Here is a 57,143-nt window from a genome sequence, read left to right as displayed (position 1 = left end):
CCTCAACGCGGCGAGGGCCCGCTCGTCGGCGCCGGGCGCGATGGCGAGGACGCGGACGGCGCCCCGGACCTCGCGAGGCTCCCAGGGCTCCGACGACTCGACGCCGCGAGCGAGCAGCAGCCTCGGGTCGGTGCCGAGAAAGCCCTCGGAGGTCCCGGGACGGCAGAGCGCTTCCCAGGGGATGAGCTGGAGCGCGCGATCGCGGGCGAAGAGGCGCACGAGCAGCCGTCTCTCCTTCGCCGCCTCGCCGAGGCGGACGAGGACGTCTCGCAGCTCGCCGTCGATGAGCTCGCCGTGGAGCGCCTGCGATTCGTCGATGGCGGCGGCGTCGAGCGATTTTCCTCCCCGGATCGCGCGCCCGACCCTGCTCGCGAACGCCTGGAGGGCGTCGATGCCGCGCTCCGGGAGCAGCGCGCGCGCCGGGGGGCGCTCGCCGCGGCTACCGCGCGCGCTGACGCGCAGGCCTTGATTGCTGGTGTCCAGCTCGATCTCTAGCCACATGGCGACGATTCCCTCACACCAGCACGCTGCGCAGTCGGTTGGAGTGTTGCGGGGCGAACGCTCATCAAAGCGCCCTGATCCTGTGTTCCTGGCGGAGCGCCGCGCGCCGCGGGCGCGGCGACGCCGAGCTCCGGGGAGGCCGTCACGGCCGCGCCCCATGTTGCTGTCCTCCGCAGCCCTCTGCCCAGCTGCGCTCATCGGCAAGCTTCGGTGTCCGCGTCCCGCCCAGCGCGGCGGGCCTGGCATCGTTCGTTTTACCGAGCGCGGCCCATCTTTGATTGGGAGAATCGACCAAAAACCACGCATGGTCTCCGAATAATGCGGTGTGGATCATGACGCCCGCGGGCCGCGGAGCTCCGCGCGTGCCGGCGCGGCCGGGAGCGCCGCGCGGATCGACGTGAGCTGCCGCCCATTCCGGCGCGGCACCGAGGGGGAGCTCCCCGGGCGGAGGCAGGTCAAAACGACGAAATCAGGACGAAGCGCGTACGCAGGAGAGGGAGCCGGACCCGCGCCGCGCAGAGGGAAAGCCCTCTGGCGAGCCAGCCCCGCCGGGCGGGGCGCCGCCTCCGGAGGCCCCCGGCAGGAGTCGACGTTGGCTGGTCGAACATGCTTGTGGTGCGATCGGCGACAGCTGCTCACTTCCAGAGCTCACGGGCGCTCCGGCGGATGGGCCCGCTGCCTGCGCGTGGGACGCGCAGCGCGCTCGCCTTCGCGATGCCGTACGCGCGCCTTTACCCCGTGCGCGATCTGACCGCATCCCGTCGTATCGGCCTGCTTCCGGGGGCGAGCGAGCACCCGGCGCCGCGCCGGAAACGCCGGCAGATTTCGCTGATCCGCGCAGCGCTCCCGGCCGCGCCGGCCACGCGCGGAGCTCCGCGGCGCGCGGGCGCCGTGATCTGCGCCGCATCGTCCACGAGCCGAGCGTGATTTTTCGTGGTTCTTGCCAATCAACTTCCAGTCGTAATCGGTAAAACAACCCTCGCCAGGGACGCCTTGACCGAAAGAGCGCGCGACGCGGATGGCCGTTGTGGGGCCAGACGCTGAGGCAGCGAATCTCGTCGCCCGCGGACGATCCGCTCACCGGCCGCACCATTCCGGCGAGCCGGGGGCGACGCGGCGCGCGCCACGGGGCTCACGCCGTCGCGCTGCGAGGCTCGCGGCCGGCTGCGCTCAGCCCGGTCGAGATCGTTCATCAGGCATGCATTTCAGCATGAGAGAGGAGGGTGCGACGATGGGAGACTACAAGACCGCATTTCGTCCGATCGGCAGCGAGGCGCTGACGTTCGACGGCAAGACGCAGTACCGGTCGATCCCGAGCTCCAGCGAGATCAACTTCGCACGCGATCAGGACTTCACGGTCGCGGTCCAGGTGTGCCCGGATCCGGTGCAGCCGAGCCAGCAGAACGTCGACCCCGGCATGGTCGAGAAGTGGGACGCGTACGGGCGTTATCCGTTCGCGCTCCGCTATTACGCGAGAGGCGCCGAGCAGGGGAAGATCTACGCAGGACGATACGACGAGACGAACTTCCCGACCGTCATGTCGAAGAGCCTGCTCAACGACCGCAAGTTCCACCACGTCGCCTTCGTGCGCAGGACCCAGAACGGCAAGGGCGTGCTCGAGCTGTATGTCGACGGCGCGCTCGAGGCCAGCACCCCGGACACGACCGCCGGCGACACCCGGAACGGCTCGGCGCTCTACCTCGGCTGCCGCGGATTGAGGGGCGGGACCGGCATGAACTACTTCGCCGGGCAGATCAAGGATCTCCAGATCTACGGCGCGGCGCTGTCGCCGGCGGAGATCGCGGGCCTCGCGCGCCCCCAGCCACAGGCGAGCGGCAAGCCGAATCTCCTGCTGATCGTCGCCGACGACCTCGGCGCCGACGCGCTCCGCATCAACGACGCGACAGGGGAGGTCACCGTCCAGCTCGACGGGCCGAACGGCACCACCGGGCCCAAGCGGCTTCCCAACCTGGAGAAGCTGGTCAAGCACGGAATGCATTTCTCCCGCGCCTGGGCGCAGCCGGTGTGCTCGGCGACGCGGGGCAGCCTCTTCACGGGCATGCAGCCCTGGCGGAGCGGCGTGGGCTACCCCGACCCGGGCGGCAACAACACGCTCGTGATGAACCCTAGATCGGGCGCGGCCGTCCGCAGCCTGGCGGAGGTCCTGAAGGGCGCGGACTACCGCTGCGGGATGTTCGGCAAATGGCACATGGGCAAGCCGGACGCAGAGAGACCCCCGACCAAACCCGCCGGAGGGAAGAAGAACGACCCCAAGCGGACCGCGTGGGACTGGGGTTGGGAGCGGTTCGAGGGGATCCTCGAGGGAGGCTTCCGCGTCGTCGCCCCCAAGTACGGATACCCCCAGGCGACCATGCCGCTCGGCAAGCTCGCCTCGGTCAATCCGGAGGCGAAAGATCCGAACGACCCCAGGGAGGTCGCGTTCGCGAAGAAGCGCGACGCGGTGAGGACGCGGACCACGGAGTACCTCCGCAGGGTCGCCCCAGAGTTCGTGGAGCGCCAGCCCGACATCCAGTTCTACGTCTGGGAGAAGTGCTACGAGGACGACCCCACCGGCGTCATGCTCTACGATCGTCCACCGACCGAGCGCACCCACATGTACGCGACGCGCGATCAGGTCTACTCGGCCAAGGAGTGGATCGCGCAGATGCTCGGCTCGCCCTGGTGCGTCGCGCTGACGCTCACGACGCCCCACGACCCGTTCCACGTCCCGCCGAGGGAGTCCTACACCATCCGGTTCGCCAACCCCGAGAAGCCGACCGTCCAGGAGATGTTCGTGGCCATGGTCGAGTCGATGGATTTCTACATCGGCCAGCTCCTGAGCTCGCCCGAGCCGGAGATCCAGGAACAGCTCAAGAACACCGTGATCGTGTTCATCGGGGACAACGGCACGCAGGACGAGGATCCGGATCGGCCGGGCGTGCTGCTCGACAGCGACGAGCAAGACAAGGCGACGCCGCACATCGGGGCCGTGCATGTGCCGATGATCATCGCCGATGGCGGCTCCCTGCTCGCGGGGACGCCGTGCTACCTCGCCGGCGCCGCGATCCGCGGATCCAGCGGCGACCTGGTCCACATCCTCGACATCTTCAGGACCTGCGCCGATATCGCCGGGGCGAGCGCGCGCGAGGCGGTCGATTCGGTCAGCCTGAAGCCGTACCTGCGGGGCGGCAGCGTCGAGAAGCGGGAGTTCAACTTCAGCCAGCAGTTCGGCTATCACAAGATGCAAGGCGGCAGGACGACCAACAAGTTCGCGCTCGTCAGCGACGGCCGGTACCTGCTCAGCTGCGCTCGGTCCAAGTTCAATGACAGCGACGTGACGGACGAATACACGTACACGCTCTACGAGCTCGTGCCGCACGAGACGATCGTCGGGGCCCTCAGAGAGAAGAAGATTGAGAGCTTCCTCACCGACGCGACCCACCGCGCCGTGGCCCAGCGGCTCTATGACGAGATGAAGAGGCATCACCTGGATGGCGGTGACGAGAAGGAGCAGCGAGGCCCGCTGCCGTTCCCCCCGCTGTTCGCGTACCGGTATGTCCGGCTCCTCGCGAAGTCGGAGGTGAACGGCGGCCCTTGGACATCGGCCGCAGACTTCCAGGTCCTTGTGAACGGGAAGCCCCTGGATCGCTCCGCGTGGACCGTGACGGTCGACAGCGAAGAGACGGCGGGGGAGAATGGTCGTGGGCAGAACGCCATCGATGGAACCAGCGCCTCGATATGGCACACGGAGTGGTACAGCCGGTGCCCCGCGCATCCCCACTGGCTGAGCGTCGATCTGAAAAGCCCGCAGGCCATCAGCGGCTTCAAGTATCTGCCCAGGCAGAACCAGGCGAACGGCAGGATCGCGGACTATGAGTTCCAGGTCAGCAGCGACGGCCAGAGCTGGGTCACCCTCTGCGCCGGGCGGTTCCCCGACGGCACGGCGGAGCAGACGGTGGATGTGCAGCTCGCGAACGAGCGCTCCATCCGCGGCACGGTGGCCGTCAAAGCCACCTTCCGCAACAACGGCTCCGTGCCGCTCGACTACGTCTGGGTGGACTATGCGGGGGCCGAGAAGAAGTACGGCACCATCGCGCCGCGCAGCCAGGTAGTCCAGGACACCTACGAGACGCATGTGTGGCGCCTCAAGGACGGAGCCCGCACCGTTGCCACCTATGTCCCGACGACGGAGCCCAACCCGGTCTTCTCGTATGGGAATTCCCCCTAGCCAGGGCTGAGCGCGGAGCGGGCGCAGCAAGGATGGGCGGGCCCGCTCCGGCACGGCAGGGCGGGCCGTCCGCCCGGCTCGCTCCGTCGGGCGGAGCCGGCCTCCAACAGTCTCGATGACTCGGAGATTTTATGACACCTGATCAACAGACAGCGCGCGCTCCGTTCCACGTCATCACCAAGCCCATCGGCGCCATCTGCAACATCAACTGCGCTTATTGCTTCTACCTGGACAAGGAGCGCCTGTACGACTACCCCACCCGCGGCGCCTTCCGCATGGCGGACGACGTGCTCGAGCGCTACGTCCAGCAGTACATCGAGGCCCAGCCGAGCACCGCGGAGGAGGTGGGGTTCGCGTGGCAGGGAGGCGAGCCCACGCTGATGGGGCTCGACTTCTTCCGGCGCGCGGTGGAGCTGCAGAAGAAGCACGCGCGCCCCGGCCAGCGCGTGACCAACTCGCTGCAGACGAACGGCATGCTCCTCGACGACGCGTGGTGCGCCTTCCTGCGCGACGAGGGGTTCCTCGTGGGCATCTCCATCGACGGGCCCGAGCCGTCGCACGACCGCTACCGCCTCGACATGGAGGGGCGCGGGACGTTCAAGCGGGTGATGAAGGGGCTCGAGGCCATGAAGCGCAGCGGCGTGGAGTTCAACACGCTCACCGTGGTGCAGCGCGACAACGGCGATCACGGGGCCCGGGTCTATCGATTCCTGAAGGAGATCGGCTCGCGCTTCATGCAGCTCATCCCCATCGTGGAGCACAAGGACGGCAAGCTCTCCGACCGGACGGTGGAGCCGGCGCAGTGGGGCCGGTTCCTGACCGCGGTGTGGGACGAGTGGATCGCGGAGGACGTCGGCGAGATCTTCGTCCAGCACTTCGACATGATGCTGGGGATCACCATGGGCTTCCCGTCGACGCTCTGCGTGCACGCGCGCACCTGCGGGCGGGCGCTCGCCGTCGAGCACAACGGCGATCTGTACAGCTGCGACCACTTCGTGACGCCCGAGCACCTGCTCGGCAACATCACCAAGAGGCGCCTGTCCGTGCTCGTGGACGGGCCGCAGCAGGCGCGGTTCGGCCAGGACAAGCTCGACACCTTGCCCCGGTACTGCCGCGAGTGCGACCACCTGAAGTACTGCTACGGGGGCTGCCCCGCGCACCGCGTCAAGCAGACGCCGGACGGAGAGCCCGGCCTGAACCACCTGTGCGAGGGCTACAAGATGTTCTATGCGCACACGATGCCTGCGCTGCGCGCCATGGCCGCGGCCATACGCCTCGGCGGCACCGCGCGCGATTACCACCACTACATGCCGCGAGAGAGGAGCGCGACCGTCCGCGCTCCCTGAACCGACGCGACGGAGGGACTTCTATGGACCGCTGCCCGCTGCCCGAGCTGATGCGCTGCGCGTCAGGAGACGTTCTTGAGCGGAGAGGCAGGCGCGGCCTCCAGCGCCGGCGCGGGTCCGCCCTCGTCGAGGGACAGGGACGGCTCGAAGTCGGCGCGATCGAGCAGCCAAGAGGCCAGGCCCATCGCGGCGAGCGTGAGCACGGGCGCCAGGACGAAGACGCTGGTCGCGCCGAAGTGTCCGGCGATGAACGCGCCGGCGCTCGCCCAGAGCAGCCTGCTGACGTGCTGCACGGTGTACTGGATGGTGAAGTCCGTGCTCGCGACGTGAAGGCGGCTCCTGTCCATCATGAGCACGTGCATCATCGTCGCGCGCGCCATCACGCCGACGACGGGCACCGAGATCACGAAATACAGGAACGGGCGCTCGACGGCCACGCGGTTCAGGAGCACCAGCCCGAGGCACAGGCTGCAGAGGACGCTGAGCGCGTAGAAGGCGCGCTCCCGCCCGAGCCGCTTCACGGCGAGCCCCCCGAGGATGCCGCCGGCGGCTCCGGCGATGCTGGACAGGATCCCCATCGCCAGCCCTATCTCCTTGAGCGAGAGGCCGCGATCCACGAGCATCACCTCGAGGGCCGGGGTCATCAGGGACGCGCCGATCGGCATCGCCGCCACCACGAGGAGCCACCGCCCCATGCGCGGCCGCCGGAAGAGGGCCAGCACCTCGCGAGGCGTGATGACGCGCGACGGATCCACGGGTCGCTCCTTGTAGAGCGCTATGCCAGGGAGCGGCAGCAGGAGGAGCGCCGAGGTGATGAGGAGCGCCGGCTGCCAGCCGAGCCGCCCGACGAGGATCACCATCAGCCCGCCGCCGACCAGCTGACCGGCCATGAGCCCCGCGGTCTGCATGCCGTTGCCGAGGCCCCGCTCATCGGCGGAGAGCAAGCTGACCGCGAGGCCATGCGACGCCGCGTCCGCGAGGGCGCAGACCGTCGTGAGCCAGAGCAGCGCCGCCAGCGCGTAGGCGCGGTGGTGCAGGAGCAGCCCCGGGACGTCGAAGAACGAGCCCGCCACGAGGGTGATCAAGATGAGCGGGTGCGAGAAGAGGAGCCAGCCGCGGTAGCGGCCGAACGTCGAGCGCGCGCCGAGCCTGTCGATGAGCGGCGCCCACAGCGCCTTGAGCGACCAGGGGAGCATCGCCAGGAACAGGAACCCGATCTGCTGCATGGTTGCCCCGCTCCGCCGCAGCAGCACCGGGAGGGCCTGCGACAGCAGCGCGATCGGCAGCACCTCGGTCAGCGCGAGCGCGAACAAGAGCGCATAGCGAAAGCCTCGAGAGTTCACGCTAGACCTAACTCCTCACGTGCTGGGGGGCGGGAGATATCCGGCCGTACGAAGAAACGAGACGTACGCCGCGACGAGGGCCTCGTCGATCGGGGGGCAGACGATGCCCGTCCCTTCGAGCCCCTCCCGCGAGTTGGGGGCGTCGTACTGCGGCTTCTTGACGAGCAGGCTGTTCGGAGACATGAGGAGCAGCCAGAGCTGCGCGAGCGACTCCCTCTCCGGGTGATCGGCCGCCGCCGCCCGCTTCAGCTCCAGGAGCCACTGGTCGTAGTCACGCTCGACCAGGGGGTACCCCGACGCGCGCACCATGCAGACGAGCTCACGCCATGGGATCGGCCGCGGATGGAACAGGTGAAAGGCGCGACCGAGCGATCGGGCCTGTCTGGACAGACAGATCATGGCCCGGCTCACGTAATCGACCGGGAGCATCGGCACATCGATCGTCAAGCTCGGGTACGAGCCCAGGAGAATACACCCTTTGAGGAGGCGGTTCAGCAGGTCTGTCCAGTTGCTCGTGACGCCCGTCCGGCTATGCCCGGTGATGCGGATCGTGCGGTAGATGGCCGCGGGCAAGCCTCGCTCTCTGGCCGCCAGCACCAGCTGCTCTGCGACCCATTTGCTCCGGACGTACCCGCTCCTGAGCCCGGGCTCGAGGACGGGCGTATCCAGCTCGCTCACCCGGCCAGCGTCGATGTGGGTCCGGCCGAAAAAGACGGCCATCGAGGAGGTGTAGTGCACAGGTTTGGTCTGGCCGCACGCCGCCAGCCTGAGTATCTCCTGTGTGCCCAGGACGTTCGCCGCTTTCAGCGCCGCATAAGGGAGGAAGAAATTGACATGTCCCCCGTTGTGATAAATCACGTCTAGCTGCTCGGCGAGGGCGTCGAACCGTGATCGCGAGAGGCCCAGGAGGGGCATGGCCAGGTCTCCGGCGACCGGGATGATTCGGCCCTCGCGCGATCCGTCCCAGAGGCCGAGCCGCTCGAGGTGCGTCCGGAGCCTCTGCGCCGCTCGTGCGCGTTCATCCTCACGGACGAGACAGTAGATGTCTGCCTCGCTGGTGCGCAGGAGCTCGTCGAGCAGATACGCGCCGAGAAAGCCAGTTGCCCCGGTGAGGAAGATGCGCTGTGGCTCGGTCGCCTGCGCCGAGGGAGGCCGTTGAAAGCCGATGGTCGAGTCCAGCACGGTTTCCGCTTGCCAGTCGACCGCGCTCGCCGTGGAGACCTCGCGCATCATGTGGAGGGACCGCCCATCGCCCGACCGTAGAGAACGCTCGCCCTTGGGGCCTGGTACTCCCCGCAGATCCGGGCGCTGCGTCATGGACTTATCAAGGGAAGCAGGCGGACGTCAATCGGAATCCAGGAGCTCGTGGAGGGACATCCAGCCCGTCCGGCGCGCCAGGCGCGCGCCGGGAAGGCGATCCAGCGAGCGCCGGCGGAGCGCGCCCGCCCCGCGCGCGCTCCGGCGCTCGGCCTCGGAAGGGGGCGCGCTGCTGGAGGGCAGGTCGCGACGCCCCGAGCCTCGTCGCGCTGCCGCCGATATGGCCTCCGGGTCAGCAGGCGCGCGCGGTTCAGAGCGAGGCCACCTCGACCCGCGAGACCCCAATCCGGAGCTGCCCTGTCACTGGTCGACGCGCCACGATCCCCGCAGCCCCGCGCACGCCAGCCTCGCCGAGCTGCTTGCGAAGCCGGCAGATGTCCAGGTTGAGCTTGAGCGGCTCGACGGCCAGCATCTGGCACAGGGCGTCTCGGCTCACCCAGCCTCGCTCCGCAGGCGACGCCTGCGTGTCCTCGAGGAAGAGGCGAGCGAGGACAAGGAGCAGATAATGGTAGCTCCGGGGCGACAGCTGAAACGTACCACCGTCGTGCACAACGGTGACCTCGACGTGCTCCTCGTCGCGGCTCGCGGCCAGGCGCAGCCCCACGAGCTCGAGCGTCAGGCCAGCCGACGCCTCCCAGGTCGCCCGGAGCCCCGTGGGTAGCTCGAGCACCCACGGCTCCCCGTCGACAACGATGATATCGTGGTCCTGGACGACATCGATCCGCTCCTCGCGCTCCGCCACCCAGCGCCCGGCGCAGTCCTCGTACACAGTCACGATGGGACGCTCCTCGCACGGGAGCACGAGCACGTGATCGGCCGCGCTGCGATGCGCGCCGGAGGATGGGCGGCGCGCGCACGGCATCGGGCCGCCTCCGTCCATGAGGGCGAATCCGGTGGCGGCGCTGCCGATCGCGACGACCTCGCCCGTCGTCATCGCGACCCGCTCTCCCGGCTTGAGCCGCCGCCCGTCGATGAAGGTGCCATTGCGGCTATTGAGATCGCGCAGCTCCCAACATCCATCGAGCCAGCGCAAGATGGCGTGCTCTCCGGAGACTCGAGGGTCGTCAAGGCGCAGATCGCACGCGGGGTGCCGTCCAACGAGACATCGAGGCCCGAGGGTGAATCGCCGCTCGGTCTGTAGTTCCTTGATTATGCCCACGTGAAGCCTGGGCACGATACCACGGTCGTCAAGCACAACGGAACAAAAATAGATCCTATCAAGCCCATCAAGATTCTTTCGGATGAACATGAGCGCTACTTCAACCTACCTCGGCTCTGGCGAGGCGGCGCTCGCGTGTGACAGCACAGTCGCTCTACCCGCTCGCTACGAGGACGTCGGCCCCATCGCCTCAGGAGCCTTCGGTGAGGTGAGGCGCGTGCGCGATCACCTTTTTCGGCGGATGGTCGCCATCAAATTGCTCCGGCGTGAGTACGCGGATCATCCGCGGGTACGCGCGCGCTTCCTCAATGAGGCGGAGATCACGGCAGGCCTCCAGCATCCGGCTGTCGTCGCCGTCTATGACCGCGGGGAGCTCGCGGACGGGCGACTCTGGTTCACGATGCAGGAGGTGCGGGGTCGCACGTTCCAGGTAGCGCTCGCGGAGCTCCACGCCGCCAAGTCGCCTGAAGGCTTCCGGCCGGGCCCGTCGGGCTGGACGTTCCAGCACGCCGTCGCCGCCTTCGCCCGCGTCGCAGAGGCGGTGGGCTACGCGCACCGGCAGGGGATCGTGCACCGGGATCTCAAGCCAGAGAACCTGATGATGGGCGAGCTCGGCGAGGTGCTGGTGATGGACTGGGGGCTCGCGCGCCGCGTCGCCGACGACAGAGGGCCAGGCGGCGGGGCCGCGGGGCTCCACGGGCGCGCCGCCGATCCCGGGCTGACGTGCGAAGGCGACGTGCTGGGGACGCCCGCGTACATGCCGCCTGAGCAGGCGGCTGGGCAGCAGCGGCTCCACAGCCCGCAGAGCGATGTCTATGCGCTCGGCGCCGTTCTCTATCACCTGCTCTCGGGCCAGCCGCCCTACAGGACCTCAGGACTCCTGCCGTTCCGGCAGATCCTCGCGGGCCCGCCGCTGCCGGTCGCCGAGGCCGCGCGCGGCGGACCGCAGCCGCCCGCGGAGCTGGTGGCCATCTGTTCAAGGGCGATGGCCCGGGAGATCGCGGCGCGCTACCCGGACGCCTCCGCTGTCGCCGAGGAGGTACGCTCATGGCTCGACCGTACCTTCCGGCGGGAGCAGGCGCTCAGGGTGGTGAGGAGAGCGCAGGCGCTCCTGCCCGACGTCGCGGCGAGCCGCGAGCAGGCCGCGCGCGCGAAGGCCGAGGCGGACGCGCTGCTCGCGGCCGCGCGGCCACGCGACCCGCTGGACCGAAAGCAGCGCGGCTGGGCGCGCCAGGACGAAGCCGAGGCGCTCTCCGCCGAGGCGGCGGTGCGTGAGGCCGAGTGGCTCACACGGATGCACGGCGCCCTCTGTATCGATCCGGAGCTGCCCGACGCGCACGCCGCGCTCGCCGGTTACTACGAAGCGCGCCTGGCCGAGGCCGAACGCGCGCACCGCAGGGCCGACGCGCTGCGCCTCGAGGCCCTCCTCCGCGCGCACGACCGGGGCAAGCACGCCGCCCTCCTGAGCGCCGCGGGGGAGCTGTCGCTGGTGACCGAGCCGCCGGGGGCCACGGTCGTCCTGGAGCGCTACGTGGAGCGGGGCCGGCGGCTCATCCCCGAGACCGTGGGCGAGCTCGGGCTGACGCCGCTCCGCTCCGTGAAGCTGCCCCGCGGCAGCTATCGCCTCCGCCTGCGCGCGCCCGGGCGCGCCGAGGTGCTGTATCCCGCGCTGATCGAGCGAGATGGCCACTGGGACGGTGTCGCGCCGGGCGAGCGCGAGCCCCGCCCGATCTGGCTGCCCAAGGAGGGCGAGCTCGGCGCGGACGACGTGTATGTGCCCGCGGGCTATTGCTGGACGGGCGGCGATCCGAAGGCCCCGTACAGCCTGCCGGCGCGCCGCATCTGGTTCGATGCGTTCGTGATCCGGCGATTCCCGGTCACGAACCGCGAGTACCTCGAGTTCCTGAATGACCTCGTCGCCGCGGGCCGCGAGCGAGAGGCCCTCTCGGCCTGCCCGCGGGAGCGAGCCGGCGTCGCGGGCGGCTCTGGACGGCGGTTCGCGTTCGGCCGCGACCGCGGCGGGCGCTTCGTCCTCACCCCCAACGACCTGGGGCGCACGCACCTGCCGGACGCGCCGGTCACGCTGATCGGCTGGCGCGCGGCGAGCGCTTACGCGCGCTGGCTCGCGGCCCGGGAGGGCAAGCCGTGGCGGCTCCCGAGCGAGCTGGAGCGGGAGAGAGCCGCGCGCGGCGCCGACGGACGCATCTATCCGTTCGGCAACCACCTCGACGTCCAGTTCGTGCGGACGCGCGACGGCGACGACGGCCTCCCCTCGATCGCGAGCGTGCACGAGATCCCGCTGGACGAGAGCCCGTATGGGGTGCGGGGGCTCGGGGGCAACTCGCGGGACTGGTGCCGCGACCGCTGGACGCGCGAGGGGCCGCGGCTCGACGGCGGGCGGCTCGCGGCCAACGTCGACGAGCTCGGCGCGCGGCGCGCCGTGCGGGGCGGCGCCTGGCTCGGCGCGCTCGACAGGAGCCGCTCGGCGGCGCGCGCCGGCGTTCCGGGCGGGCAGCGCCGCCGCACGACCGGGGTGCGGGTCGTGCGCGCCTGCCCGCCGTGAGGTCGTGAAATAGAGAGAAATAACGTGTTATGGCGGCGCGCGCGCGGCTGGCCGAGATGGCCGGCGTCCCGGCGCGGCAGGCCCGAGCGTCACGTTTCACCCTCGCGTCCCGGGTACGAGGCTCGACATGGCCGCTCGTTCTTCCGGCGTCACCCTCTCCAGCGTGAACGAGGTCGCGGAGGCGTTGCTCTGCGCTGCCTACCAGCCCCTGCCAACGCTCCCGCGCCTCCTCGAGAGCCTCATGCGCTCGCTCGCCGAGAGCACCGGAGCGCTCGAGGGGGCGCTCTGGGTGCGCGGCCACGGCGCCCTCGCGTTCAGGCGCAGCGGCCGCGAGCTCCACCTGGCCTGGATGGACGCGCCCGGCGCGACGCCCCCACCCGGCGTGGCGCTGGCGGCGCAGGCGGCCTCGATCGAGGAGCGGCTCGTGTATGGCGGGGCGTCCGTCGGCGAGCTCCGGCTCTCGTTCGGCGCCGATCCCGGCCGGGAGGCGGAGGTCGCGGCGCTCTGCCAGGCGTTGAGCCGCGGCTTGGCGCCGCTCGTCAAGCGCTACGACGTCCAGCGGTGGGCCGAGGAGCGCCTCGGCCAGCCGATGGTGCTCATCGGCGCGAGCGCCGCGATCCGCGCGGTGGACACGTTCATCGAGCGGGTGGCCGCGAGCCCGCTGCCTGTGCTGATCCATGGCGAGTTCGGCACCGAGAAGGAGCTCATCGCCGCCTCGATCCACAGCCTGGGACCCGATCGCGACGGCCCCTTCGCCGTGGTCCACGACCCGGGTCAGCTCCGGGGCGACGCGCTCGCGCAGCTGTCGCGCTCGTTCGAACAGGCGCGCGGCGGCACGCTCTTCGTCGACGGGCTCGATGAGCTCCCGCCGCCGGCGCAGTCCGGGCTCCTCGAGCTCCTGCGCGCGGGGCAGGGCATCCGGGGGCGCGCCGACGAGGGTCGCGCGCCGCCGCGGATCATCGGCTCATCCACGAGCGACCTGCACCGCCTCGCCAGGGAGGGGCAGTTCTCGAGGTCGCTGCTCATGAAGCTCGACTTCCTGTCGGTCACCTTGCCGCCGCTGAGCGCTCGGCGGGAGGACATCAAGCCGCTCGTGGCCTGGGTGCTCCACCGCTACGGCCACCCGTGGGACCGGAAGAGCACGGAGGAGCTCATCGACGTTTGCCAGGAGTACGCCTGGCCCGAGAACATCGTGGAGCTCGAGCGCGTGGTCGTGCGCCTCGCCGTGATGACGGGCGCCGAGCCGATCCGCCGCGCGGACATCCTCGAGCACACGCCGTGGATCGCGCCCGCGCCGGCGCACGCCGCCGGGGCGCCCGGCGGGCGGAGCGCGGCGCCGCAGCCCCAGTCGCCGTCGAAGGAGATCGCGTCGCGGTGGACGCGCATGGTCCTGGCCGGAGATTTCTCGGAGCTACCCGCGCTGCACGACGGGCTCGGGCGGGCGCTGGTCTACCTGAGCGAGCACTACGCCGAGCCGATCTCGCTCTCGCAGCTCGCGCGCCACGCCCGCGTCAGCGCCTCGCACCTGACGTACCTCTTCAAGAGCTCGCTCGGGACGAGCTTCAAGCCCTTCCTGGGGCAGGTCCGCATCCAGCGGGCGAAGCAGCTGCTCGAGACCAGCCGGCAGCGGATCACCGACGTGGCGATCACCGTGGGCTTCGCTGATCTGAGCCATTTCGAGAAGCTGTTCCGGCGGCTCGTCGGGGTGAGCCCGCGCGTCTACCGCCGCCAGGCAGCGTCCTCCGGCAGAAACGACGGCAAGACGCGTTGAGGACACGAGCTCGCGCCGCGGCGTCTCGCAGGCCCGACAGGCGTGGACGCCATCGATATCGTAGAGCGGCGCGGTGGCCGCGGCTGCACGCCGCCTGCAGATCGCGCCGACGGTAGCAACCTGCTTGCCGCGGGCGGCTCAGCAGGCTTGAAACGGAAAGTGTCCTGGTATACGTTCGCCGCTGCTTTGAACGCCAACCTCAGCGATGCGCCGCCGAATCATGACGTGCGCCGTTGCTGCGCGGTCTTGCTCTGACCATGAGCTGCGTGAACAGCCCCGGATGGCGAATCTCTCGCGATCTGCCCCTGCGACGTGGATTTTTCGATTCGTCCGCTGCCTGCGTCCGGCCCCCGGTGAGCTCGGTATACCCTCGCGCCGCTTCTGACTCAGGGTACGTTGTCCTCCTCCTCTCGACGACCCACCCCGGCAGGGCGCCCGCCGGCCCCCCTTTCTGCTCCGCAAGGTTGCCAGCATGTCGATCCGTCTCCTCTGGCCTGACGCATCCGACCCAGCCGTCCTGAACGTTACTGCGCTCCTCGAGCGGCTCGCCGGCGAGTCGATCCGAGCTCAGGTGTTGCGTCAGGTGCTCACCGCGGCCGAGCGCAGCGACGTGACGGTTGAACGCGGGCTCTGGTCTGCCGGCGAGGAGGTCCTCCGCCGATCGGTCTTGCTGCGCGGCGCGGCGTCGGGCCGATCGTTCCTGCACGCCACGGCCAGCATCGCCGTGCGCCGGCTGCCGCTCGCGGTCAGCAAGGGATTGCTCGTCTCCGAAGTCCCGTTCGGGCGGCTCCTTCACGACGCGCAGGTCCGCATCACGCGCACCGACCTGCGCGGGACCGACCAGAGCCTCGGCGAGCTCTGCTCCCTCTTCGACGGTCTGCCGCCCGTGGCCCGCGCGGTGCGGCGCAGCTACGTCATGCGTCTCCACGATGGTGTCGCGGTGGCCGACCTCGTCGAGACGTTCCCCCTCAGCATAACTCAGGCCGCGTTCGTCGCCACCCAGCTCGCGAAGGAGCATCCTTCGACCAACGCGTGACGCTCAGGCCGCTGTCCGGATCGCGGACGGAACACACCGGTCGTATATGGATATCCTGATGGCATGTTGGGTTTTCCCCGACGCGGTTTCGTCACATTGGCTGGGCCCGCAGCGTCAGCACCGCCGTCCTTACACGCCTCGACCCCATGGCAGGCTCGGCACACAGCGGGGGCGTGCTGTTGCGGCCGGAGCGCAGGGCACGCCAGAGATGGCCGCGCGCAACCTGACCGGAGTACCCCGGGCGGGCCTCGGCCGATGCGAGCCGACGCCATCGAGGATCGATTCTTTGTTGATCCGCTGGTGATGTCCAGGAATACTGTCCCGCACGGTGTCCGCAGGGGGCCGGAGGCGCCCTTCACACGAACGACGGCCATGATCATCGTCGAGCTGAGCAATGACGAGGGGTCCACGAGCGGCGCGGCCGACCTTCTCGGCGGTCGAACGCAGCTCGCGCTGGGCGCTGCAGCGTCGCCGCTGAAGCGCGCTACGTCCGCGCGCCGGCGGCCTACAGCGAGCCAGCAGCAGCGCTCGGCGGAACGCCTGCCGTCGAGCGCCTGCGCCTCGCGGCCGCCGGCCAGGGCGACGCCGAGCCGATCCATCTACCAGGAGCATCTCCTCTTCGGATTTCAAGTCAAGCACACCAGGAGCGATGAACAATGGCCAGCGAGACCGTGTACACCACGCAAGTGAACGAGCCCGGAAAGAAGGAGTTCAAGGAGGAGATCAAGACCGAGACCAGCGACGGGGTCAAGTACGAGACCAAGCACGAGTACAAGGTCGAGTCCAAGCCGACCCCGAGCGCGAAAGACGCCTACGCACGTGCCAGCCAGGCGGAGTCGATCATCCACCGTAACGTGCTCTGGGCGCTCGGCGCGGGCATCGTGCCGATCCCCGTCTTCGATATCGTCTCGATCACGGGCGTCCAGGTCAAGATGCTGAAGGAGCTCTCCGACCTGTATGGAGTGAGCTTCACATCGTCCCTCGCGAAGAAGATCGTCGGCTCCCTGCTCACCGGGCTCGGGAGCGTGGGGCTGGGGAGCGCGATCGGGTTCAGCATCTCCAAGTTCCTCCCCGTCATCGGCACGACCCTGGGCGCCGTCTCCGTGCCCGTCTTCGCGGGCGCATTTACTCATGCTACGGGCAAGATCTTCATGATGCATTTCGAGTCGGGCGGCACGCTCCTCGACTTCGACCCCCACGCGATGCGCGCGCATTTCAACCTAGAGTACGAGAAGGCCAAGGCGGCCGCGCCTCGAGTCCACTAGGCTCTGCCAGCGAAGGTCGCGAGCGGCCCGGCTCCGGGGAGCGCCGCCCCACGGCCGGCGCGCGCGGCGTAAGGCTCGTCTGCTCGGGGCCGCGCGCCGGCATCCACCCACGGTCGCCTGGCCTCGACCCGCTCCCCGCGGCTGGGGCCAGGCGAGGCGCGGGGCACCGGGAGCATCGCGGGTTATGGTTGCCAGCCGTGACGCCTTGAGGATAGCCTCCCTCCGACGTGGCAAAGATCCCCGATGAGATCGAGCTCGACGCCCGCTCGGACGGCAGCGTAGCGCGCGAGCTGCTCCGGTCCGTCGTCGCGCTCGGCGTTCTTGGCGGCCTGGTGGGTTACCTGTCGCGCGGCGGCGATCTCGCCCTCAGCGCGCCCGAATACCCCCAGTTCGTCGACGTGGCATCCGTCCGCGCGGACTGCGGGCCCATTGCCGTCCATGGGCGTCCCTTGGTCGTCAACATGCTCTATAGCGACGACAAGAGAGCCTGGCTGGAGCACGCGGCCGACCGCTTCGCGCGGCTCTGCCCGAACATCCAGATCAAGCTCACCGCCATGGGCGACATCGAATCGGCCGATGCGATCATCGACGCCTTCCTCAAAAAAAAGGAAGACCGGCGCAAGGAAGACGAGCCCACGTTGTGGTCGCCGGCCGACTGGATCGTCGTCCAGTACCTCGCTGCGCGCTGGAAGCAGCGCTCGAGTGAGGTCCCGGACGCTGGCGAGCTGCTGGATGGCAGCGACGCGAGATCCCTCGTGAAGTCGCCGCTGGTCGTGCTCGTGTGGGAGGATCGATACCGGGTGCTCGACGCCATCTTGCGATCGGGGCGCAGCGAGGAGGGGCCGTGGTGGCAGATCCCCTGCGCCCTGGTCCCGAGGGACGCGGATCTCTCCAGCATCGCGCTCGAGGACCGCGTGCCGGGGCGCTGGATCGACTGGTATGGCCCGCTCGTGACGCCGCCGCCGAAGCGGCGTGCGGCGGCTCCGGCGAAGCCCGCGGAGGCGAAGCCGGCGTACGAGGCTCCCTTCCCGACGCTGGGAGAGATCGAGCGCTGGGGCCGGGTGAAGTTCGTCCATACCTCACCGACGCGCGCCGCGTCAGGGCTCGAGACGTTGTATCTCATGGCGTATGCTTACGCTCTGCCCCCGCAGGAGAGGGCCGCTCTGGCGGCCAAGGGTGCGTCGCTGCAAGGCTCGGTCGAAGGAGGCGCCGAAGGGAGCGAGCACCTCCGCGGCGCCTTCGAGAGCGCGCTCGAGCGGCGCAAGGAGCCGCTGAAGCAAGCGCTGGGGCGATGCGAGGCGGGGCTCGACGAAGCGCCGAAGTCCGCGCGGCTGCTCACGGAGTCGATGTTCAACGTGGGCCCGGCGCGTTACGACGGCGTCATGACCTACGAGCACCTCACGCTCCCTGTGCTGCAGCGGATCGACGCTCACGCGACCACCCTCGGCAGCGCGCGCATCATCTATCCGCAGCCGACCATCGTGAACCAGCACCCGGCCGTGTTCATCAGACCCGGCCCGGACGAGAAGCAGGCCGCGACCCGCTGGATCGACTTCCTGCTGGGAGAGGAGATGCAAAAGAAGGCGATCGACTTCGGGTTCCGCCCGGCGAACCCGAAGGTCTCGATCCGCGCGTACGACGCGGAAGCGAATCCCTTCCTGCACCTGCGCCGCTACGGCGTCGAGATCGCTCCGGACCTGAAGGAGCCGCCGCGCTTGGACGGTGAGGCCATCCACGAGATCATCGAAACCTGGCGAGACGCGACCGGAAGGAACTGAGCGCGCGCGCCGTCACGGGCCAGGCGGCGCGGGCGCCGCGGCCGTGGGGTCGCTGTTCGCCACGGGCGCCGTGTCTCTGTTGGCTGCCGGCGCGGGAGCCGCGTTGCCGCCAGCCCTCGGCGCGGGCGCCGCGTTGGCGCCGGCCCTCGGCGCGAGGGCGGCGTTGCCCTTCGGCGCAGGCGCCTCCTGGGCCGGCGGGGCGGCAGCGGGCGTGCCGATGGGGTCGTCCACGAAGTTCAACATGAGCGGGATCCCTCCCTGTCCTCCGCCGAGGACGATGACCTTCGCGTTCTGCGATCGCGCGAGCTCGAGCGTGGCGTCGATGCCACGCCAGCGCAGGAGGTCGGGGGCGACGTTGCCCGCGATGAGGTTGTAATCGCGTATCCCGGCGGCCTCGGTGCGTTTGCGCTCGGCTTCCTTCTCTTCACGCTCGAGCTTGTACTTGTACTCCAGCATCAGCTGCTCCTGCCGATAGCGATCCTTGATCGCGTCCTGGACCATCTGCGGCAGCTCGATATCGACGAGCTTCAGCTCCTCGATGACGATGTACGGGAACGCTGCCTCGCCGTCGTCCGTCTTCTCAATGCGGCCGAGCGCCGGCACCTGCCCGAGCTCTTGGAGCAAGTCGCGCGTGCTCGCGTAAATCTCGTGGGCGGGGCGGCTGCCGAACGTGCGCCGCACATGCGCCTCGGCGTCGGGCTTGATGAGGCGGTCGAAATACTCGGGCCCGATGTCCCGCTGGAGGTAGCCCAGCATGTCCTGACGCGGGTGGTACCGCACCACCACGGTGACGCCAAGATTCAATCCCTCGTCGCTGAGGACATCGAATTTCAACGTCTTCTGCTGCAGGCGGATCTCGTACTCGGTCACCCTGTTCCACGGCGCGATGACGTGCAGCCCTTCGCCGAGGATCTTTTTCGGATCCACCACCGTGCCGCCCGCGAAGTACCGGTACAGGACGCCGCGATGCCCGGAAGGCATGCTGATGAAGATGCGAGGCCACAGGAAAGCGAGCACGAGCAGGAGGAGGACGACCGTCGTGTAGGTGACGGTCTGTACCTCCACGAACCAGTCCACGACCCGCTCGCGCCAGGTGGGCTTCGCCTCGATCTCGTCCAAGGGCACGTTGTTGGGCATGGTCAGCCTTCGATGGTGGCAACGTCACGGCCTGCCGGTCGCTCTGCCGGGAGGGAGCCTGCGCTTCGTGCGCTTCCGGCCCGAGAGGAGGGCCGCGATGAGCCCTCCCACGGGCGTCAGTACGAGGGAGACGAGGATCGCTCCCCACCACCGGATGCGCCGCGTGCTGCCGAGGAGGCCGATGGCGATCAAGGTGAGGACCGGGAGCCCGATGACGAAGAACGGTGCGAGATGCATGGAGAGCCCGTGTGCTGGAAGGAGTATCCCGTGTTCATGCGGACGGCCCGGCGTCCGTCCTAATGGAGTCTTTCGCTGTCCGCTCGATGGCCAGGATCTTCCCGGCCTCCATCGTCACCACGCGATCCGCGCAACGGAAATACCGATCGTCGTGGCTCACCGCGATGACCGTCTTGCCCTGCCGCTTCAGCGCCGGGATCAGCTCCTCGTAGAAGTACTTGCGGAACTCCGGATCCTGATCCGCGGCCCACTCGTCGAACACACAGATGGGCCGATCCTCGAGGAGCGCCACGATCATGGCGAGGCGCTTGCGCTGGCCGGTCGACAGATCGCGCCGCGTGAAGCGCTGCTGCGCGAACGACGTCTTGCCGTCGAGCTGCATCTGCCCGAGCAAGCGGTGCACCGAAGCCTCGTCGACGCCGACCAGCCCATACAGCTTGGTGAAGAGGTGGAAATCCGAGAAGATCGCCGAGATCATCTCGCGGTACGGCGCAACGTTGCCCGGCTGGACGAGCACGCCATCGACGCGCAGGACGCCGGCGCTCGGCGGATAGAGGCCGGTGAGGACCTTGAGGAAGGTCGACTTGCCGCTCCCGTTTCCGCCCACGATGAACACGACTTCCCCCGCGGTGACGGTCAGGCTCACCGGCCCGACGTGGAAGCCGCCGCCGCCCGGCTCCGAGGCGTAGTGGTACTCGACGTTCATCGCCTCGATGGCCGTGAAGCGCCCCGTCCACGGATCCACGGCGTCTGACAGGGCCGCACCCTCGCGCGTGGCCGCGTCGAGCTTCTCCTCCAGGAGCATGATCTGCGCGAGGGCCACGTTGGAGCGGATATAGGCCTGGGAGGTGTTGAGCAGCATCCCGAGCGGCCCCCACACGAAGATGACGCCCGCGACGAGCTGGCTGAGCAGCGGGGCGTCGATGACCCTGTATCGCGGGAGGATGAAGATGATCCCGCCCAGCACCGCGAAGAGGAGGCAGGACGCGAAGATGGTGTTTTCTCCGAAGAGGATGTTCGCCCTGGCCGTGATCACGCGCAGGGAGTCGGACGTCTGCACGATGTCCTCGGCGATCTCGCGGCTGCGCCGGCGGCTGAACTTGGCCTCCTTGAAGCCGTCGAGCAGGTCCATGATCAGGTCGAAGAAGGCGACCCGCGTCCGCGCCGCATCCCGGAGGCACCGCTTGATCTCTTTCTTGTTGGAGAGATAAATGCTCACGCCGACCGCCGTCAGCGCGGCGATGACCATGAAGGCCGTGGGGGAGAGCCAGGCGATGTAGAGGGTCGCGAACGCGAGGATGCACAGCGACTGCAAGCAGAGCGCGATCGGCGCGGCCGCGTCGGAGACAACCGACACGTTCTCGGTGATCCGGTCGTAGATCTCCGCGGTCCCGAGGCGCTCGATCCCCTGGAGCTCCGCCCGCTCGATCTTGTCCACGACCCTGGCCTTGATGCGGTGGAGCCCGGACTCGATGATGTGTACCGTCCGGTGGCAGGTGTGCCGAGCGCCGAGGACGAACAGCACGATCGCCAGCACGTACATGGCGAACGAGCGCATGTCGCTGCTGTCGTTCGACTGCACAATCACGTTGACGAGGAGGATGACGAGCGCGTTCGCGACGCCCGCCAAGCTCGCAGCGGCGAGGAGGCCTCTGCGTTCGGTTGCGGCTTCGCTGGTGATCAGGTCGACGAGCGTCATGGCGGTGGAAGCGCTGGTTGTACAGGGGGCAGCGGTGACACGCGAGACGCCCCCCCGGCGCCCGTGAAACCCCGGACGGCGCCATGGTACACGCTCCCCGAGGCAGCGTGCTAGCCCCAATCCTTGGGCGGAACGTGCATCTCGTCCGGCCCGGCGGCGCGCCTTCGCGTACCGGCGGGGGCAGGCGGCCCCGGGGGCGAGGAGCCGCCGGGCCACGCGGGCCGGGAGCTCCTCCGATCGGGGCGCCCTGGTCGGAGAGGCGGGGCTCCCGCGATCACCGAGCGAACCGTCGGCCGAGCTCAGAAGCTATAGCCGAAGCACTCGAGGTCTCGCCTGAACCTCTCGGAGATGATGCTCCTCGTCTTCTCGTTGTAATATTCCTGATAGCGTGTTTTGCGGCTCGATCGGTTCACGTGGGGGAGCCTGCCCGCGAAGCCAATGTCCTTGGCCAGCGCCTCGAAGTCCTGGGAGAGGTTCTCGAGCTTCAGGATCCTGTCCATGACCAGCTTGCCGTCGCACGAGGCATACTCCGCCTGATCGACGAAGAACCTCTCGAACAATCCGCCCTGGTGGTCTCGCGGGAGCATCACGAACTCTTCGAAGCTGGACGCGTTCTTGTTGACCTCGCTCATCACGCGCTCCCCGATCGCGGAGAATCGAACGGCGACCTCTTCCGCGCTGCCCGGCTCGAACCGCTTGAACATCTGGAAGAGCTTCAGCCATAGCCGCGTGTAGGTCGCCGAGGCCTCGCTGTTCCGCCCGAAGAACGCCAGGCCGCGGTAGTACATGCGCAGCGTCCTGTCGCCCTGGTTCAACCTGATGCGCGCGTCCTCATCGTTCCCTCTGTCCTTGAAATGAGAGTACCACGACACCATGCGGTCGAAAGGGTTCCTCACGACGCAGAACTTCGTGTAGCTGTTGAAAACGGTCTCGTCGACAGCAGCCTTGATGTCCGAGATGTAGCAGTGCTTCGTTCGATTCTTGGACGGGTCGACCGGCACCGTCTCGATGAGATCCGGATCGAACTCCTCGAATATCTTCTGAATCGAATTGCCCCCCGTTCGTTGAATGTGGACGAAAATCGCCTTGTATTTGTGAGAAATGAACAAAGCATCTCCTCGTCTGCTGCCGACGCGCCCGCATGGGCAGCGGCGCGCCTGGATTTGTGGCGCCACTAACATGGCGTGGGTTGGAAATCAAGCCATTGTTGAGGTGAGGGGCCGGCGGCGCAGGCGTCATCCTCCCGTCACCCGGACTGGTCATTGTCGGCACCGCGCATGAGCCGGCCCAGGCGGCGCACCTCGCTGCCGGCCGCGCTCCCGGCGGAGAGCCAGCGGGCGCGGCGGCGGGAGGCGAGCCGGAGGGCGCGCCCGAGGGGACGACAAGGGGGCGCAGAGTGCGCTCTGCGTGCACACGCGCGTCCTGTGGTCGCGGAGGGCCGCGCCTGGGCGCCAGCTGGCGAGTTGACACAGCCGCAGGTCCTGCGGTTCCATGCGCGCGGAGGATGGTGACCTGGAATGATTCGAGCCCTCTCTGCTCCTGTGATATCGCTGTTCATCTCCATGTGCCTGCTCGCGCGCGTCGCCGCGGCGGAGCCGCCGCCGAAGGGCAAAGGGCTCAAGGCCGAGGTGCCAAGGGCCAGGTTCCTCGTGGAGGCCAAGGAGGCGAGCAAGCGGATAGAGGGTTGGGTCTGGAAGGTCAGCGCCGGCGCGAACGCCAACTTCAGCGATAACCAGAACGTGGTCGGGCAGCCGACCGGCGCCGCGGTCACGGTCGGGCTTCAGCTCGACGGCAGCGCCGAGTATAACCACGAAGGTCACGAGTTTCGCAGCCTGTTCTCCCTCGGCGAGGGCGCCACCCGCACGCCGATCGTCCCGGAGTTCGTCAAGTCCACGGACAGCCTCATGGCCGAATCGATTTATCTCTATCATATCATCGACTGGGCTGGCGTGTTCGGGCGACTCTCGGTCCAAAGCTCCGTCTTCGCGGGGGTCGATGTGCGGCCCGCCGGTTTCTCCTATGCGATCACCCGGCCTGACGGGCGCGTGGACACCGTGGGCGGCGCCGCTGATCGGCTGAACCGACTGCGGCTCTCGGATCCGTTCCGGCCGACGCTCTTCAAGGAGTCGGCCGGCGCGTTCGCGCGCCCGGTGACAAGCCGGATCCTCAACGTCGAGACGCGCTTGGGCGTCGGAGTGCGCGAGACGATCGGCGCCAAGCAGCTCGTCGTCAACGACAACCCCGTCAGGACGCCGACGGTCGTGGAGGTGCGAGAGCTGTCGAACTTCAACCAGCTCGGTGTCGAGCTCGTTGCGGGGGTCTGGGGCGGCCTGGCGAAGAAGCGGGTGACCTACCGGGTAGGGGTCGAGGTGATGGCGCCGCTCGTGCACACCGATCTCACGCCGGCCGAGCTCGCGATGATCGATCCGACGATGGGCGAGCAGCCCGGGGCGGCCGACCTGACCAACGTGGAGATCTTTGGGCATCTGTCTTTCAAGCTCATCGACTGGGCGTCGCTCGACTACCAATTCAAGGCCATCCGGCAGCCACAGCTCGTCGATCTGTTCCAGATCCAGAACAACCTGCTGCTGACGTTCGCGTACGTCGCCACGAACGAGCCGCCCGAGGAGCCCGCCGCGCCGCCCAACGCGAAAGCTGCCGCGCCGCCGCCTCGTTCGCCGCAGGTCCCTCCACCGCCGCGGTGAGCTCGCCAGGGGGAGCGCCGCGATGAGCTGGGCGTTCCCCCGGCGGATCTGCGCGGATGCTGTCGCGCCGTGGGTTGATGCAGCTTGACGCGTCGGCGCTCGAGCCCCGGCGGCTCGCTTTCGGCCCGCCCGAGGTCGAGCTGTGCCGCGGCTCCGAACGACGAAGGCGCGCGGCGAGCGCGGAGGCTACGGGCGGTCGAAGAAGTCGAAGACGTCGGGCAGCACGAGCGGAACCATTCCTGCGTGGTCCGCGTCGACTTCCTTGTACGTGATCGCGTAGCCGCCAGCCGTCATCCAGTCGCGCAGCTCCCGGCTGCCGGTCAGGGAAGGCGTGCCGCGGGTCCCTTCCGTCACGAAGATGGGCATGTCGCGCAGCCGGTCCCAAGGATAGCCCGACTCCTGGACGAAGGGTCCGGACATGGGCGCCAGAGCCGTCCAGTAGTCGGCGTATTTGGCGCCGATGTACCAGGTGCCGCCGCTCCCCATCGAGTGTCCGGTGAGGAACATCGCGCTGCGATCGATCGGGTACTCGTTCAGCACCAGCTCCAGGACGTTGATGACGTCCTTCTCGCTGAGCTCCTGATCGCGCACGCGCTCGGGCGTAACCATGGCCAGGAGCTTTTCCGCCTCCTCGGGCTGCCCGAACACGGCCGGGAGCCGCAGGAAGTTGCCGTACGCGCCGTTGTAGCCGAGCGGCGAGACCAGCACCACGCCATGCTGGTCGGCCAGCGTCACCATCTGCTTGGCGTTCTGATCCAGGTACGAGCTCTCGTCGTTCCCAGCGCCGTGCAAGAACATCACGAGGGGCAGCTCCGACGCGCCGTCCCAGCGATTCGGGACGCAGACGCGGTAAGGAACGTCGGCGCCGGCGGCTGGAAAGCGATAGGTCCTGCGCTGGTCGCCTTTGGCGCGCCACTGCGGCGAGCTTGGATCGGCGACGGACGTGGCGAGCGCTCGCGCCTCGAGCACCACAGCGCGCGGATCGAGCTTGGTCCCGAACGAGATGGTCACCGGCTCGAATTCGTCTTGGCCGCCTGCCCCCGTCGCGCCCCCAGCGCCGGCCTCGCCGCCGGCCGACGTCGTTCCGCCGCTGGGCGCCCCACCGCCCGTGGCGGCGCCTCCTTCACCTCCCGCGCTGGCCGAAGCGCCTCCCGCGGACGCGCCGGTCGCAGCGCCACCGCCGCTGCCCGAGACGGCGGCCCCGCCCGATCCGCCTTGAGGGGTGTTGCCCGACGCGCCCGCGCCGTGATCACCGTCACCACCGCAACCCGAGAGAGCGTAAGAGCCGACCAGCACCGCGAAAAGTGTGATCCGAGCGAACGTGGGTTGGTTGTTCATGTGAATCCCCAGGCGCGATTTCGCCCTCACCGGCAGCGTTCCACGAGGCGCGCCCTCTGCGTGAGGTCGTTTCGTTTTGATTTTCACCGCGCGCACCCGCGCGCGCTCCGCCGCTGGGTGCCGGCGCGCGATGCCGAGCAGGCCGCTCGATGGCCCGAAGATCCGGCGCCGACATGGCCTCGCCTCGCTGGATCTCCGCTCGCCGCGATCACGGTGAGGTACACATTGTGAGCGTTCACATTTGCGATGTCAACTCTCGCGCGCAGCCGCCGGCGCGGCCTCGAGCCCTCAGAGCGTCGGCAGCACGCCGCGGTCGCGGCCGAGCGGGAACGCCGTCTCCAGGCGGGCGACGTCCTCGCTGGTGAGGCGCAGGTCGCCCGCGGCCGCGTTGTCGAGCGCGTGCGCGGCGCTCGCCGCCTTCGGGATCACGAAGACCGGCTGGCGGCGCAGCAGGAAGCGCAGCGCGACCTGCCGCGGGGTCGCGCGGTGGGCGGCGGCGATCGACGCGAGCACCCGGCCCGCCGTGCTGTCCGGCGCCGGGAACCGGCCCGAGCCGAAGGGGCTGTAGGCGACGACCGCGATGCCGTGCCGCTCGCAGAGCGGCAGCACCCGGTGCTCGACCGCCCGCTCGAGCAGGTGATAGAGCACCTGATTGCACGCGATCTCGTTCACTCCGGCGATCGCGATGGCCTTCGAGAGCTCCGCCTGGTCGAAGTTGCTGACGCCGAAATACCGAATCTTGCCCTGGGCCCTCAGGTCCTTGAAGGCGCGGAAGGTCTCCTCGAGCGGGTGCGACCCGGGCCAGTGGAGGAGATAGAGATCGAGCCGGTCGGTGCGGAGCCGCTCCAGGCTGCGCTCGCACGCGGCGATGGTGCCGGAGTAGCTCGCGTTGTTCGGCAATACCTTGGAGACGAGGAACACCTCGTCGCGACGCCCCTCGATCGCCTTTCCCACGAGCTCCTCGACCGCGCCAGAGCCGTACATCTCGGCCGTGTCGATGTGCGTCATGCCCGCGTCGAGCCCCCGCCGGATGGCGTCGATGCAGCCCGCCTCGTCCCCCGTCTCCATCTGCCAGGTGCCCTGTCCGACGACCGGAATCTTGACGCCCGTAGAACCGAGTGTGCGCTGCTCCATAGAACGATGATCCTCCCCTCCGTCCCGAAAGACAGCATGCGGCTCCCCCCCTCTCCGAGGCGAGCCCCGTCCGAGTTGGATCGCTGAAATCACCGCGGAAGGCAAGCCCGAGCGCGGCCGGATCGGGCCGAGGCCGGCTGTCGGCGATGTCGCCCGCTGGCGCTCTGTCGTGCAAAATTCCTCGCTCGAGGACGACCCTGACAGGCGATGAGCGGCTGTGCCGATCGCCCGCCGCGCGCCCGTCGCGCTCACGTCCCGCCCGAGGTCGGCGGGCCGTCGTAGCGGCGGGTAGGTCCCTCGGAAAACCGAGCGATCTCGATAACTTCCAGGGAACCATCGCCGTCCGGCGGGGCGAGCCACGGGCCGTCGAACCGCGCGACCAGCGCGGTCACGTTGTCGCGTCCGCCGGCGGCGAGGGCGGCGTCGATCAGGGCGCCTGCGGCCGCTGCCGGATCGGGGTGGGCGTCGAGCGCGGCGGCGATGTGCGGATCGTCGATCAGGTCGCTCAGCCCATCGGTGCAGAGCAGCAGGGTGTCGCCGCGGCGGAGCTCCACGGCGGAGAGCGCGATGCTGAGGCGCTCGCGCAGCCCGAGGGCCTGGAGCATCACGCCCCGGTGCTCGAAGGTGGCGGCCTCCTCGGGGCGGAGCTTGCCGCTCTCGAGCAGCGACTGGACCAGGGTCTGGTCGCGGGTGACCTGCGTGAGGGCGCCGCGGCGGAGGAGGTAGGCGCGGCTGTCGCCGACCTGCGCGAGCAGCAGGCGCTCGTCGCAGAGCGCGGCGACGGTGGCCGTGGTGCCGCTGCTCCGGTGCTGCGGGCTCCTCCGGGCGTTGTCGCGGACGGCGCGCCCTGCCTCGCCGAGCGCCGCGAGCAGGCCGCGCTCGAGCGCGTCGCTCGAGCGCGGCGCGGCTCGGGCGAGGGCGGCGTGGACCGTGCGCGCGGCGAGCCGGCTCGCCGCGTCGGGGGACGACGCGCCGCCCGAGCCGTCGTAGACGCCGAGCGCCAGGGCGAGCGGCGGCTCGGCCGACGCCTGGGCCGCCGCGGGCCCGTGGGCGAGCCCGCGCGCGAGATCGCTGATCAGGAAGGTGTCCTCGTTGTGCTCGCGGCTGAGCCCCACGTCGGTCCGGGCCGCCGCGGCGACCGACGCGGCGTGCTCGATGGCGAACGAGCGGTACACGGGCATGCGCGTAGCGTACTCCGAGGGCGGCGTCCGAGGGAGGGCGCCGGCGCGCGTCGGGGCCGCCGCGCGGGCGTGGAGCGGCCGCCGGCGAGCGCTGCGGGCGTCACGTTCGCGCCGGGGGGCCGAGGCGCCGGCGAGCGCTCGACGCGCCGCGCGCTCCGTGCATGAAGAGGCGCATGAGGCTCGTCCGCAACCCCGAGCGCGCGTGGGAGCGCGCCGCGCACGTCCAGACCCTGGCTCGCGCCGAGATCGAGCGGCGCATCGGGCCGTTCTCCGGCGACGTGGAGGAGCTCGCCGGCGGGCTCGCCAACGTGAACGTGCGCCTCGGCGCCGATCGTGTGCTGCGCGTGTACCGGCGAGATCCGGCCGCGGCGTCGAAGGAGGCCGGCCTGCTCGCGCGGGGCTGGAGGTCGTTCCGCGTCCCGGCGGTCCTGTCGGCGGGCGACGATTTTCTCCTCCTCGAGCACGTCGCCCACGGGCCCCTCCAGGACACCGCGGCGTGCGGCGCTGCGGCCGGGCGCGCGCTCGCGGAGATCCACGGCGTCGGCTTCGACACCGCGGGCTTCCTCGGGCCGGATCTCGCCGTCGCCGTGCCGTTTGCCGACGGCGTGGGCGCGCTTCGCAGCTACGTCGCCTCGGTCCTCGACAGGCTGGCTCCAGCCCTGCGCGGCGAGCTCGGCGACCGCGTGAGCGCCTTTCTCGACGCGCACGCAGGGCGGCTCCGCGAGCTCGCGTCGGCCCCCGTGCTCCTGCATGGAGACTTCAAGGCCTCCAACCTGCATTGGCTCCCGTCGAGCGAGCTCCTCGTGCTCGATTGGGAGTTCGCGTACGCCGGACCGGCGCTGATGGACGTCGGGCAGCTCCTGCGGTGGGGGCCAGGGGCCGAGTTCGTGGCGGCGTTCGCGGGCGCGTACCGCGCGCATGCGCCGCTGGCCGAAGACTTCGAGCGCTGGGCCGCGGCCTTCGACCTGTTCAACCTGGTGGGGCTGCTCGATGGGGTGGAGCCGAGCTCGCGCCGGGTAATGGACATCCGCGGCCGGATTCTACGAACCATTCAACAGGAGCGTTGAGCCGGGCTTAACATGGGCACAGCTGCCCGATGTCAGACAGCTATGCCCACGTCGAGACGAGGTGGATCCCACGAAGGGAGATCTGCGATGCGCAGAACGGGCGACGTCTCGCGTAATGTGGGCGGGGCGGAATTCCAGAGGACCGGGCCAGAGAACCTCACGCGGGCGAGCGCTCCCGCTGCCAGCCCGGGTCACCCCTTCTGTTGGCCAGACCGCTGCGGTAACTATGGACCGTGCAGCTCCACCCCGGCGTCCGCGTCGACCGCTACACCCTGATCGAGCCTCTCGGCCGAGGAGGGCAGGGCGCCGTCTGGAAGGTCCACGATCCGCTCGACGGGAGCCTGCGCGCCCTCAAGCTGTTCTTCCTCGGCGGCCTCGAGGCGGGGGCCGCGGAGCGGGCCCGGCGCGAGGCAAGAGCCGTCGCCGGCGCCGTGCATCCGGCGCTGATCCCCTGTCGCGCCCTCTTCGAGGCGCCTGCGGACGGCGTCGTGGGGCTGGTCTTCGACTTCGTCCAAGGCCAGTCGCTCACGGAGGCGGCGGCGCGAATGTCGCTCGCTCAACGCGGCGCCGTGCTGGTCCAGATCGCGACCGCGCTGGCGCATGTGCATGGTCTGGGCCTCTTGCACCGCGATCTGAAGCCGGCCAACGTGCTCGTCACGGATGCGTTCTGGGCTGCCACGGATGCGCCCGGCAGCGTGCGGCTCATCGACTTCGGGATCGCCGCGCCCGCCGGAAACCCGAGGCCGCTGACGGCTACGGGCGCGGTGATCGGCACCATTGCGTACCTGTCGCCCGAGCTGCTCGCGCCTGGGCTCTGGCTCCCGCTGCGCGAAGGCTTCACCCGCGACGTGTTCGCGTTCGGGGTGCTCGCGTGCGAGCTGCTCTGCGGAGCACATCCGACCGGGCTCTCTCCGGACGCGCCGGTCGAGGCGTTCGTCGATGCCTATGTCGCGGCGGAGCAAGGACATCGCCCCTGGCCGCCCCAGGTGCCGGACGCTCTCTGGGCCGAGGTGATCCGCGCCTGCCTCGAGATCCAGCCGCGGCGGCGGCTGGCCCAGGGCGCGGCGCTCCTGCAGAAGATCGAGGCGGCGGCGGCGGTGAGCCCGGGGCCGCTGCGCGTCGCGCCGCCGGGCGCGAGCGCGACCGATCCGCACCTTGGCCCGACCGAGCTCCAGATGCAGCCCGGACGAGCTTCCTGGTACGGACCGCGATCGAGCGACGCGCCCCGGACCACACCGATGACCTCGTTGCCCTCCGCGGCGCTGCGGCCCTCCGCCCCGACGCTCTCTCCGGCGCCTTCCACGGCCGGGCCGCGGTGGTCTGCCGTGACCTCCGTTCCCGCGCCGAGCCCGCGCACGTTGCGCGCGGAGCCGCCCTCCGAGCCGCGGCCGCCCGGCAAGGTAGGGCAATCCGCGCTCCTTCTGGCGCTCGGGCTGGCGCTCGGGGTTGCTGCCTCCGCAGGCGCCGCGATGCTCGCGCGATCTCCGGAGCCGGACGCCGACGAGGAGGTGCCCCTGATCCCGTCCGCTGCGCCGGGCGTTGCCTCCGTGCAGCCCGATCCGCTCCAGGTCGCGCCGCCGAAGCCGCCCGAGGTGACGCCGTGCTGCAGAAAGCAGGGAGACTGTCTCTCCAAGGGGATGAGCTGCCTGTCGGCGCCGTGCGAGGACGTCCCGTTGCCGGAGCGCACCTGGTCGCTGCGGCTCACGGGGGTAGCCCGGCGGCCTGAGGGCGAGAGCAGCTTCAGCGAGGACATGGCCAGGACCCACCCGGCCGCAGAGGCATGCGTGCACCGCAAGTCCACGGGGGAGGAGCTCTGTGTCCCGTTCACGCAGGATCCGACAGCCCGGAGCCAGCCCGAGCGGCTGCAAGTCACGACGACCGAGCTGGTGCGCGGCGAGGTCGTGGTCCGGGTGATGGAGGCGGGTGTGTCGCTTTCGGAGGGGCGCGTCGCGTCCAACCACGACTGGCTCAAGAGCAGCGTGCTGTGCCAGGGCTTGCTGCTGTACGTGGGGGAGAAGGCCAGCGCGTCGGTGCGGATCGCCGTCGCGTTGGATGTCGAATGAACAGGGGCGCACGGCGGGCTCGCTGGGGAGCCGCCGCGGCGATACGATGACGGGGGCGCGATGACCACCCGCCCGCCGCGCGATGTGCCGACCGACGAGCACCGGCCCCCGACCGGCACGCGCGGGGCTCGGGGCGTTCCAGCGCTGCTCGCCGCTTTTCCTGCCAACGTCCTCGTGCCGCTGCCGCCCCCTGGAATCTCCGCGGGGCGAGGGTGGCTCGCGGCGGCGGGGCTCAACGACACGAAGGTCTCGTCCAACCACCTTCGCCTGACGCGGGCGGGAGGGCAGCTCCAGGTCGAGGATGTGGGCTCGCGCAATGGGACATGGCTCGACGGCCACCGGCTCCCACCCGGCGAGCCGGTGCCGCTCGAGGATGGGGCCGTCCTGCGCGCGGGCGAAACCCTGCTCGTCTATCGCGCGACGTATGCTATCGCGCGACGTATGCCGGTCGATCCGAGCCGGAGCCCGCGATCGGCGGCCTCGCGGGGCCGTGGGGGCTCGGCGCTGCGCGCGCCGAGCTCGACCGGCTCGCCAGGCGGCCCGTGCGCAACGTGCTCATCACGGGGGAGAGCGGCACCGGCAAGGAGATGGTCGCCGAGGCGGTCGTGCAGGTGCTCGGGCGCTCGAAGGGGCCGTTCACGCGCGTCAACGTGGCAGGCATCGTCGCGAGCGTCTTCGAGGGGCAGCTCTTCGGCTGGGAACGCGGGGCGTTCTCGGGGAGCGGCGCGAGGAACCCCGGGCTGCTGCGAGCGAGCGCCGGAGGGGCGGTGTTCCTGGATGAGATCGGGGAGCTGCCGATCGAGCTGCAGCCCAAGCTGCTGCGGGTCCTCGAGAACCGGGAGGTGCTCGCGGTGGGCGCGACGGAGCCGGTGCCTGTGGATATCGCCATCATCGCGGCGACCAACCGTCCGCCGGAGGAGGCAGTCCAGCAAGGGAGGTTCCGTCTCGACCTGTTGGCGCGGTTTCCCGTGCGCATCGCGTTGCCGCCGCTCCGGGAGCGGCCGGAGGACGCGTTCGCGATCCTGCAGGCGCTCTGGGAGCGCTCGTACGGGCCGTTGGATCTGGGTCGCGTGCGGGTGGACGTCGAGGCGGTGGAGCTCATGATGCTCCACGACTGGCCCGAGAACGTGCGGGGCATGGGTCGCCTGGTCGCGGCGGCAGATCCGGCGACGGGGCTCAAGCTCTCGATCGTGGAGCAGATGCTCGGCGCGCGCGCGGCGGCGGCCGCAGCGCCACCGCCGACGCGCGAGGCGATCCTGGAGGCGCTCGACGCTTGCGGTGGCAACCAGGTTCGAGCCGCGAGGCGCCTCGGGCTCTCCCGAGGTCAGCTGCTCCGGCGGCTCAAGGCGATCCAGCAGGAGGCCGGCGAGCGGCGTTCGCGGAGGCGGTGAGCGGCGCGGCCGGAGAGCAGATGAAAGCCGATGGCGCGCTGGACACCCGGCATGCCGACGACGCGCCGTGCGTTGCGGGCATCGAGGCCTGCGCCCGAGATGCCGGCGCGCCGCGCTTCGAGCTGCCTCGCAGCTGATCGCGATCACCCGGCACGGCCACGCGCGCTGAACGCGATCACCTCGCGATCGAGGCGCATGGCTGGGCCGCTGGCTGCGCATCGCGCGTCGCCCTGCGCCGAGCGCATGCTCCGCGTGCCGGTGCCTTCCGCGAGACGCTGGCCAGCCAGTTGCACTCGGCCGACATGATGGCCCCCACCTTACCTGGTTCCGTGTCATCTTCGTCCGCACCGGGTTCCGTCTCGAGCCATGGGCAGGCTGTGCTCGCGGCGGTCGCCCTTGCGGTCCTGTCGTTCCTGATCGCGGCGCCCGTCATGCTGCTCCTCCTGGTCGCCTGGGCTGCTGTCCTGGCGGTCGCTGGCGCAGGCCTCCTCGGCGCGACGGGAGGCATCGAGCCGCGCGCCGTCGATGCCGGCATCGACATCACGCGCGCCGCGCTCTCCTTCACCTCTGGGATGGCCCTCGCAGGCAAGCTCGTCGAGATCTGGCGACGCCGTTCGAGCGCTGTCGCGAGAGCGTGGGTCCCGCGCGCTCCGTGGCTCTTGCGTCATCCCTTCGTCGGCCTGGGTTGCGTGGTGCTGAGCGTCAATCTCGTCCTTCTGCCGCTCGCGTACGCGGGCGTCATCGCGGTGCCGAGCCCGATTCGCGGCGCGGGCGTCATCGGAGGGGCGGCGCTGCTCGTGCTCCTCGTGGCTGGCGCGGTCCTCGCAGCGTGGTGGAGGGCGACGCGCGCGCTCTGGGCCTGCGCACGTCGCTCCGCGTTCGCCGCGGGCGTCATGACGGCGTGCGGCCTCGTCGTCGCGCTGGGCGCTTGCGCTGTGGCGAGCGCGGTTGCCGGCTCCTCCTCGCGCTCATGCGCGGAGAAAGGCGCCGACGAGGGGCTTTCGAGAGGAGACCGCGACCGGCCGCCGCAGCAGCTTCGAGCCCGCTCCGGCGAGCAGCCCGCGCCGGCATTCCCGGCGCGGCCCACCGCGGCGGGCCGGTGCGGACGGCGGCCCGCCCGCTCAGGGCAGGGCCGCGGCGATCAGGACGAGACCTTCACCCAGGCCGGACGCGTGCTGACGCGCTTCCACCAGGCCGCGACGTTCGGCCGGTCGTTGATGAGGTCCTCGACCTTCGTGATCGCGAGACACTGCATGTATGGCATCCACGAGATGTCGGCCAGCGAGTAGGTCGAGCCCGCGAGGTACTCCTGGCCGGCCAGCACCTTGTCGATCACGTCGAGCGCCCTCGCGAGCTCGGCCTTGGCCGACGCGACGAGGGACTCGTCGCCCTGCTGGCCGCGCATCGGGAGCAGGACGCGCTGGTAGAGGATCTTGATGGCGGGCCCGGAGACATAGGACTGCTCCACGCTGAGCCACTGATCCATGAGCGCCTTCGCCCTGAGCTCGGTCGGCGTGAGCGAGGGGCCCGGGAGCTTCTGGTCGAGGTACCGGATGATCGCCCGCGACTCGTAGAGCTTGAAGTCCTCGTCCTCGAGCACCGGGATCACGCCGAAGGGGTGGCGCGCGAGGTGCTCGGGCTGCTTCTGCTCGCCCTTCCCCAGGTCGATGACCACGACCTGCGCCTCGTGACCCTTCTCGGCGAGCACCGTCAGCACCTTGCGCGTACACGTGCTCATGGGATGTCCGTAGACCTTCATGGATCCTCCTTGTCCTGTGTCCTGTCGGGAGGCGCCGGCGGGCGGCGGCCTCGCGGCGCGTCAGAGTAGACCGATTCCTTCGCCTGCCAACCGTCCTGATGGCGCCGGGGGCGCCGCGGTCCGCGCGATCACGCCTCGCGCAGGCGGTCCGCCTGCCACTCGGCGTCGCGGGCCGCGGCGAAGACGGGCAGGCGCGCGAGCCACCGCTCGCCGGCGTTCGGGCGCTCGAGCGCGATGCGCAGCGCGGCGATGAGCTCCAGCGGCGCGGCGTCGAGGCCCTGCTCCCTCGCGGCCCAGCCCAGGCCGGCGAGCACGGCGTTCGCGACCTCGTAGCTCGGGCGGTGCATCGGCGCCGTGGCGACGGCCGCGGGCGCGGCGAAGTGGCGCTCGCACGCCGCGGCGTCGAGGGAGCTCCAGCCGGCGCACACGATCGGGCGCACGGCGTGGACCGAGCAGGCGCCGCGCTCGTCGAGGAGCGGGCAGGGGACCCGGGCCTCGGCGCGCTCGATCCGGGAGAGCCCTCGCGTCGCGGCGTCGGCGGCGCGCACGCGCTCGGCGAGCGCGGCGAGCTCCGCCTCGGTCCGGGTGGCGCGCAGGTGGGCCGCGATGCGCAGCACCTCCGGCGCCAGCACGAGCACCTTGCTGACGCAGCAGGTCGAGCAGCCGGCCCGGCACGCGATGGGCCGGGCGGGCGGCTCGGCGGCCACCGCGGCCGCCTCCAGCGCCTCGGCGTGCGCGAGCGCCGCGGCCGCAGCCGCCACGGCGCCGGCCTCGGTGCGCTTCCCGAGCGCGAGCGCGAGCGCGGCGCGCTCGCCGTCGGCGATGCCCTCGAGGACGGCGGGGGTGTACCGCGTGCCCGCGGCGAGCGGCAGGGAGCGCTTCCGCCGGGGCATCGCGGCGCTACTCGAGCTCCGGGAGGCGCCAGTCGATCTCCCCGGCGCCGCGGGCGCGCAGGGCGGCGTTGATGGTCGAGAACGGCTTGCTGCCGAAGAAGCCGCTCCTCGCCGACAGCGGCGAGGGGTGGGCCGCCTTGATGACCGTGTGGCGGCGCGCGTCGATGAGCTTCGCCTTCTTCTGCGCGTGGCCGCCCCAGAGCACGAACACGACACCGTCGGGCCTGTCGTTGACCTTCCGGATCACGGCGTCGGTGAACGTCTCCCAGCCCTGGCTCTTGTGCGAGTTCGGCGTGTGCGCGCGGACGGTGAGCACGGTGTTCAGCAGCAGCACGCCCTGGCTCGCCCAGGCGGTGAGGCAGCCGTGGCTCGGGACCTCGAAGTCCGGCAGATCGGAGAGCGCCTCCTTGTACATGTTGGCGAGCGACGGCGGCGGCGGGACCCCCGGGCGCACGGAGAAGCAGAGCCCGTGGGCTTGCCCCTCGTCGTGGTACGGGTCCTGGCCGAGGAGCAGCACGCGCACGCGCTCGTACGGCGTGAGCTTGAACGCGGCGAAGACGTCCTCCTCGGCCGGAAAGACCCGGTGGGCCTTGCGCTCGGCCGAAAGGAAGCGCGTCAGCTGCTGGAAATAGGGCTTCTCGAGCTCGTCCGCGAGCACGCTTTGCCACGAGCCGGGCAGATCGATCTTCATCGCGCTCAGACCCCTTCCTTCGGGCAGAGATCGCTCATGCGGCACTCCGCGCACTTGGGCTTCCTGGCCACGCACGTGTACCGGCCGTGCAGGACCATGGCAGGGCCGAAGAAGGTCCATTGATCCTTCGGCACGATCCGCATGAGGTCCTCCTCGATCTGCTCGGGCTTCTCGCGCTTCGAGAGGCCGATGCGGCCGCTGAGGCGGGCGACGTGGGTGTCGACGATGATCCCGGAGGGGAGGCCGAACGCCGTGTTGAGCACGACGTTCGCCGTCTTCCTGGCCACGCCCGGCAGCGAGGTGAGCTCGGCCATGGCGCTCGGCACCTCGCCGCCGAAGCGCGCGACGAGCGCCTGGCACGCGGCCTTCACCGTCTTCGTCTTCTGCCGGTAGAAGCCGGTCGGCTTGAGCTCCTCCTCGAGCACCTCGGTGGGGGCGTCGGCGTACGCCTGCGCCGTCGTGTACTTCTTGAAGAGGGTGGCGGTCACCCGGTTGACGCGCTCGTCGGTGCACTGCGCGGCCAGGATGGTCGCGACGAGCAGGTCGAGCGGCGTCTCCCAGTTGAGCTCGTAGCGCGCGTCGGGGTAGGCCTCGCGCAGGTGCTGGAGGAGGGGGGGGATGCGGTCTCGGGCGTTCATGCGGCTCGCCGCAGGGTAGCCCAGCCCGGCGCCGTCCGTCAGCGCCGTCGGGCGACGGGGCCCGGGCGCCTCCGGCCGAAGTAGATCTCGAGCAGCTCGCGGCCGACGAGGTTCGCCTTGGTGCGCCACGCGATGTCGTTGGCCAGCATCACGGAGACGGCGATCTCCGGGCGATCGGACGGCGCGAACGAGGCGAACCACGAGAACATCCGCGCGGGGCTGCCGCCGACCAGCGTGCCGGTCTTGGCGGCGACGGGCATGGTGCCGAGGGCGCGCGTGCCGTCCGGCTTGCGGAACGCCTTGGCGCAGGTGCCCCGCCGCGTGGTGACCTCGAGCATCGACCGGAGGGTGCGCGCGACCTCGGGCCGGAGGCCGCGGCCGTCGGTGCTCCGCGGCGCCGGCGCGGCCGCGTCGCCGCCGGCGTGCGCGCCCGGCGGCGCGAGCAGCGAGAGCCGGACGCGCTCGCCGTCGTTGGCGATGGTCTGCATCGCGAACAGGGCGCCGAGCGGGCTGAGGCGGCCGCTCCAGAAGCCCGCGCCGGCGCGGGCGAGGCCGAGCGCGTCGTCCGGGATCCGGGCGGCGCTCGGCGCGACCGGGACGTCGATGGGGACCTCGCCGTCGAAGCCGAGATCGCGGGCCTTGCGGCGCAGGTCGGCGGCCGTGAGGTGCTGGCCGGCGAGGCGGGCGAAGACGCCGTTGATGCTGCGGCCGAGCGCCTCGCCGAAGACGGTGCAGGTGGCGCCGCGGCCCTGGAGGTCGCGCGCCGTGATGGCGCTCATGCCGCCCGTGTAGCAGACGGGCGTCGCGACATTCACCTTGCCGGCCTCGAGGAGCGCCGCGGCGGTGACGATCTTGAAGAGGCTCGCGCTCGGGGCGAGCGGGGTGGCGACGTAGTCGCGCTTGCCGCGGCTGGCCCAGACGAGGATGCGGCCGGTGCGGACGTCGGAGGCGACGATGGCGCCCTCGGGCGCGCCGGAGCGGGCGAGGAGGCGCTCGGCGGCGCGCTGGAGATCGGGGTCGAGCGTGAGGCGCACCTGCTTGTTCGACGCGCCGACCGCCGCGTGGACCGCGCCGCCCGCGACGTGGAGCTTGCGAACGCCTGGCGGCGCCGGAGATGCCGTCGCCGGCGCGATCCACAGGGCGGCCGCGGCGGCGAGCGCGAGGTAGAGACGCGATCGCACCCGGAGCAGATGCCAGAGGGGGCGTGCGCGGGCCAAGTTCCGCGCGGCGCCGTCCCGTCGAGCCGCGCCCGAGGCGCCGCCGAACGCCCCAGCGCGCTCTCCGATGGCCGTTGCCTGCCCCCTGCAGGCCTTATCAAGGCGGCATCTCTCTCGGGTGTTGTTTCCGTTCAGAGTGATAAGGCACCGTGACAGTCGACGGACGCCCGGTATCCCTGCGTGCGCGTCCTGGACCAACACGTGTCCACCGCTCGGCGGACGAACTGAACCCAGCGCCTCCGAGCGAAAGCCGGGCAAAAAAAGACGAAGAAGAACACTCGCCCGCAAAAAAAGATCTGGACAATCGAAAGTAGCATTTATTAATTTGAAAGATGGTCCTGTGCGCATTCAGCATCAAATCGGGGCCAACATCGCTGTACTGGATCCTGTTCTGGTGAGCTCCGAGCGACGCAGAGCGCTGCCGCGCGGAGCGTTTGGTGCTGAACGCGCCGAGATCCCCCTCGGGCACAACGCTCCCGTTTGTGGAGCGTGAAGGCCTGGAGCGAGGTGCCCAAAAACGTCACCGCACGGCCGCGAATCGTGCGAGTCGTGCGAGTCGTGCGAGTCGTCAGCCGCGCGATGTTCCTTTTGGGGGTTGTCCCTCGCAAATGTCTGGACAGTTTGACGATCGTATTGCTAACTTGAACACTGGACCTGTGCGCATCCGCTCTCCGATTTCACGCTGACGCCTCGCGCACCTGATCTGATCGTGATCAGCCCGCGGAGCGCGGTCTGACCGGAGCCCACGAAACCGACTTTCGCCTGACCCGTGTGTCATGGCGCATGCGGCTCGGATGACGCTCCATCGTGGTTCGATCCTCGCAAGGACCTCAAAGGAGCTACCCATGAAGCAGATATCCATCGCGTCCTCCGCAGCGCTCGCCACGCTGCTCAGCACCGCCTCGAGCCTCGCCACCACCGCCGCGCCGACGCCCACGTGCACCGTGATCCAGCGGGGCGTCCTGGGAGACGTCTACAACGCCGAGATCTGGAGCCTCGCCCCGAGCTATCACGTCCCGACCCCCTTCGAGGTGAACACGGGGTACTCCAGCACCGTCGGCGAGAAACGAGCCCTGTTCGGCTTCGAGCTCGGCGCCATACCCGCGAGCTCGCTCGTCACATCGGCGAAGTTCTATGTCCTGACCTACAGCAGCACGGCCCAGACCGTCCGCGCTCACCGGGTGCTCGCCCCCTGGAGCGAGGCGGACGTCACCTGGAACAGCCTCGGCGGCATCGATCCGACGTTCTTCACGTCGTTCGACTCCGGCGGCTCGGCCTGGCGCGAGCTCGATCTCACGGAGCTGGTCCAGGAGTGGGTGAGCGGCGTCTCGCCCAATCACGGGATCCTCCTCGAGGAGGACGAGAACGGCAAGACCTCGTACAGGGGCAGCGCGCACACGGACTCGTCCCAGCGCCCGTTCCTCGAGATCTGCTACACGACGCCGAAGGGATCGATCGGCGATAAAGTGTGGTTCGACGCGAACGCCGACGGCCTCGAGGACGCCTCGGAGCTCGGCATCTCCGGCGTCGTCGTCGACCTCTTCGCCGACGCGAGCTGCGACGGATCCGCCGACGGCGCCCCCCTCCAGACGACCGCGACCGACGCGAACGGCGTCTACCGCTTCGGCGAGCTCGACGCAGGCTGCTACGTCGTCAGCGTCGACGACGCGACGCTCCCGCTCGGGCACCAGCTGACCACCGACGACGAGCCGCTCGCCGTGTCGCTCGACGCGGGAGAGAACGTGTCCGACGCCGACTTCGGCTACGTGACGTACTCATCGATCGGCGACACGGTCTGGCTCGACAGCGACGCCGACGGGCTCTACGAGCCGGACGTCGGCGAGCTCGGCGTCAACGGCGTCCGCGTCGAGCTGTTCCAGGGCGACCAGCTGATCGACTTCACCATCACCGGCAACAGCCCCTACACCGGCCAGCCGGGTTTCTACCTCTTCGACACGCTCCCGGCGGGCACCCACTCGGTGGTCGTCACCGCCGACAACTTCATGACCAGCGGCCCGCTCGCCGGGCAGGAGCCGACGGCCGACCCGGACGGCGGGCTCGACAACGTGGGCACGGTCTCGCTCGGCTGGGCGCAGGACCTGCTCGACGCGGACTTCGGCTACCAGCTCTCCTGCGGCAACGGCGTCTGCGGCGGCGACGAGAGCTGCTCCACCTGCGCCGTCGACTGCGGCATCTGCCCGCCCACCTGCGGCAACGGCGCCTGCGAGGTCGGCGAGGACTGCGGCAGCTGCAGCGCCGACTGCGACGTCTGCCCGCCCGCCTGTGGCGACGGCACCTGCGACGCCAGCGAGACCTGCAGCAGCTGCAGCGCCGACTGCGGCGCCTGCCCGCCCGTCTGCGGCAACGGCACCTGCGAGGCCGGCGAGGATTGCGGCACCTGCTCCGACGACTGCGGCGCCTGCCCCGCGGTCTGCGGCAATAACGTCTGCGAGAACGGCGAGGACTGCGCGAACTGCGCTGGCGACTGCGGCGCTTGCCCCGCGGTCTGCGGCAACGACCGCTGCGAGGCCGGCGAGAACTGCCTCGAGTGCCCGAGCGACTGCGGCATCTGTCCGCCGGTCTGCGGCAGCGGCGTCTGCGAGTTCGGCGAGACTTGCTCGAGCTGCGCCGCCGACTGCGGGGCATGCGCGCCGGTCTGCGGCGATGGCGTCTGCAAGGCGGGCGTCGAGGACTGCTCGAGCTGCGCGGCCGACTGCGGCGCCTGCCAGTGCGCGTCGCCCGGCACCGGCACCCCCGGTTACTGGAAGAGCCACCCGAACGCCTGGAAGGTCTCGAAGCTGACCATCGGCGGCAAGACGTACACGAAGGCCCAGCTCCTCGACATCATCAGCCGTCCGACGAAGGGCGACGTCACGTACATCCTCGCGAAGCACCTCATCGTCGCCAAGCTCAACGTCGGCATCGGCAACCAGTCGAGCTGCATCGAGCGCACCATCGCTGCGGCGGATCAGTGGCTCAAGAAGTACCGTCTCGGCAGCAACGTCAAGGACCGGGGCTGCAACTCGCCGTGGGAGAGCGGCGAGCCGCTCGCCGACAAGCTCGACGCGTACAACGACGGTCGCCTCTGCGCGCCCCACCGCGACGACGTCGATTGTGACGGGCACGGCCACGACCGAGACCACGACCACCACCACGGCCACGGCTGCCGCGGTCGGTAAGAGGCGCGACAGGCGAGCTGGCCTTGGGACGGGCGCGGTGCGCGCCGGGATTTCAAGGCCATGCCGCCCCGGCGACCCTCGTGAGAGGGCCGGGTGAGGGCAGGGGCCCCGGCCCTGCCTCCCCGCGGGCCCGCCGGCCTTTCGCCCGCGCCGGGCGGACACGTTCGACGTCCGCGCTGCTCCGGCGCGCGCTATGGTGTCGGCACCCGGCCGGGGCCGGGGGTTCCTCGCCGACCATGCCGCCGACCCGCCTGCTCCGCAGCACCGAGATCCCCCAGGCCGACAACCTCGCCAACGTGCGGCGCGTGCTCGAGGCGCTCGCAGGAGGGGCGTCCGCGAAGGACGAGATCGCGCAGCAGACGGGCATCTCCGTGCGCCACGTCGGCTATGCGCTCGCCGCCGCCCGCGTCCTCGGGTGGCTGGGCGACGACGACGTCTCGATCACGCCGGCTGGACGCGGGCTGCTCGCCGTCCCGCCGGGCACCGCCGACGAGCGGGCTCAGCTGCGGCGCGCGATCTTCGCGTGCGACGTCGTGAAGGAGGTCGCGCCCGATCTCTTCGAGCCGGCGGCGCCCACCGTGGTTGCGCTGGCGCGCCGCCTGTACCGCTCCACCGCCGGCATCGCGAAGGAGACGGCGCGCCGGCGCGCGCAGACGCTGCTCGCCTGGCGGAGCCAGGTGCTGGAGCAGCAGCTCCCGCTCTTCCCCAGGCGTCCGCGGAAGCGCCGCGCCGCCGCCACGGCGGGTGCTTCCGTGGAGGCGGCGCCTTTCGCTGGCGACGCGGCAGCTCCTGCCGCCTCCGCAGAGACGGCGCCTTTCGCTGGCGACGAGGCTGCGCCTGCCCCCGGCGAGGCGACCTCGTTGCCCGTCGCGCCCGGCGAGAGCGACGCGCCCGCCGCCGACCGCCCCGCGCAAGCGAGGCGGGCGCCGGGGCGCTCTCGGCGATGAGCGGCGAGGTCCGGGGGAGGGGATCGCGGGGACGCGCTACCGCGCCGCCGGCTGCTTGCGTGCGAGGCGCGCCGCGCGCAGCTCGTCGGCGGTCAGCTTGTTGTCGCGGTTCGCGTCCGCCGCCTTCATCCGCTCCCAGCGCTTGTCGCCCACCTCGTCCCTGGTGAGGAAGCCGTCGCCGTTCTTGTCGCTCCGGGCGAAGCGCGCCTGCTGCTTGGCCGCGCGCGCCTTCTTGTGCTGCTCGGCGTGCGCCTTGAGCTCCTCGGCGGAGAGCGTCCCGTCCTTGTTCGTGTCCGCCTTGCCCAGCCGCTTCTGCGCCTTCTCCGGGAGCTCGGCGACGGTCAGCTTGCCGTCGCCATTCTTGTCCAGGCGCTTGATGAGGCTCGCCGGATCCTTCGGGCGGTGCTCGCGCCGGGCGTCCTTGTTCTGCCGCGGCGCCTGCGTGTCCGCCGCGCCGCTCGCCGCGTACGCCGCTCCGCTGCCGGCGAGCACGGCCGTCGCGAGGAAGCTGCCGAGGACGAAGCGATGGATCGCGCTGCGGGCCGTGTTCGAGAACTTGGAGAGGGTCATGGTGGTCGTGCTCCTTGGTGCAAGGGCCAGCCTGTTCTTGCCGGCTTCTGCTCCTGGGACGCTCCCCGGCCGACCCTCCCTACGCGCGCTCCGAATTTTTTTGGCTACCCCATCGCCGATTTCGAGCCCATCATGCTCCGGAGCCGCGCGACGTCGCGCGACGGCGGCGCCCCGAACAGCCGGCTGTACTCGCGGCTGAACTGCGACGGGCTCTCGTAGCCGACGCGGTAGCCGGCGGTCGCCGCGTCCACGACCTCGCCGAGCATCAGGCGGCGCGCCTCCTGGAGCCGGAGCTGCTTCTGGTACTGGAGCGGGCTCATGGCCGTGACGGCCTTGAACTGATGGTGCAGCGCCGAGGGGCTCATGTGCACCTCGCGCGCGATGGCCTCGATGCGCAGCGGCCGGGCGTAGTTGCTCTTCATGATGCTGATCGCCTTGGCGATCCGCTGCGCCTGGCTGCCGGCCAGGGCGATGCGCTGGAGCCGCGCTCCCTGCTCGCCCATCAGCAGGCGATAGTGGATCTCGCGCACGGCGAGCGGCGCGAGGATGGGAATGTCCTGGGGGGTCTCGAGCAGGCGGATGAGCCGCAGCGCCGCATCCATCAACGGGAGGTCCGTCCGGCTGACGAACAGGCCGCGCTCCTCGCGCTCGCCGCCGGACGCCGCGCTCGGCCTGGGGAGACCGGGCTCGGTGAGGAGCGCGCCGACGTCGCTGGGCTCCAGGTCGAGGGCGAGGCACAGGTAGGGGCGCTCCCTCGACGCCACGAGCACCTGGCCGACGAGCGGCAGGTCGACCGTGACGACCAGGTAGCGCGCGGGGTCGTGATCGACCACGCATGATGCATCTCCTGTCACGTTTTCTTCGAGGGCTTCCTCGCCTGGTGCATGAGGTTCTTGCGGCGGAGTTGGCGCAGCCGCCGCAGCTCGGCCTTATCGGCGATCACCGCCCGCTGGCCGTCGATCCAGCGCGTTTGCACCAGCCCGCGGTTGACCCACCCGTACATCGTCACGACGGGCATCTTCAGCTCGCGAGCCAGATCTGCAAGCCACCAAGCGTTCTCTGCGTCCCTGGGGGGCGGCTTGGGGCCGCGAGGCACGTTACCGTAACGATGCAGCAGCATCCGCACGAGGCGCTCGTTGAAGTGGTTGTGCTGCGTCGGGGTGATCCAGCCGTCAGCATTGAGTTGCTCGGCGATGCGCCCTGCGGTGAAGCCTTTGCGGCGCAAGTCGTGGATCGTAGCCATGAGCGCGTCCTTGTCGCCCGTCTGGACAAGCTTGTGGACGGGGCGGCGGAGGCGTTGGTGCGTCAGACGGCCACCGGCCCAATGCACCACGAGATCCGTCCACGAGCTCTCGCGGTTGGCCGAGATATCGACATGGTCGATGAGGAGCCGCAACACCGTCCTGCGATCCGCGGGCGTCGTGGTGGGCGCGTTCCAGAGCGCCGGCAGGTCGGTCGCCAAGGCGCGGATGGCAGCGACGTCGTCGGGCGTCAGGGCCTGCGGCATCTGCTTCGAGTGCCGCTCGTACGACTCGCGCAGGTCGCGCTCCGCGCGGAGAGCGTCCTCCCAGGCGCGCTCGAGAGTGCGGGCGACGAGTCGATTCTCGGGCTCGACGCTCTTGAACTGGCGCGCGGCGCGCTCCGCCTCGTAGCGTGCCCGTTCGAGTCGCTGCTGCCAGAGAGCCTCCTGCTGGGCGCGCTGCTGCTCGAGATCGGCGCGGACCCGAAGGCTAATCTCCAATGCGGCCGGAGCCAGCGCCGCGATCGCCAATGCCGTAACAGCCTGATCGATGCAGCTACCCGAGATATTGATGCAGAGACGGCTGCCATGGTGGGCCGCCTCCTGACCGCAGACGTAATGCGGATAGATTCGGCCCTTGTATTTAGCGTACCGGACGAACATGCCCAGGTTGCAGCGACCGCACCTGATGAGCCCTTGAAGCAAGGCACTCCCGCTGCGTACCGCACCCGTGCTGTTTGACTTTCGGTTGGCCTTCAAGCGAGCCTGGTTACGCTCAAATTGCTCCCATGTGATGTAGGCGGGAAAGCGATCGCGGACGCAGGCTTGCCAGTCCTCCGGCTCGACCAGCGGTGTGCGCCCCGTGGCCGGGCGCCCGGGTTGTTGTCGCCGTGGATCCGTCTGTCGCCGTCCGTACACATACGCACCTGCGTAGATGGGATTGCGGAGCATGTTGATGACCATACCGCGGTGGGGACGGTGCCACTCGAGAGCTCCGCGGTCGCCTCCAGAGCGACGGCGCACGCCTATCTGAAGTCCCTGCTCGACCAGGGAACGGAGCACTCCGTGCGCGGTCCCGAGGCGGTCAAATTGCTCGAAGACGAAGCGCACGACCGCCTGGACCGACTCATCCGGATCGAGGACGACCTCGCCGGATGCCTGCAGGAGGTAGCCCGATGGCACCGGCTTGCTCAGTTCTCCACGGCGCGCCTTCTGCCGCTTGCCCTGGAGCAGCCGCTGCCGCAGGATGTGTAGCTCCGCTTCGGACATCGTCCCCTTCAGCCCCAGGAGCAGGCGATCGTTGTAGAGCGACGGGTCATAGAGTCCGTCCAGGTCGGCAATCAGGGTGCCGAAGCGAGCGCACAGCTCGAGCAATTGGTGCCAGTCCTTGTTCGAGCGCGCGAGCCGAGACATCTCCACACCCAAGATGATTCCAACGTGGTCGAGCGCGACCTCGGCCAAGAGCCGCTGGAAGTCCTGCCGCCCTGCCGCCGACGCCCCAGAGGTCCCGAGATCCTCGTCGAGCACCAGGATGCGCCCCGATTCCCAGCCGAGCTCGCGCGCCATGGTTTCGAGGCTGTATTGTAGGCGGGTCGACTCCTGGTGGTGCTGGACCTGATGCAGTGAGGACTGCCGGATGTACACGACCGCGAGGCGTTCAAGGTGGCGACCTCCGATCTTCGTCGGGCGCTCCTCGATTCGCACGTTCGGCGCCGCCGACGTCTTCATCGGCCGCCTCCTCGCGCGCCGCCAGGTGGCGGCTTATCATCAGACTCAGAACGCTTACGAGTTGTGTCTGACGCTCGGGCGTCAGTACCGTCCACAGATGATCCGCCGTGGTCCTCTGCGCGGACATGGGGCACCGTTCGTCCTGGATCGCGCCGCTCTTGCGGGGCTCCGTCGCACCGCATGTGCAGCCAGCGTGCCAGCGCCAGCAATGCCTCAGCGGCGACGATCGGCTGAGTGGGGTTCGAATCCTCTGTGACTCTCGCTGTACTGGGCTTGGTTGATCGTAGGCGACCACCTCGTCCGCCAGCATCACCTGCTTGCGGCCCTGGGCGATGAGGCACACCATCGGCTTGTAGACGGTGTGCAACGGCTCGGAGGGGCGCGCGGCGCGGATCAAGCTCATGCCCTTCACGGCCGTCGCGTGCATGCCGTCCTCGGCAGTGAACCGCTCGATCAGGGCTGCCAGCTCCGCGAGCCGCCGCTCGATCTCGCGATCCAGCTCCTCTGCCGCCGGGGCGCCTGCCTGCATGGGTCCAGGCTACCTCATCGAGCCCGCTCCGCCCAACCGGCGGGCCCGCGAGGGCGCTCCGGCCTCGCCTGGCCGCCCTGCCGCGCGCAGGGGAGCCGCCGGTCGCGCTGGATGCACGCCGTGCAGGATCGGGCAAGAGCCGTCCAGGAACGGACTACCGCGCGCTCGCGGTCGAGGCCTAGGTTCTTCTCGTGACCGGCGCAATCCCGCGCTGGAGAGCGAGTGAATCGAGGAGTCTCTCATGCCTGGTATCGAGGGTAAGGTCGTTGTGATCACCGGCGCGAGCAGCGGTATCGGCGAGGCCGCCGCGCGCCTCCTGGCCCGGCGCGGCGCCCGGGTCGTGGTGGGCGCCAGGCGCACGGACCGGCTGGAGAAGCTCGCGTCCGCCATCCGCGCGGAGGGCGGCACCGTGGAGCTTCGAGCCCTGGACGTCACCAAGCGCCAGGACGTGGCCAGTTTCGTCGATTTCGCGCGGGCGACGTTCGGCCGCGTCGACGTGATCGTCAACAACGCCGGCGTCATGCCGCTCTCGCCCCTTTCGTCGCTGAAGATCGAGGAGTGGGATCGCATGATCGACGTGAACATCCGCGGCGTCCTGCACGGGATCGCCGCAGGGCTGCCGATCATGAAGGCGCAGGGGCACGGGCACTTCGTCAACGTCTCGTCGATCGGCGGACACATGGTGGTCCCGACGGCCGCCGTGTACTGCGCGACGAAATTCGCGGTCTGGGCCATCTCCGACGGCCTCCGGCAGGAGTCCACCGACCTCCGGGTGACCGTGATCTCCCCCGGCGTCACGGAGTCCGAGCTGGCCGACACCATCACGGACGACAGCGCGCGTCAGGCCATGAGAGAGTTCCGGAAGATCGCGATCTCTGCGGATGCCGTGGCCCGCGCGATCGCGTTCGCGATCGAGCAGCCGGACGACGTCGACGTGAATGAGATCGTCGTCCGCCCCACGGCGAGCCCGCATTGATAGGAAGAGATCACCCGCCCGGGCAGGGCGCGCCTGCGCGGGCCCACGTCTCCCACGCAGCCACGAACTCGGCATAAGGCGTCGGGACGGGCGTGCGGCCAGCGCCCGGGTTCCAGCCCCAGGTCACGAGCGGATCCTCCAGGTGGACGCGCAGCGCCGCCATGTCCTTGCCGCCGTTGCGCGCCGGATCCTTGATCTGCTCGCACAGCGCGCCCGGGGCGACGCCGACGAACACCATCGGCATCTCGGGCGGCGGCATGTGCCAGCCCTTCGCCACGCCGGGCGGCACGTGCGCGCCGTAGCTGCTCGGCGGGTTCGCCGGCCCGTGACACGTCGTGCACTCGGCCCCGGCCATGCCGTTGCCCGTGGGACCGCGGAGCACGAACTGGTTGTGAGGACGGCCCTCGTCGCCCTGCAGCGGCACGTCGCCCGCGGGGTGACAGTTCTGGCAACGAGGATGCTGGAGCACGCTGCGCACGGTCTCGAACGCGGCGAGGCCGGCCGCGCGGTCGACCGGCGCCGGCGCCGGGGCCTGCGAGGCCCCGGACGTCTGTCCCCCGCACGCGGCGAGGAGAAAGGCGAGAACGAGAGAGGAACGGATCATGATCGGCACCTAGGCGAGGCGGAACGGGAGGGAGCGCAACCGCTGCTTCGTCAACGCGAACACCGCGTTCGCCACGGCAGGCGCGATCGGCGCGGTCGCCGGCTCCCCGATGCCGCCCATCGTGGCCTTGCTCGGGATGATGTGGACGGCGATGCGCGGCATATCGGCCATCCGGAGCATGGGATAGTCGTGGAAGTTGCTCTCCTGGACCTGCCCCTCGACGATGTTGAGCTTGCCATAGAGCGCCGCCGTGAGGCCGAACGCGACGCTGCCCTGGACCTGCGCCTCGATGCCGAGCGGGTTGACCGCGGTGCCGCAATCCACGCTGCAGGTGACCGAGTGAACGCGGATGCGCCCCTTCTCGATCGAGATCTCGGCGACCTCGGCGACGATGGATCCGAACGACTCGTGCATCGCCAGCCCGCGCGCCCGCCCCGGCGGCGGCGCCGTGCCCCAGCCGGCCTTCTCGGCGGCGACCTTCAGCGCGTTGGCGTGCCGCGGCTTGTTCTTCAGCAGCTCGAGGCGGTACGCGAGCGGATCCTGCCCGGCGGCGTGCGCCAGCTCGTCGATGATGCTCTCCATCGCGAAGGCGGTGTGCGTGTTGCCGACCGAGCGCCACCACAGCACGGTCACCGGCGTCCTCGGCGAGTGCAGCGACACGCGGAGCGCGGGGACCCCTGCGAGGTAGGGCGACTCGCCGAGCCCCTCCACCGAGGTGTGATCGATGCCGTTCTTGACGATGAACGACTCGAGCGGCGTGCCGGCGACGATCGACTGGCCCACGACCATGTGATCCCACGCCGTCGGCATGCCCCGCGCGTCGACGCCGACCTGGACCCGATGGACGTACGCGGGGCGGTAATAGCCGCCGCGCATGTCGTCCTCGCGCGTCCACACGACCTTGACCGGCACGCCGGCGGCCTTCGCGACCATCACGGCCTCCCCCACGAAATCCGCCACGGGGCTGGCGCGCCGGCCGAAGCCGCCGCCGAGGAACGTCGTGTGGATCTGGACCTTCTCGGGAGCCGTCCCGAGGATCTTCGCGGCCGCCATCTGGTCGCCGGTCTGGAACTGGGTGCCGGTCCAGATCTCGCAGCGATCGCCCTCGATCTTGACCGTGCAGTTCAGCGGCTCCATCGGAGCGTGCGCGAGGTAGGGCACGTCGTACTCCGCCTCGATCCGCGACTTGGCCGCGGCCAGGGCGTCCTCGACCTTGCCGACCTGGTGGGCGACCGGGCCCGGCTTGCGCGCCTGCGCGCGGAACTCGTCGATCAGCCTGGCGCTGTCGGCCCCGCCCCCCTCGGGCTTCGTCCACTCGGCGCGGAGCGCGTCGCGCCCGAGCTTCGCCGCCCAGAAATGCGCGGCGACCACGGCGACGCCGTTCGCCGTGGGGACGACCTTCTCGACGCCGGGCACCTTGAGGGCGTCGGCCGCGTCGTACTTCGCGAGCTTCGCGCCGAACGCCGGCGGGCGGAGCACCACCGCGGTACGGAGGCCGGGGAACTGCACGTCGATCCCGAACTGCGCCTTGCCCGTGATCTTCTCCGGCGTATCGATGCGGCGCACCAGGGTGCCGATCAGCTTCCAGTCCTTGGGATCCTTCAGCTTCACCTTCGCCGGCGGGGTCAGCTTCATCGCCTCCTCGGCGAGCTGGCCGTAGGTCAGCTGATCCTTGCCGTGGGTGATGATCCCCTTCGCGGCGACGCACGCCGCGGGCGCGACCTTCCACCGGGCGGCCGCCGCGCGCACCAGCATGTCCTTCGCCATCGCGCCGACGGTGCGATATCGATCGAACTCGCCGTTCGTGCTCGTCGACCCGCCGGTCATCTGGAAGTGCATCACCGGATGGCCGTACACCGGCGCGGCCGGCGCGTGCTCCGACCGCACCTTCGACCAGTCGCACTCGAGCTCCTCGGCGATCAGCATCGCGAGCCCGGTCCAGATGCCCTGGCCCATCTCGGAGTGCGCGAGCACCACGGTCACGGACTCGTCCGTTCCGATGCGCACGAACGCGTTCGGCGACAGCGGCTGCGGCTGCGCCGCCTTCGGCGCCGCGCGGACCCCCTGCGGCACGTAGAAGCTGAGCAGGAGCCCCGCCGCAGAGCCCGCGGCCACCTGCAAGAAGTCGCGCCGGGAGACGCTCATTTGGCACCTCGCTTGAGCCGCGACGCGAGGATCACCGCCTCGCGCACACGCACATACGTCCCGCACCGACACACGTTTCCGGACAGCGCGGCATCGATATCGGCGTCGGTCGGTTCGGGTTTCTGCTCGAGCAACGCGGCCGCGGTCATGATTTGCCCGGACTGGCAGTACCCGCACTGGACGACATCGGCCTGCGCCCACGCCTGTTGCACGACGTGCGACCCGTCGGCCGACAGGCCTTCGATCGTCGTCACCTTGCGCGCCCCGACGCTCGACACCGGCAGGACGCAGGAGCGCGCGGGCTTGCCGTCGACGTGGACCGTGCACGCGCCGCACTGGGCCATGCCACAGCCATACTTGGTGCCGGTCAATCCCAGCAGATCCCGGAGCACCCAGAGCAGAGGCATCTCCGGAGCGGCCTCGACCTCGCGAACAACGCCGTTGATATGGAGTTTCATGGCCGCTTTCGCCATACTTTTGCGTTGGTGCGGCGTCAAGCGAGCGCCCTCGGTTCATCACTTCTTCACGGTGGCCGGCGGCTCGCCGTGGCCCCGCGGCGTCCCAGGAGGACCGGTTGCGTACGGCGTCGCGTTCGGCGGCGAGGAACGCCCTGGCGGGAGCATCGCGAAAGGATGAAGATGCCAGGCGCATGAACGAGCTTGAGCGGATCGTGCGGGAAGCGACGAAGTTGGTGGCGGACCGATCCCCGTTTCTGCTCGCGACCGTCGTGCGGGTGTCGGGGTCGTCGTACCGGCGCCCCGGCGCGCGGATGCTGGTCGCCGGCGATCGCTGGCTGTCGGGGTGCGTGAGCGGCGGCTGCCTGGAGGGCGACGTCATGCTCCGCGGAGAGCACCGGTGCCGCGATGGCGCCGTGGTGGTCACGTACGACTCGACCACCGAAGACGGAGAGCCGTGGGGCGTTGGGCTCGGCTGCAACGGCGTCGTCGATGTCCTGCTCGAGCGCGTCGAGGCCGGGGCGACCCACGACGCGCTCGCGTTCGCCGGCGCCTGCTTCGCCGAGGAGACCACCGGCACGCTGGTCACGGTGATCCGCTCGACGGCCTCCGCGGTCCGGGTCGGCGCGCGCCTCGCCTTCGGCCCGCCGTGCGCGCTCGCGCACCCGGTGACCGATCCCGCCGCGCGCGCCGCGATCGAGCGCGCCGCGCGGGGGCCGGCCGGCGTCGTCGAGCTGGACGGGCTGGGGATCACCGCGCTCGTCGAGAAGATCGCGCCGTCGCCGCAGCTCTTCGTGCTCGGGGGCGGCCACGACGCGGCGCCCATCGTCGCGCTCGCGACGTCGGTCGGGTTCCGGGTCACGGTCGCGGTCCCCGTCCTTCGCCAGGGCTCCCGGTTCGCCGCGGCGGATCGCGTCGTCGCGACCGGCGGCGCCATGGATCGCCTCCGCGCGCTCATCGACGCGGCCGCCGAGGCGTACGTCGTCATCATGCACCACCAGCGCACGCCGGATCGCGACGCGCTCGCGGCCGCCCTCGCGTCGCGCGCCCGCTACATCGGCGTGCTCGGGCCCGCGCGCCGCACGCGCGAGCTCCTCGCGGAGATCGGCCAGAGCCCCGGCGACGATCCGCGGATCCACGCGCCCATCGGGCTCGATCTCGGCGCCGAGACGCCCGAGCAGATCGCGCTCTCGGTCGTGGGCGAGCTCCAGGCGGTCGCGCGGAGGGCGCAGGGGGGCAAGCTCCGCGACCGCGTCCGCCCGCTGCACGCCGGCCTGGCGCTGGCCGTGCTCGCCGCGGGCGGCTCACGTCGCCTCGGGCGCCCCAAGCAGCTCGTCGAGCTCGACGGGGCGCCGCTCGTCCGGCGCGTGGCGGCGGCGTGCGTCGAGGCGCGATCCGGGCCGGTCGGCGTCGTGCTCGGCGCCCACGCCGGCGCGGTCGCGCGCGCGCTCGGCGATCTGGACGTCGCGCGCATCGCGAACGACGGCTGGGAAGAGGGCATCGCCTCCTCGATCCGCGCCGCGGTCCGGTGGGCGGAGGCCTCGAAGGCCGACGCGCTCCTGATCGCGCTCGCGGATCAGCCGCTGATCACGGTCGATCACCTCACCGCCCTGCGGGACGCCTGGCTGGCGGGCGCTCCGGTCGCCGCATCGCGCTTCAGCTGCGTCGTGGGCGCGCCGGCGGTGTTCGACCGATCTCGCTGGGACGTCCTCGCGCGCCTCGAGGGCGACCAGGGCGCCGGCCGGCTGCTGCGCGCCGAGGGCGTCGTGGCGATCGACTGGGCGGGCGGTGCGATCGACGTCGATACGGCCGACGACGTGCGCGCGATCGGCGGCCACGCGCCGGCGAACCCGCCGGGCTGCTGATCGCCGGAGCGGCTGTCCGGCCGCCCTTGACTTCGAGCGTACTCTAACTCTTACCGTGACCTGCGTAGAAGCGCCGCGTCCCATCCCCGCGGCCCACAAGGAGCCCAACCATGCACACGCGCAAGCTCGGTCCTCTCCAGGTCTCCGCCCTCGGCCTCGGCTGCATGGGCATGAGCGATTTCTACAGCAACCGCGACGACGCCGAGTCGATCTCCACCATCCATCGCGCCATCGAGCTCGGCGTCACGCTGCTCGACACCGCGGACATGTACGGGCCTTTCACGAACGAGGAGCTCGTCGGCCGGGCGATCGAGGGCCGGCGCGATCGGATCGTCCTCGCGACAAAGTGCGGCATCGTCCGCGATCCCAACGACGCCACGGTCCGGGGCGTCAACGGCGCGCCGGAGTACATCCGGGCGGCCTGCGACGCGAGCCTGCGGCGCCTCCGCGTCGACGTCATCGATCTCTACCAGCTGCACCGCGTCGATCCGAAGACGCCGATCGAGGACAGCGTGGGCGCGATGGCGGACCTCGTGAAGGCCGGCAAGGTGCGCGCGATCGGCCTCTCGGAGGCGAGCTCGTCGACGCTCCGGCGCGCCCACGCGGTGCACCCGCTCGCGTCGGTGCAGACCGAGTACTCGCTCTGGACGCGGGATCCCGAGGACGACGTGCTCGCCACGTGCCGCGAGCTCGGCATCGGCTTCCTCGCCTATAGCCCCCTCGGCCGCGGCTTCCTCACGGGGCAGATCAAGCGCTTCGAGGACCTCGCGCCGGACGACTACCGCCGCATGTCGCCGCGCTTCCAGGGGGAGAACTTCCAGCGGAACCTGGATCTCGTCGCGAAGGTGGAGGACATCGCGCGCGAGAAGGGCGTGAAGGCGTCGCAGCTCGCGCTCGCCTGGGTCCTCGCGCAGGGGGATTTCATCGTCCCGATCCCCGGCACGAAGCGCCGCAGCTACCTCGAGGAGAACGTCGCCGCGGAGCGGATCAAGCTCACCGAGGGCGATCTGCGCCGCCTCGACGCGGTGGCGCCGAAGGGCGCGGCGGCCGGTTCGCGCTATCCGGAGGTCGGCATGACGCTCGTGAACCAGTGAGCGGCGCGGCCGACAGACCGCGCCTCGGCGCGGCGCGCTCCGGGAAAGCCGGGGCGCCGCGCTTCGGGAAGGCCGGCGCGGCGCGCTCCACGCGGCGCGGCGATCACGCCGGTTCCGGTACCCCGGGCTGCCGGAGCACGCGCAGAGGGCCCTCGGACGACACCAGCCCGGCGAGCGCCGGGTCGGTCATCACCTCGAAGAGGTCGCGCTCCGCGCCGTCGACCGTGCACCGCCGCCGCACGAGCCGGACGACCTGCGAGTAGTCCACGTGATCCAGGTCGTGCGCGAGCCCGAGCGGCTGCCACAGGGTGTGCCGGCCGTGCCGGTGGGCGGCGCCCGGGTCGTACCAGCCGTAGTTGGCGGCGCGATCGCGGCGCCCGGCGAGGCGGTTGGTGAGCACCCAGTGCTTGCCGACGTTCTCGATGAGCCCGGTCCGCCCCGCGACCCGCTCCTCGACGCGGCGGTGGTGCTCCAGCATGCGCGACGTGTTCGCCATCGTGGGATCCGGCGCGCCGATGCACGGCTGGATCCGCACCGTGGCCTGCTCCCAGACGAGGTCGCAGAGGCGGGTCGTCAGCATCGCGCACTCGATCAGGTCCGCGATGCGTTGCGTCGTCCTGGCGGACGCGTTGATCCGCACGGAGTCCTGCGCGTCGCCGACGCGGAGCGCGTCGGCGCTCACGAGGAAGGTCGCGCGGTGCTCGCCGTGCTCGCTGTGCACCGGGACCCAGTCGATGGGCGCCAGGTGGCCGTCCTGCACGGCCTCCAGGAGGGCCTCCTCGCGCGCGGCGCAGGCGCGTTCGGGAAGGCGTGCGACGAAATCGGTGCCTCGCAGGACGTCGGTCATGGCTCCCCCCTCGAGCGAGCGCGGGCCTCGCTGCGGCCGCGCGGCGCCGCCCGTCCGGGCCGTCGAGCGCTGGCCGGCTCGCTCGCTCGATTGTGCGGAGCGCGCGAGATCCGCGCAAGCGCGCTCAGGTCCCGTGCTTTGCGCTGCTTGCCCGCTCGCCCTAAGCTCCGCCCCATGTCGCCCCCGGTGAGCCGTCCGTCCCTGCGTCCCTCCGGAGCGTTCCGCGCTTCCCGCCTCCTCCTCGTCGCCTGCGCCGCCGTGCTCGCCGCGCAGTCCGCCGGCTGCGGCTCCAGCGCGTCCCAGGGCCCCGACCCGGCCGCCGCCATCGCGTCGATCGACGCGCGCCTGCGCGGCGGCTTCCGGCTCGTCCGGTTCGAGCCCGAGGTCCCGCTAGAGCCGATGCTCGCGTCGATGCTCGAGTTCCAGTACGCGCACTTGATCGTCCGCTTCGACGGCAAGCGCATCCTCGCGGATTCGCCGGGTCTCCACGTCGACCGCGCTTACGAGATCCGCGATCCCGCGTGGGACCGGTTCAAGCTGATCTCCTACGACGAGGCGGGGATCGGCTACGAGGCGCTGTGCGAGTTCTCGGAGCAGGGAGAGCTCATCGTGCACGCCCAGACGCCGCCCTGGAAGGGCGTCGCCACGCTCCGTCGCGCGCAGTAGATGGCGTCCCATGGCCGAACCGAGAGCGCAGCAGAGCGACGACCCGCGCGGGTGGCGAAAGGAGGCGAGGGATCTGTCGGCGGCGGTCGCCGGAGGCGCGATCGTGGGAATGCCCCTTCTGTACACGATGGAGATGTGGTTCCGCGGGACCATGCTCTCGGAGTGGCACCTCGGGGCGATCCTGGCGCTGACGCTGGTCGTGAGCTTCCTGTCCTCGCTGGAGTCCGGCTTCCGGAGCGACGACACCCTCGCGGGCACCGCCATGGAAGCGGTGACGTCGGTCGGGATCGGGATCGCCCTCTCGGCGGCCATCCTGGCGCTGATCGGCGAGATCTCCCTCGACAGCGCGCCCGGCGGGGTCGTCGGCAAGGTCCTCCTCCAGGCGGCCGCCGTGAGCATCGGGGCGGCGTTCGCGAACGCGCAGGTCCGGGGCAAATCCCGCACGGGGGATGAGCCGCAGGACGGCGAGAAGGCGCCGGAGGGAGATCCGGAGGCGATGCAGCTCAGGGCGGACCTGCGGGACTTCTCCGCGGCGATGGCCGGCTCGCTGCTCTTCACGATGAACATCGCGTCGACGGAGGAGATCGTGATGATCGCGTCGCGGCTCTCGCCATGGCGGCAGCTCGCGATGGTCGGGGTGAGCGTCGCGCTGTGCTACATCATCCTGTTCGCGTCCGGGTTCGAGCGGCACGACGTGTACGTCAAGAGCTTGTTCCAGAGCCGGGCGTTCGAGACCTTGATGACGTGCGCCGTGTCGCTCCTGATGGCGCTGGTGCTGCTTTGCCTGATCGGAGAGCGCGAGGCGACGAGCGATCCGTCGACGCTGGTGGCCAGCGTGGTGACGCTCGGCCTGCCGGCGATCGTCGGCGGCGCGGCGGGGAGGCTCGTGGTGTGAGCGGGCGGGAGCGGGAGGAGCGCCCCGGCGGGCGCGGGAAGGGCAGGCGGGTACGGCGCCAGCTGGCCGAGTGGGTCTCGCTCGGGGTCAGCACGGCGTTGATCCTCGCCCTGATCGTGTTCCTGGTGCACGCGGGCCTGACGAGCGCCCGCGGCTCGGTCGTGCCGGAGGTCGAGGCGCTGCCCGACCGGGCCGAGCAGCACGGCGGCGCGTGGCTCTTGCCGGTCCGGGTGAAGAACGGGGGCAGGCAGATGCTCGGCGATCTCGGGGTGGAGCTCCGGTACACGCCGCCGGGAGCGCCGGGGCCGGAGCGGGTCGAGGCGACGATCGACTACCTCGGCAAGCACTCCGAGCAAGAGCTGTACTTCTATCTACCGAGCGACCCGAGGGGCATGGCGGTCGAGGCGAGGCCGCTGCATTACCAGGTGAAGTGAAGAGCCCACCCATCGATTGTCTCGAGACCGCGTCCCGCCGGGCTGCCTGGAGCTCCGGCGCGAGCACCGGCCGCGGCGAGCGTGTCCTCGAGGCGATCGACCTTCAAAGGGCGTTCATCGGGAAGTGAGCCGGCGCGCTCGAGCGAGCTTCCGTGCCGAGGTGCTTCCGGAGAAAGTCGATGGTCCGCTCCCATGCGAGCCTGGCCGCGGCCGGGTGGTGGACCTCGGGCCGCGTGTCGTTCATGAAGGCGTGGTCCGCCTCGTAGACGTGGAGCTCCATCGGCTGCCCGCGCGCGGTGAGCTCCCTCTGGAGCGCCATGGCGAGGGCTGGCTTCGCCCAGGTGTCCCGCGCCGCGAAGTGGGCGAGGAGCGGCGCCTTCATCCTGGTGTAGTCGGTGGCTCTGCTCGGAATGCCATAGAAGGGCACCGCCGCCGCCAGCCTGGGGATGGTGGCGGCGGCGGAGAAGCAGAGGGCGCCGCCCATGGAGAAGCCGACCGCGCCGACGTTGCCGTTGACGCGCTCGTGATCGGCCAGGAAGTAGACGGCGCCGGAGATCTCGAGGAGGGCGCGCTCCCAGTCGAGCGCGTTCATCATCTGGCTCGCCTCCGTCGGCTCGCGCGTGCTCTTGCCGTGGTAGAGGTCGGGCGCGAGCGCGACGAAGCCAGCGCCGGCGAGCCGGTCGAGGACCGAGCGAAGGTGGTCGGTGAGCCCCCACCACTCGTGGATGAGGACGACGGCCGGCGCCCGGTCCTCCTGCTCCGGCAGCGCGATCTGTCCGCTTGCCGGCGCCCCGTCAATCGCAGGAAACGAGATCTGCTGCGCCATGGTCCTCCTAGCGTGGTGCTCACAGGTTCGATCCTGGCTCCGTGGTTCCTGCTCTCATGAGACCAGAAACGAGCTTGAACGACGCGATACTAGCTCGTGATCGAATGCGCGCACACCCGCGGGGCCGCGAAGGCGGTCACGTCCGGGTCGCCTCCACGTAGAGCGTCTCGTCGCGGTGGATGATGAGATCGATGTCGGCCACCTTCGGGTCCCTGCCCTTGCGGAAGGAGCTCCGCTCGATCGATCTCTCGTCGAACCCCGCCTCCCGCAGGACGTACACCATCTCCTCGAAGTCGTAGATCCACTGGTGTCCCCAGTGATTGAAGATCTGGTTGACCATCCACGCCGGCCGGTGCTGCACCTCCGGGAACGGCTCGTCCGCGTCGGGGAACATCCTGCTGATCTGCTCGAGTATGCTCGCGTGCTTGGTGAAGAACTTCCGCGACGGGTCCCGGTAGCCGTCGATGTAGAGCGCGAGGTCCGGCGTGGAGATGCGGAGCAGGCCGCCGGGCTTCAGGACGCGGTGCGCCTCCTTCAGGAACCGCACCGCTCCCGCCTGCGGGACGTGCTCGATGAGGTGCTCCGTGTGGAGCCAGTCAAACGACGCGTCAGGCAGAGGCAACGGCGTCGTGACGTCGTACTCCAGGTAATGGAACTTGCCGTCGAGGAGCGCCAGCCGGCCGTAC

At 70.3% G+C, this 57,143-nt stretch carries 45 protein-coding genes and 3 pseudogenes (2 of these 48 running past the window's edge); 22 read left to right on the top strand and 26 right to left on the bottom strand.

The window, feature by feature from the left end; translation table 11 throughout:
- Positions 1-501 carry the 5' portion of a CHAT domain-containing protein gene (locus tag NQZ70_RS29805; RefSeq protein ID WP_129577248.1) on the bottom strand. Its footprint begins 1,494 nt before the window's first position, so 501 of the gene's 1,995 nt are visible here — the first part of the coding sequence; the start codon lies at positions 499-501; its stop codon lies beyond the left edge, outside the window.
- Positions 502-1,711: 1,210 nt separating this feature from the next.
- Here NQZ70_RS29805 and NQZ70_RS29800 point away from each other — a divergent pair.
- Complete coding sequence (locus NQZ70_RS29800; RefSeq protein ID WP_272826003.1) at positions 1,712-4,729, top strand: sulfatase-like hydrolase/transferase; 3,018 nt, start codon at positions 1,712-1,714, stop codon at positions 4,727-4,729.
- 131 nt (positions 4,730-4,860) lie between these two features.
- Positions 4,861-6,075 carry an anaerobic sulfatase maturase gene (locus tag NQZ70_RS29795; RefSeq protein ID WP_129577246.1) on the top strand — a complete coding sequence of 405 codons (1,215 nt, stop codon included), beginning with the start codon at positions 4,861-4,863 and terminating at the stop codon, positions 6,073-6,075.
- Between the two features lie 62 nt (positions 6,076-6,137).
- Here the strand turns inward: NQZ70_RS29795 and NQZ70_RS29790 are convergent, their stop codons facing one another.
- From NQZ70_RS29790 to NQZ70_RS29780, 3 genes are all read right to left on the bottom strand, one after another.
- Entirely contained in the window at positions 6,138-7,418 is a 1,281-nt protein-coding gene (locus NQZ70_RS29790; protein ID WP_129577245.1) for an MFS transporter, read from the bottom strand.
- Between the two features lie 15 nt (positions 7,419-7,433).
- On the bottom strand, positions 7,434-8,651 hold the full coding sequence (locus NQZ70_RS29785; RefSeq protein WP_207217511.1) for a thioester reductase domain-containing protein: 1,218 nt from the start codon (positions 8,649-8,651) through the stop codon (positions 7,434-7,436).
- A gap of 334 nt (positions 8,652-8,985) precedes the next feature.
- A complete protein-coding gene (locus NQZ70_RS29780) occupies positions 8,986-9,984 on the bottom strand; it encodes an FHA domain-containing protein (RefSeq protein WP_275938168.1) in 999 nt (332 codons plus the stop codon).
- Between NQZ70_RS29780 and NQZ70_RS29775 the strand changes: the two genes are divergently transcribed.
- From NQZ70_RS29775 to NQZ70_RS29750, 6 genes are all read left to right on the top strand, one after another.
- Complete coding sequence (locus NQZ70_RS29775) at positions 9,977-12,457, top strand: protein kinase domain-containing protein (protein ID WP_129577243.1); 2,481 nt, start codon at positions 9,977-9,979, stop codon at positions 12,455-12,457. The genes NQZ70_RS29780 and NQZ70_RS29775 overlap by 8 nt on opposite strands.
- Before the next feature lie 127 nt (positions 12,458-12,584).
- Entirely contained in the window at positions 12,585-14,228 is a 1,644-nt protein-coding gene (locus NQZ70_RS29770) for an AraC family transcriptional regulator (RefSeq protein ID WP_129577242.1), read from the top strand.
- Positions 14,229-14,270: 42 nt separating this feature from the next.
- Positions 14,271-14,483 carry a hypothetical protein gene (locus tag NQZ70_RS29765; protein WP_129577241.1) on the top strand — a complete coding sequence of 71 codons (213 nt, stop codon included), beginning with the start codon at positions 14,271-14,273 and terminating at the stop codon, positions 14,481-14,483.
- A 217-nt stretch (positions 14,484-14,700) separates the two neighbouring features.
- Complete coding sequence (locus NQZ70_RS29760) at positions 14,701-15,264, top strand: hypothetical protein (RefSeq protein ID WP_129577240.1); 564 nt, start codon at positions 14,701-14,703, stop codon at positions 15,262-15,264.
- A gap of 656 nt (positions 15,265-15,920) precedes the next feature.
- Entirely contained in the window at positions 15,921-16,529 is a 609-nt protein-coding gene (locus NQZ70_RS29755; RefSeq protein ID WP_129577239.1) for a YcjF family protein, read from the top strand.
- Positions 16,530-16,756: 227 nt separating this feature from the next.
- Positions 16,757-18,307: a substrate-binding domain-containing protein gene (locus NQZ70_RS29750; protein ID WP_129577238.1), complete on the top strand. Its 1,551-nt coding sequence runs from the start codon at positions 16,757-16,759 to the stop codon at positions 18,305-18,307.
- 12 nt (positions 18,308-18,319) lie between these two features.
- Here NQZ70_RS29750 and NQZ70_RS29745 read toward each other — a convergent pair whose 3' ends face one another.
- The 4 genes from NQZ70_RS29745 to NQZ70_RS29730 form a co-directional block, all read right to left on the bottom strand.
- Positions 18,320-19,444, bottom strand: coding sequence for a prohibitin family protein (locus NQZ70_RS29745; protein WP_129577237.1), 1,125 nt, complete (start codon positions 19,442-19,444; stop codon positions 18,320-18,322).
- A gap of 24 nt (positions 19,445-19,468) precedes the next feature.
- Positions 19,469-19,681, bottom strand: coding sequence for a hypothetical protein (locus NQZ70_RS29740; RefSeq protein ID WP_129577236.1), 213 nt, complete (start codon positions 19,679-19,681; stop codon positions 19,469-19,471).
- Positions 19,682-19,715: 34 nt separating this feature from the next.
- Positions 19,716-21,380, bottom strand: a complete 1,665-nt coding sequence (locus NQZ70_RS29735; protein ID WP_129577235.1) for a cyclic peptide export ABC transporter — start codon at positions 21,378-21,380, stop codon at positions 19,716-19,718.
- Positions 21,381-21,679: 299 nt separating this feature from the next.
- The gene (locus tag NQZ70_RS29730) at positions 21,680-22,489 is read right to left on the bottom strand and encodes a sulfotransferase family 2 domain-containing protein (RefSeq protein WP_165374235.1); all 810 of its coding nucleotides are present in this window, start codon (positions 22,487-22,489) and stop codon (positions 21,680-21,682) included.
- Positions 22,490-22,897: 408 nt separating this feature from the next.
- Between NQZ70_RS29730 and NQZ70_RS29725 the strand changes: the two genes are divergently transcribed.
- Positions 22,898-24,085 carry a hypothetical protein gene (locus NQZ70_RS29725; RefSeq protein WP_129577233.1) on the top strand — a complete coding sequence of 396 codons (1,188 nt, stop codon included), beginning with the start codon at positions 22,898-22,900 and terminating at the stop codon, positions 24,083-24,085.
- A 186-nt stretch (positions 24,086-24,271) separates the two neighbouring features.
- Here NQZ70_RS29725 and NQZ70_RS29720 read toward each other — a convergent pair whose 3' ends face one another.
- The 3 genes from NQZ70_RS29720 to NQZ70_RS29710 form a co-directional block, all read right to left on the bottom strand.
- Complete coding sequence (locus NQZ70_RS29720) at positions 24,272-25,096, bottom strand: hypothetical protein (RefSeq protein ID WP_129577232.1); 825 nt, start codon at positions 25,094-25,096, stop codon at positions 24,272-24,274.
- Between the two features lie 615 nt (positions 25,097-25,711).
- Positions 25,712-26,557, bottom strand: coding sequence for an aldo/keto reductase (locus tag NQZ70_RS29715; RefSeq protein WP_129577231.1), 846 nt, complete (start codon positions 26,555-26,557; stop codon positions 25,712-25,714).
- 248 nt (positions 26,558-26,805) lie between these two features.
- On the bottom strand, positions 26,806-27,738 hold the full coding sequence (locus NQZ70_RS29710; protein ID WP_129577230.1) for a PP2C family serine/threonine-protein phosphatase: 933 nt from the start codon (positions 27,736-27,738) through the stop codon (positions 26,806-26,808).
- Positions 27,739-27,911: 173 nt separating this feature from the next.
- Between NQZ70_RS29710 and NQZ70_RS29705 the strand changes: the two genes are divergently transcribed.
- From NQZ70_RS29705 to NQZ70_RS53485, 5 genes and pseudogenes are all read left to right on the top strand, one after another.
- Positions 27,912-28,805, top strand: coding sequence for a phosphotransferase family protein (locus NQZ70_RS29705; protein WP_129577229.1), 894 nt, complete (start codon positions 27,912-27,914; stop codon positions 28,803-28,805).
- Between the two features lie 233 nt (positions 28,806-29,038).
- Positions 29,039-30,868, top strand: coding sequence for a serine/threonine-protein kinase (locus tag NQZ70_RS29700; RefSeq protein WP_129577228.1), 1,830 nt, complete (start codon positions 29,039-29,041; stop codon positions 30,866-30,868).
- A gap of 60 nt (positions 30,869-30,928) precedes the next feature.
- Positions 30,929-31,252 (top strand): annotated as a pseudogene (locus NQZ70_RS53495) (FHA domain-containing protein); the annotation flags it as partial.
- Positions 31,192-31,800 (top strand): annotated as a pseudogene (locus tag NQZ70_RS53490) (sigma 54-interacting transcriptional regulator); the annotation flags it as partial. The pseudogenes NQZ70_RS53495 and NQZ70_RS53490, both read left to right, overlap by 61 nt.
- A gap of 168 nt (positions 31,801-31,968) precedes the next feature.
- A complete protein-coding gene (locus NQZ70_RS53485) occupies positions 31,969-32,259 on the top strand; it encodes a helix-turn-helix domain-containing protein (protein WP_408022442.1) in 291 nt (96 codons plus the stop codon).
- 1,141 nt (positions 32,260-33,400) lie between these two features.
- Here NQZ70_RS53485 and NQZ70_RS29690 read toward each other — a convergent pair.
- The 5 genes from NQZ70_RS29690 to NQZ70_RS29670 all read right to left on the bottom strand — a co-directional run bounded on the left by NQZ70_RS29690 (position 33,401) and on the right by NQZ70_RS29670 (position 37,421).
- Positions 33,401-34,018 carry a glutathione S-transferase family protein gene (locus NQZ70_RS29690; protein WP_129577226.1) on the bottom strand — a complete coding sequence of 206 codons (618 nt, stop codon included), beginning with the start codon at positions 34,016-34,018 and terminating at the stop codon, positions 33,401-33,403.
- A gap of 128 nt (positions 34,019-34,146) precedes the next feature.
- Positions 34,147-34,911, bottom strand: coding sequence for a YkgJ family cysteine cluster protein (locus NQZ70_RS29685; RefSeq protein WP_129577225.1), 765 nt, complete (start codon positions 34,909-34,911; stop codon positions 34,147-34,149).
- A 7-nt stretch (positions 34,912-34,918) separates the two neighbouring features.
- Positions 34,919-35,602, bottom strand: coding sequence for a uracil-DNA glycosylase (gene ung, locus NQZ70_RS29680; RefSeq protein WP_129577224.1), 684 nt, complete (start codon positions 35,600-35,602; stop codon positions 34,919-34,921).
- A 5-nt stretch (positions 35,603-35,607) separates the two neighbouring features.
- Positions 35,608-36,240 carry an endonuclease III gene (nth, locus tag NQZ70_RS29675; RefSeq protein WP_129577223.1) on the bottom strand — a complete coding sequence of 211 codons (633 nt, stop codon included), beginning with the start codon at positions 36,238-36,240 and terminating at the stop codon, positions 35,608-35,610.
- Between the two features lie 38 nt (positions 36,241-36,278).
- Positions 36,279-37,421, bottom strand: coding sequence for a penicillin-binding transpeptidase domain-containing protein (locus NQZ70_RS29670; protein WP_129577222.1), 1,143 nt, complete (start codon positions 37,419-37,421; stop codon positions 36,279-36,281).
- Between the two features lie 881 nt (positions 37,422-38,302).
- On the opposite strand from NQZ70_RS29670, the gene NQZ70_RS29665 reads away from it, so the two are divergent.
- Together NQZ70_RS29665 and NQZ70_RS29660 are read left to right on the top strand one after the other, a co-directional pair.
- Positions 38,303-40,636, top strand: coding sequence for an SdrD B-like domain-containing protein (locus NQZ70_RS29665; protein ID WP_129577221.1), 2,334 nt, complete (start codon positions 38,303-38,305; stop codon positions 40,634-40,636).
- 236 nt (positions 40,637-40,872) lie between these two features.
- Positions 40,873-41,583 (top strand): hypothetical protein, encoded by a 711-nt coding sequence (locus tag NQZ70_RS29660; protein WP_129577220.1) that lies wholly within the window; start codon positions 40,873-40,875, stop codon positions 41,581-41,583.
- A gap of 36 nt (positions 41,584-41,619) precedes the next feature.
- Here the strand turns inward: NQZ70_RS29660 and NQZ70_RS29655 are convergent, their stop codons facing one another.
- From NQZ70_RS29655 to NQZ70_RS29640, 4 genes and pseudogenes are all read right to left on the bottom strand, one after another.
- Positions 41,620-42,153 carry an EF-hand domain-containing protein gene (locus NQZ70_RS29655; RefSeq protein WP_129577219.1) on the bottom strand — a complete coding sequence of 178 codons (534 nt, stop codon included), beginning with the start codon at positions 42,151-42,153 and terminating at the stop codon, positions 41,620-41,622.
- A gap of 104 nt (positions 42,154-42,257) precedes the next feature.
- Positions 42,258-42,977: pseudogene (locus NQZ70_RS29650) on the bottom strand (AraC family transcriptional regulator N-terminal domain-containing protein); the annotation flags it as partial.
- 26 nt (positions 42,978-43,003) lie between these two features.
- Positions 43,004-45,121, bottom strand: a complete 2,118-nt coding sequence (locus NQZ70_RS29645) for a recombinase family protein (RefSeq protein WP_129574328.1) — start codon at positions 45,119-45,121, stop codon at positions 43,004-43,006.
- Positions 45,051-45,650, bottom strand: a complete 600-nt coding sequence (locus tag NQZ70_RS29640) for an AraC family transcriptional regulator (RefSeq protein ID WP_237244162.1) — start codon at positions 45,648-45,650, stop codon at positions 45,051-45,053. Before NQZ70_RS29640 ends, NQZ70_RS29645 begins: the two co-directional genes overlap by 71 nt.
- A 241-nt stretch (positions 45,651-45,891) precedes the next feature.
- Between NQZ70_RS29640 and NQZ70_RS29635 the strand changes: the two genes are divergently transcribed.
- A complete protein-coding gene (locus NQZ70_RS29635) occupies positions 45,892-46,626 on the top strand; it encodes an SDR family oxidoreductase (protein ID WP_129577218.1) in 735 nt (244 codons plus the stop codon).
- Between the two features lie 10 nt (positions 46,627-46,636).
- On the opposite strand, the gene NQZ70_RS29630 is transcribed toward NQZ70_RS29635, so the two are convergent.
- From NQZ70_RS29630 to NQZ70_RS29620, 3 genes are read right to left on the bottom strand one after another with little or no spacing between them, the layout of a single operon-like run.
- The gene (locus tag NQZ70_RS29630) at positions 46,637-47,230 is read right to left on the bottom strand and encodes a hypothetical protein (RefSeq protein ID WP_165374232.1); all 594 of its coding nucleotides are present in this window, start codon (positions 47,228-47,230) and stop codon (positions 46,637-46,639) included.
- Positions 47,231-47,239: 9 nt separating this feature from the next.
- Positions 47,240-49,375, bottom strand: a complete 2,136-nt coding sequence (locus NQZ70_RS29625) for a xanthine dehydrogenase family protein molybdopterin-binding subunit (protein WP_129577216.1) — start codon at positions 49,373-49,375, stop codon at positions 47,240-47,242.
- Positions 49,372-49,833 carry a (2Fe-2S)-binding protein gene (locus NQZ70_RS29620; RefSeq protein WP_129577215.1) on the bottom strand — a complete coding sequence of 154 codons (462 nt, stop codon included), beginning with the start codon at positions 49,831-49,833 and terminating at the stop codon, positions 49,372-49,374. Before NQZ70_RS29620 ends, NQZ70_RS29625 begins: the two co-directional genes overlap by 4 nt.
- Before the next feature lie 191 nt (positions 49,834-50,024).
- Here NQZ70_RS29620 and NQZ70_RS29615 point away from each other — a divergent pair, with 191 nt between their 5' ends.
- Both NQZ70_RS29615 and NQZ70_RS29610 read left to right on the top strand, forming a co-directional pair.
- Positions 50,025-51,695 carry an NTP transferase domain-containing protein gene (locus NQZ70_RS29615; RefSeq protein WP_129577214.1) on the top strand — a complete coding sequence of 557 codons (1,671 nt, stop codon included), beginning with the start codon at positions 50,025-50,027 and terminating at the stop codon, positions 51,693-51,695.
- A 110-nt stretch (positions 51,696-51,805) separates the two neighbouring features.
- Complete coding sequence (locus tag NQZ70_RS29610) at positions 51,806-52,789, top strand: aldo/keto reductase (RefSeq protein ID WP_129577213.1); 984 nt, start codon at positions 51,806-51,808, stop codon at positions 52,787-52,789.
- Positions 52,790-52,892: 103 nt separating this feature from the next.
- Here NQZ70_RS29610 and NQZ70_RS29605 read toward each other — a convergent pair whose 3' ends face one another.
- Positions 52,893-53,636: a hypothetical protein gene (locus tag NQZ70_RS29605; RefSeq protein ID WP_129577212.1), complete on the bottom strand. Its 744-nt coding sequence runs from the start codon at positions 53,634-53,636 to the stop codon at positions 52,893-52,895.
- Positions 53,637-53,810: 174 nt separating this feature from the next.
- Between NQZ70_RS29605 and NQZ70_RS29600 the strand changes: the two genes are divergently transcribed.
- Genes NQZ70_RS29600 through NQZ70_RS29590 form a run of 3 tightly spaced genes read left to right on the top strand, consistent with a single transcriptional unit; the run spans position 53,811 to position 55,631 of the window.
- The gene (locus NQZ70_RS29600) at positions 53,811-54,302 is read left to right on the top strand and encodes a hypothetical protein (protein WP_129577211.1); all 492 of its coding nucleotides are present in this window, start codon (positions 53,811-53,813) and stop codon (positions 54,300-54,302) included.
- Between the two features lie 10 nt (positions 54,303-54,312).
- The gene (locus NQZ70_RS29595; protein WP_129577210.1) at positions 54,313-55,197 is read left to right on the top strand and encodes a DUF2391 family protein; all 885 of its coding nucleotides are present in this window, start codon (positions 54,313-54,315) and stop codon (positions 55,195-55,197) included.
- Complete coding sequence (locus tag NQZ70_RS29590; protein ID WP_129577209.1) at positions 55,194-55,631, top strand: hypothetical protein; 438 nt, start codon at positions 55,194-55,196, stop codon at positions 55,629-55,631. The genes NQZ70_RS29595 and NQZ70_RS29590 overlap by 4 nt, the downstream gene beginning before the upstream one ends.
- A 103-nt stretch (positions 55,632-55,734) precedes the next feature.
- On the opposite strand, the gene NQZ70_RS29585 is transcribed toward NQZ70_RS29590, so the two are convergent.
- Complete coding sequence (locus NQZ70_RS29585; protein ID WP_129577208.1) at positions 55,735-56,457, bottom strand: dienelactone hydrolase family protein; 723 nt, start codon at positions 56,455-56,457, stop codon at positions 55,735-55,737.
- 136 nt (positions 56,458-56,593) lie between these two features.
- Positions 56,594-57,143 carry the 3' portion of a methyltransferase domain-containing protein gene (locus tag NQZ70_RS29580; RefSeq protein WP_165374231.1) on the bottom strand. Its footprint extends 182 nt past the window's final position, so 550 of the gene's 732 nt are visible here — the last part of the coding sequence; its start codon lies beyond the right edge, outside the window; its stop codon occupies positions 56,594-56,596.

Source organism: Sorangium sp. So ce836 (genome assembly GCF_028553905.1).
GTDB lineage: Bacteria > Myxococcota_A > Polyangia > Polyangiales > Polyangiaceae > Sorangium > Sorangium cellulosum_D.
This window is presented reverse-complemented; position numbering and strand designations above follow the sequence as displayed.

Excerpts from the sequence above, each read along its gene's own strand:
- NQZ70_RS29800 (WP_272826003.1), top strand. The coding sequence starts at position 1,712 with ATGAGAGAGGAGGGTGCGACGATGGGAGACTACAAGACCGCATTTCGT.
- NQZ70_RS29795 (WP_129577246.1), top strand. The coding sequence starts at position 4,861 with ATGACACCTGATCAACAGACAGCGCGCGCTCCGTTCCACGTCATCACC.
- NQZ70_RS29785 (WP_207217511.1), bottom strand. The coding sequence starts at position 8,651 with ATGATGCGCGAGGTCTCCACGGCGAGCGCGGTCGACTGGCAAGCGGAA.
- NQZ70_RS29775 (WP_129577243.1), top strand. The coding sequence starts at position 9,977 with ATGAACATGAGCGCTACTTCAACCTACCTCGGCTCTGGCGAGGCGGCG.
- NQZ70_RS29780 (WP_275938168.1), bottom strand. The coding sequence starts at position 9,984 with ATGTTCATCCGAAAGAATCTTGATGGGCTTGATAGGATCTATTTTTGT.
- NQZ70_RS29770 (WP_129577242.1), top strand. The coding sequence starts at position 12,585 with ATGGCCGCTCGTTCTTCCGGCGTCACCCTCTCCAGCGTGAACGAGGTC.
- NQZ70_RS29760 (WP_129577240.1), top strand. The coding sequence starts at position 14,701 with ATGTCGATCCGTCTCCTCTGGCCTGACGCATCCGACCCAGCCGTCCTG.
- NQZ70_RS29755 (WP_129577239.1), top strand. The coding sequence starts at position 15,921 with ATGGCCAGCGAGACCGTGTACACCACGCAAGTGAACGAGCCCGGAAAG.
- NQZ70_RS29745 (WP_129577237.1), bottom strand. The coding sequence starts at position 19,444 with ATGCCCAACAACGTGCCCTTGGACGAGATCGAGGCGAAGCCCACCTGG.
- NQZ70_RS29740 (WP_129577236.1), bottom strand. The coding sequence starts at position 19,681 with ATGCATCTCGCACCGTTCTTCGTCATCGGGCTCCCGGTCCTCACCTTG.
- NQZ70_RS29735 (WP_129577235.1), bottom strand. The coding sequence starts at position 21,380 with ATGACGCTCGTCGACCTGATCACCAGCGAAGCCGCAACCGAACGCAGA.
- NQZ70_RS29725 (WP_129577233.1), top strand. The coding sequence starts at position 22,898 with ATGATTCGAGCCCTCTCTGCTCCTGTGATATCGCTGTTCATCTCCATG.
- NQZ70_RS29715 (WP_129577231.1), bottom strand. The coding sequence starts at position 26,557 with ATGGAGCAGCGCACACTCGGTTCTACGGGCGTCAAGATTCCGGTCGTC.
- NQZ70_RS29710 (WP_129577230.1), bottom strand. The coding sequence starts at position 27,738 with ATGCCCGTGTACCGCTCGTTCGCCATCGAGCACGCCGCGTCGGTCGCC.
- NQZ70_RS29705 (WP_129577229.1), top strand. The coding sequence starts at position 27,912 with ATGAGGCTCGTCCGCAACCCCGAGCGCGCGTGGGAGCGCGCCGCGCAC.
- NQZ70_RS53485 (WP_408022442.1), top strand. The coding sequence starts at position 31,969 with ATGATGCTCCACGACTGGCCCGAGAACGTGCGGGGCATGGGTCGCCTG.
- NQZ70_RS29690 (WP_129577226.1), bottom strand. The coding sequence starts at position 34,018 with ATGAAGGTCTACGGACATCCCATGAGCACGTGTACGCGCAAGGTGCTG.
- NQZ70_RS29685 (WP_129577225.1), bottom strand. The coding sequence starts at position 34,911 with ATGCCCCGGCGGAAGCGCTCCCTGCCGCTCGCCGCGGGCACGCGGTAC.
- ung (WP_129577224.1), bottom strand. The coding sequence starts at position 35,602 with ATGAAGATCGATCTGCCCGGCTCGTGGCAAAGCGTGCTCGCGGACGAG.
- nth (WP_129577223.1), bottom strand. The coding sequence starts at position 36,240 with ATGAACGCCCGAGACCGCATCCCCCCCCTCCTCCAGCACCTGCGCGAG.
- NQZ70_RS29665 (WP_129577221.1), top strand. The coding sequence starts at position 38,303 with ATGAAGCAGATATCCATCGCGTCCTCCGCAGCGCTCGCCACGCTGCTC.
- NQZ70_RS29660 (WP_129577220.1), top strand. The coding sequence starts at position 40,873 with ATGCCGCCGACCCGCCTGCTCCGCAGCACCGAGATCCCCCAGGCCGAC.
- NQZ70_RS29655 (WP_129577219.1), bottom strand. The coding sequence starts at position 42,153 with ATGACCCTCTCCAAGTTCTCGAACACGGCCCGCAGCGCGATCCATCGC.
- NQZ70_RS29645 (WP_129574328.1), bottom strand. The coding sequence starts at position 45,121 with ATGAAGACGTCGGCGGCGCCGAACGTGCGAATCGAGGAGCGCCCGACG.
- NQZ70_RS29640 (WP_237244162.1), bottom strand. The coding sequence starts at position 45,650 with ATGCAGGCAGGCGCCCCGGCGGCAGAGGAGCTGGATCGCGAGATCGAG.
- NQZ70_RS29635 (WP_129577218.1), top strand. The coding sequence starts at position 45,892 with ATGCCTGGTATCGAGGGTAAGGTCGTTGTGATCACCGGCGCGAGCAGC.
- NQZ70_RS29630 (WP_165374232.1), bottom strand. The coding sequence starts at position 47,230 with ATGATCCGTTCCTCTCTCGTTCTCGCCTTTCTCCTCGCCGCGTGCGGG.
- NQZ70_RS29625 (WP_129577216.1), bottom strand. The coding sequence starts at position 49,375 with ATGAGCGTCTCCCGGCGCGACTTCTTGCAGGTGGCCGCGGGCTCTGCG.
- NQZ70_RS29620 (WP_129577215.1), bottom strand. The coding sequence starts at position 49,833 with ATGAAACTCCATATCAACGGCGTTGTTCGCGAGGTCGAGGCCGCTCCG.
- NQZ70_RS29615 (WP_129577214.1), top strand. The coding sequence starts at position 50,025 with ATGAACGAGCTTGAGCGGATCGTGCGGGAAGCGACGAAGTTGGTGGCG.
- NQZ70_RS29610 (WP_129577213.1), top strand. The coding sequence starts at position 51,806 with ATGCACACGCGCAAGCTCGGTCCTCTCCAGGTCTCCGCCCTCGGCCTC.
- NQZ70_RS29605 (WP_129577212.1), bottom strand. The coding sequence starts at position 53,636 with ATGACCGACGTCCTGCGAGGCACCGATTTCGTCGCACGCCTTCCCGAA.
- NQZ70_RS29600 (WP_129577211.1), top strand. The coding sequence starts at position 53,811 with ATGTCGCCCCCGGTGAGCCGTCCGTCCCTGCGTCCCTCCGGAGCGTTC.
- NQZ70_RS29595 (WP_129577210.1), top strand. The coding sequence starts at position 54,313 with ATGGCCGAACCGAGAGCGCAGCAGAGCGACGACCCGCGCGGGTGGCGA.
- NQZ70_RS29585 (WP_129577208.1), bottom strand. The coding sequence starts at position 56,457 with ATGGCGCAGCAGATCTCGTTTCCTGCGATTGACGGGGCGCCGGCAAGC.